Origin of the sequence: Bacillus sp. B1-b2 (assembly GCF_009183415.1) — a bacterium.
In the GTDB taxonomy this organism is placed as follows: Bacteria; Bacillota; Bacilli; order Bacillales; family Cytobacillaceae; genus Niallia.
In genome coordinates this window covers 1-57,671 of record NZ_WEHU01000023.1, presented here as the reverse complement: position 1 = coordinate 57,671, position 57,671 = coordinate 1, and the positions used below count along the sequence as shown (strand labels likewise).

Annotated in this window: 48 protein-coding genes, 2 pseudogenes and 1 other annotated feature (1 of these 51 running past the window's edge); of the genes and pseudogenes, 9 read left to right on the top strand and 41 right to left on the bottom strand. The window is 35.1% G+C overall.

The genetic code is table 11. The features are described 5' to 3' along the window. The 3 genes from F9279_RS18865 to F9279_RS18855 form a co-directional block, all read left to right on the top strand. A protein-coding gene (locus F9279_RS18865; protein ID WP_152115847.1) for an MMPL family transporter crosses the window boundary here: on the top strand, positions 1-491 show its end. The gene continues 1,735 nt to the left of window position 1, outside the view; 491 of the gene's 2,226 nt are visible here — the last part of the coding sequence; the start codon falls outside the window, past its left edge; the stop codon is at positions 489-491. 279 nt (positions 492-770) lie between these two features. Then, entirely contained in the window at positions 771-2,237 is a 1,467-nt protein-coding gene (locus tag F9279_RS18860) for a sugar porter family MFS transporter (RefSeq protein ID WP_152115846.1), read from the top strand. Between the two features lie 318 nt (positions 2,238-2,555). Next, positions 2,556-3,434 (top strand): cation diffusion facilitator family transporter, encoded by an 879-nt coding sequence (locus F9279_RS18855; RefSeq protein WP_152115845.1) that lies wholly within the window; start codon positions 2,556-2,558, stop codon positions 3,432-3,434. A 192-nt stretch (positions 3,435-3,626) separates the two neighbouring features. Here the strand turns inward: F9279_RS18855 and proS are convergent, their stop codons facing one another. The 3 genes from proS to F9279_RS18840 form a co-directional block, all read right to left on the bottom strand. Beyond that, positions 3,627-5,060 carry a proline--tRNA ligase gene (gene proS / locus F9279_RS18850; protein ID WP_152115844.1) on the bottom strand — a complete coding sequence of 478 codons (1,434 nt, stop codon included), beginning with the start codon at positions 5,058-5,060 and terminating at the stop codon, positions 3,627-3,629. 129 nt (positions 5,061-5,189) lie between these two features. Further along, positions 5,190-5,412, bottom strand: a binding site (T-box leader). Positions 5,413-5,479: 67 nt separating this feature from the next. Then, the gene (locus F9279_RS18845) at positions 5,480-6,730 is read right to left on the bottom strand and encodes a pyridoxal-phosphate-dependent aminotransferase family protein (protein ID WP_152115854.1); all 1,251 of its coding nucleotides are present in this window, start codon (positions 6,728-6,730) and stop codon (positions 5,480-5,482) included. 29 nt (positions 6,731-6,759) lie between these two features. Further along, on the bottom strand, positions 6,760-7,995 hold the full coding sequence (locus F9279_RS18840) for a Zn-dependent hydrolase (protein ID WP_152115843.1): 1,236 nt from the start codon (positions 7,993-7,995) through the stop codon (positions 6,760-6,762). A gap of 238 nt (positions 7,996-8,233) precedes the next feature. On the opposite strand from F9279_RS18840, the gene F9279_RS18835 reads away from it, so the two are divergent. Both F9279_RS18835 and F9279_RS18830 read left to right on the top strand, forming a co-directional pair. Beyond that, positions 8,234-9,883: a PucR family transcriptional regulator gene (locus F9279_RS18835; RefSeq protein ID WP_152115842.1), complete on the top strand. Its 1,650-nt coding sequence runs from the start codon at positions 8,234-8,236 to the stop codon at positions 9,881-9,883. Positions 9,884-10,030: 147 nt separating this feature from the next. Continuing rightward, entirely contained in the window at positions 10,031-11,353 is a 1,323-nt protein-coding gene (locus F9279_RS18830; RefSeq protein WP_152115841.1) for a nucleobase:cation symporter-2 family protein, read from the top strand. A gap of 29 nt (positions 11,354-11,382) precedes the next feature. Here F9279_RS18830 and F9279_RS18825 read toward each other — a convergent pair whose 3' ends face one another. Beyond that, the gene (locus tag F9279_RS18825; protein WP_152115840.1) at positions 11,383-12,615 is read right to left on the bottom strand and encodes an NADP-dependent malic enzyme; all 1,233 of its coding nucleotides are present in this window, start codon (positions 12,613-12,615) and stop codon (positions 11,383-11,385) included. Positions 12,616-12,709: 94 nt separating this feature from the next. Continuing rightward, entirely contained in the window at positions 12,710-13,405 is a 696-nt protein-coding gene (rpiA, locus tag F9279_RS18820; RefSeq protein WP_413463229.1) for a ribose-5-phosphate isomerase RpiA, read from the bottom strand. 403 nt (positions 13,406-13,808) lie between these two features. Here rpiA and F9279_RS18815 point away from each other — a divergent pair, with 403 nt between their 5' ends. Next, entirely contained in the window at positions 13,809-14,036 is a 228-nt protein-coding gene (locus F9279_RS18815) for a hypothetical protein (RefSeq protein WP_152115837.1), read from the top strand. Positions 14,037-14,097: 61 nt separating this feature from the next. On the opposite strand, the gene zupT is transcribed toward F9279_RS18815, so the two are convergent. From zupT to F9279_RS18770, 9 genes are all read right to left on the bottom strand, one after another. Then, positions 14,098-14,907, bottom strand: coding sequence for a zinc transporter ZupT (zupT, locus tag F9279_RS18810; RefSeq protein WP_152115835.1), 810 nt, complete (start codon positions 14,905-14,907; stop codon positions 14,098-14,100). 236 nt (positions 14,908-15,143) lie between these two features. Beyond that, a complete protein-coding gene (locus F9279_RS18805; RefSeq protein ID WP_152115833.1) occupies positions 15,144-15,326 on the bottom strand; it encodes a hypothetical protein in 183 nt (60 codons plus the stop codon). A gap of 66 nt (positions 15,327-15,392) precedes the next feature. Beyond that, entirely contained in the window at positions 15,393-15,920 is a 528-nt protein-coding gene (locus tag F9279_RS18800; RefSeq protein WP_152115831.1) for a GNAT family N-acetyltransferase, read from the bottom strand. 71 nt (positions 15,921-15,991) lie between these two features. Continuing rightward, positions 15,992-17,185, bottom strand: a complete 1,194-nt coding sequence (locus tag F9279_RS18795; protein ID WP_152115829.1) for a PDZ domain-containing protein — start codon at positions 17,183-17,185, stop codon at positions 15,992-15,994. 328 nt (positions 17,186-17,513) lie between these two features. Continuing rightward, the gene (gene tkt / locus F9279_RS18790) at positions 17,514-19,529 is read right to left on the bottom strand and encodes a transketolase (protein WP_152115827.1); all 2,016 of its coding nucleotides are present in this window, start codon (positions 19,527-19,529) and stop codon (positions 17,514-17,516) included. A gap of 90 nt (positions 19,530-19,619) precedes the next feature. Next, complete coding sequence (locus F9279_RS18785) at positions 19,620-20,492, bottom strand: 6-phosphofructokinase (RefSeq protein ID WP_152115825.1); 873 nt, start codon at positions 20,490-20,492, stop codon at positions 19,620-19,622. A gap of 246 nt (positions 20,493-20,738) precedes the next feature. After that, positions 20,739-21,185: a ribose 5-phosphate isomerase B gene (gene rpiB / locus F9279_RS18780; protein ID WP_152115823.1), complete on the bottom strand. Its 447-nt coding sequence runs from the start codon at positions 21,183-21,185 to the stop codon at positions 20,739-20,741. A gap of 158 nt (positions 21,186-21,343) precedes the next feature. After that, the gene (locus F9279_RS18775; protein WP_152115822.1) at positions 21,344-22,183 is read right to left on the bottom strand and encodes an aldo/keto reductase; all 840 of its coding nucleotides are present in this window, start codon (positions 22,181-22,183) and stop codon (positions 21,344-21,346) included. A gap of 3 nt (positions 22,184-22,186) precedes the next feature. Continuing rightward, positions 22,187-23,377, bottom strand: a complete 1,191-nt coding sequence (locus F9279_RS18770; protein WP_152115820.1) for an MFS transporter — start codon at positions 23,375-23,377, stop codon at positions 22,187-22,189. 179 nt (positions 23,378-23,556) lie between these two features. Between F9279_RS18770 and F9279_RS18765 the strand changes: the two genes are divergently transcribed. Beyond that, the gene (locus F9279_RS18765) at positions 23,557-23,919 is read left to right on the top strand and encodes a winged helix-turn-helix transcriptional regulator (protein ID WP_152115818.1); all 363 of its coding nucleotides are present in this window, start codon (positions 23,557-23,559) and stop codon (positions 23,917-23,919) included. Between the two features lie 288 nt (positions 23,920-24,207). Here F9279_RS18765 and F9279_RS18760 read toward each other — a convergent pair whose 3' ends face one another. The 12 genes from F9279_RS18760 to hpf form a co-directional block, all read right to left on the bottom strand. Next, positions 24,208-25,629, bottom strand: a complete 1,422-nt coding sequence (locus tag F9279_RS18760; RefSeq protein WP_152115816.1) for a S41 family peptidase — start codon at positions 25,627-25,629, stop codon at positions 24,208-24,210. A 135-nt stretch (positions 25,630-25,764) separates the two neighbouring features. Further along, positions 25,765-27,927, bottom strand: coding sequence for a heavy metal translocating P-type ATPase (locus F9279_RS18755; protein WP_152115814.1), 2,163 nt, complete (start codon positions 27,925-27,927; stop codon positions 25,765-25,767). A gap of 251 nt (positions 27,928-28,178) precedes the next feature. Next, positions 28,179-28,523 (bottom strand): ArsR/SmtB family transcription factor, encoded by a 345-nt coding sequence (locus F9279_RS18750; protein ID WP_152115812.1) that lies wholly within the window; start codon positions 28,521-28,523, stop codon positions 28,179-28,181. Between the two features lie 126 nt (positions 28,524-28,649). Further along, positions 28,650-30,008: a murein hydrolase activator EnvC family protein gene (locus tag F9279_RS18745; RefSeq protein ID WP_152115810.1), complete on the bottom strand. Its 1,359-nt coding sequence runs from the start codon at positions 30,006-30,008 to the stop codon at positions 28,650-28,652. A gap of 137 nt (positions 30,009-30,145) precedes the next feature. Further along, entirely contained in the window at positions 30,146-31,039 is an 894-nt protein-coding gene (ftsX, locus tag F9279_RS18740; protein WP_152115809.1) for a permease-like cell division protein FtsX, read from the bottom strand. Next, a complete protein-coding gene (ftsE, locus tag F9279_RS18735) occupies positions 31,029-31,715 on the bottom strand; it encodes a cell division ATP-binding protein FtsE (RefSeq protein WP_152115807.1) in 687 nt (228 codons plus the stop codon). The genes ftsX and ftsE overlap by 11 nt, the downstream gene beginning before the upstream one ends. A 688-nt stretch (positions 31,716-32,403) precedes the next feature. Then, complete coding sequence (locus F9279_RS18730) at positions 32,404-33,225, bottom strand: YitT family protein (RefSeq protein ID WP_152115805.1); 822 nt, start codon at positions 33,223-33,225, stop codon at positions 32,404-32,406. A 304-nt stretch (positions 33,226-33,529) separates the two neighbouring features. Continuing rightward, positions 33,530-34,327: an undecaprenyl-diphosphate phosphatase gene (bacA, locus tag F9279_RS18725; protein WP_152115803.1), complete on the bottom strand. Its 798-nt coding sequence runs from the start codon at positions 34,325-34,327 to the stop codon at positions 33,530-33,532. Positions 34,328-34,495: 168 nt separating this feature from the next. Beyond that, positions 34,496-35,600, bottom strand: a protein-coding gene (gene prfB, locus F9279_RS18720) for a peptide chain release factor 2 (protein WP_152115801.1) whose coding sequence is annotated in 2 segments (ribosomal slippage) — positions 34,496-35,527 and positions 35,529-35,600 — 1,104 coding nt in all. Because the reading frame shifts where the segments join, the coding sequence is not laid out codon by codon here. Positions 35,601-35,938: 338 nt separating this feature from the next. Next, the gene (secA, locus tag F9279_RS18715) at positions 35,939-38,455 is read right to left on the bottom strand and encodes a preprotein translocase subunit SecA (protein ID WP_152115799.1); all 2,517 of its coding nucleotides are present in this window, start codon (positions 38,453-38,455) and stop codon (positions 35,939-35,941) included. Between the two features lie 332 nt (positions 38,456-38,787). Then, positions 38,788-39,624: a DUF1028 domain-containing protein gene (locus F9279_RS18710; protein WP_152115797.1), complete on the bottom strand. Its 837-nt coding sequence runs from the start codon at positions 39,622-39,624 to the stop codon at positions 38,788-38,790. A 59-nt stretch (positions 39,625-39,683) separates the two neighbouring features. Then, the gene (hpf, locus tag F9279_RS18705) at positions 39,684-40,235 is read right to left on the bottom strand and encodes a ribosome hibernation-promoting factor, HPF/YfiA family (protein WP_152115795.1); all 552 of its coding nucleotides are present in this window, start codon (positions 40,233-40,235) and stop codon (positions 39,684-39,686) included. An 805-nt stretch (positions 40,236-41,040) separates the two neighbouring features. Between hpf and F9279_RS18700 the strand changes: the two genes are divergently transcribed. Beyond that, a complete protein-coding gene (locus F9279_RS18700) occupies positions 41,041-42,210 on the top strand; it encodes a glucose-1-phosphate adenylyltransferase (protein WP_152115793.1) in 1,170 nt (389 codons plus the stop codon). 47 nt (positions 42,211-42,257) lie between these two features. On the opposite strand, the gene F9279_RS18695 is transcribed toward F9279_RS18700, so the two are convergent. From F9279_RS18695 to F9279_RS18645, 12 genes and pseudogenes are all read right to left on the bottom strand, one after another. Continuing rightward, complete coding sequence (locus F9279_RS18695; protein ID WP_152115791.1) at positions 42,258-42,593, bottom strand: flagellar protein FliT; 336 nt, start codon at positions 42,591-42,593, stop codon at positions 42,258-42,260. Then, entirely contained in the window at positions 42,593-42,994 is a 402-nt protein-coding gene (fliS, locus tag F9279_RS18690; RefSeq protein ID WP_152115789.1) for a flagellar export chaperone FliS, read from the bottom strand. The genes F9279_RS18695 and fliS overlap by 1 nt, the downstream gene beginning before the upstream one ends. 20 nt (positions 42,995-43,014) lie before the next feature. Continuing rightward, on the bottom strand, positions 43,015-44,535 hold the full coding sequence (locus F9279_RS18685; protein ID WP_152115787.1) for a flagellar hook-associated protein 2: 1,521 nt from the start codon (positions 44,533-44,535) through the stop codon (positions 43,015-43,017). A gap of 19 nt (positions 44,536-44,554) precedes the next feature. After that, positions 44,555-44,905, bottom strand: coding sequence for a flagellar protein FlaG (gene flaG / locus F9279_RS18680; protein WP_152115786.1), 351 nt, complete (start codon positions 44,903-44,905; stop codon positions 44,555-44,557). 789 nt (positions 44,906-45,694) lie between these two features. After that, positions 45,695-45,970 (bottom strand): annotated as a pseudogene (locus tag F9279_RS26325) (flagellin); the annotation flags it as partial. Positions 45,971-46,942: 972 nt separating this feature from the next. Continuing rightward, positions 46,943-47,221: pseudogene (locus F9279_RS26320) on the bottom strand (flagellin); the annotation flags it as partial. A 260-nt stretch (positions 47,222-47,481) separates the two neighbouring features. After that, entirely contained in the window at positions 47,482-48,255 is a 774-nt protein-coding gene (locus F9279_RS18670) for a hypothetical protein (protein ID WP_152115784.1), read from the bottom strand. Between the two features lie 13 nt (positions 48,256-48,268). Then, positions 48,269-49,126, bottom strand: coding sequence for a tyrosine-type recombinase/integrase (locus tag F9279_RS18665; RefSeq protein ID WP_152115782.1), 858 nt, complete (start codon positions 49,124-49,126; stop codon positions 48,269-48,271). Positions 49,127-49,523: 397 nt separating this feature from the next. Continuing rightward, positions 49,524-51,296: a phage/plasmid primase, P4 family gene (locus F9279_RS18660; RefSeq protein ID WP_152115780.1), complete on the bottom strand. Its 1,773-nt coding sequence runs from the start codon at positions 51,294-51,296 to the stop codon at positions 49,524-49,526. A gap of 81 nt (positions 51,297-51,377) precedes the next feature. Next, entirely contained in the window at positions 51,378-51,866 is a 489-nt protein-coding gene (locus F9279_RS18655) for a hypothetical protein (protein WP_152115778.1), read from the bottom strand. Between the two features lie 141 nt (positions 51,867-52,007). Then, a complete protein-coding gene (locus tag F9279_RS18650; RefSeq protein ID WP_193224627.1) occupies positions 52,008-53,795 on the bottom strand; it encodes a DNA polymerase in 1,788 nt (595 codons plus the stop codon). Between the two features lie 130 nt (positions 53,796-53,925). After that, the gene (locus F9279_RS18645) at positions 53,926-55,008 is read right to left on the bottom strand and encodes a hypothetical protein (protein WP_152115774.1); all 1,083 of its coding nucleotides are present in this window, start codon (positions 55,006-55,008) and stop codon (positions 53,926-53,928) included. A 168-nt stretch (positions 55,009-55,176) separates the two neighbouring features. Here F9279_RS18645 and F9279_RS18640 point away from each other — a divergent pair, with 168 nt between their 5' ends. Further along, the gene (locus tag F9279_RS18640) at positions 55,177-55,614 is read left to right on the top strand and encodes a hypothetical protein (protein WP_152115772.1); all 438 of its coding nucleotides are present in this window, start codon (positions 55,177-55,179) and stop codon (positions 55,612-55,614) included. Between the two features lie 115 nt (positions 55,615-55,729). On the opposite strand, the gene F9279_RS18635 is transcribed toward F9279_RS18640, so the two are convergent. From F9279_RS18635 to F9279_RS18625, 3 genes are read right to left on the bottom strand one after another with little or no spacing between them, the layout of a single operon-like run. Continuing rightward, positions 55,730-56,032: a DUF960 family protein gene (locus tag F9279_RS18635; RefSeq protein WP_152115770.1), complete on the bottom strand. Its 303-nt coding sequence runs from the start codon at positions 56,030-56,032 to the stop codon at positions 55,730-55,732. An 11-nt stretch (positions 56,033-56,043) separates the two neighbouring features. Further along, positions 56,044-56,397: a hypothetical protein gene (locus F9279_RS18630; protein ID WP_152115768.1), complete on the bottom strand. Its 354-nt coding sequence runs from the start codon at positions 56,395-56,397 to the stop codon at positions 56,044-56,046. Between the two features lie 16 nt (positions 56,398-56,413). Next, the gene (locus F9279_RS18625; RefSeq protein ID WP_152115766.1) at positions 56,414-57,292 is read right to left on the bottom strand and encodes a tyrosine-type recombinase/integrase; all 879 of its coding nucleotides are present in this window, start codon (positions 57,290-57,292) and stop codon (positions 56,414-56,416) included. Positions 57,293-57,671: the final 379 nt, after the last annotated feature.

Sequence of the window (57,671 nt, the reverse complement as noted above, 5' to 3'; positions counted from 1 at the left end):
TAACAGCAACCATCTACCTTATTGCTACTGTTTTATTATCATACTTCAGTGCATTAGGATTAGGTTGGATCATTCTTCATTATCTTTTTGGAGTAGAAGCCATTCAAGGACTTATTCCCCTTTACTCCTTTGTTTTTATTGTTGCATTAGGGGAAGATTATAATATCTTTATGATTTCAAGCATATGGAAGAAGAGTAAAGAGATTCCACTGCTTCAAGCAATTAAAGAAGGAGTAGCAGAATCTGGTGGGGTTATTACATCTGCTGGTGTCATATTAGCAGCAACCTTTATGGTACTTACCACTCTCCCAATGCAAATACTAGTTCATTTTGGTACTATCACGGCAATTGGTGTTTTACTAGATACCTTTGTTGTCCGCCCATTTTTAGTTCCGAGTATCACTACTTTGTTGGGGAAAAAAGCTTTCTGGCCAGCTAAAAGATCAGAACTTCATTCGGTAGAAACTACTCAAATGGAAAGAGAACATTAATCATTTTTATGGCCATTGCTAGCAGGAAAACTAGCAATGGCCATTTTTTATACCCTTCTTTTATTCACACTTCTATTACGGAGACCTTAACTTTTTTCCCCTAACTGAAACATTTATTAATGATGTTCCCCTTCCCTTTATTTGTTCATATAAACCAATTACCTCTTAACACTTTTATTAATCAATAGGTGATTTCCCTAAAAAACTGGGTATATAGTTAATATTACCATTACATATACAAGTGGATATTTCAGTAAATTGGAAGAAAGGAGTATTAAAATGAATCAAACCTTGAATAAGGATGAGCAAATTCAACAGGAGGAAACAGACATCCATACTTCCAATCGTAGATTGAGAATAATTGCCATTATCTCTACTTTTGGAGGATTATTATTTGGATATGATACTGGGGTTATCAATGGTGCATTACCTTTTATGGGCCAAGCGGATCAACTTAATCTCACTCCTTTAACCGAAGGAATGGTTGCAAGCTCTCTTCTACTTGGAGCTGCATTTGGTGCCGTATTTGGCGGTAATTTAGCAGATCGCATTGGTCGTCGTCGTGTTATTATTTATCTTGCTATTCTTTTCTTTATTGCTACATTAGGTTGTTCCTTTGCACCAAATGCAACAGTCATGGTTATTTTTCGAGTTTTTCTTGGTTTAGCAGTTGGGGGAGCATCGGTAACTGTTCCTGCTTATCTTGCCGAAATGGCTCCAGCAGAAAAACGTGGAAGAATGGTTACACAAAATGAATTAATGATTGTTACTGGACAGCTATTAGCTTATACCTTTAATGCCATTCTCGGAAATGTGTTTGGTGATACTGGTCATATTTGGCGTTATATGCTTGTCATTGCTACTCTACCTGCAGTTATTCTATGGTTTGGAATGCTCGCTATGCCTGAAAGTCCTAGATGGCTTGCTTCCAATGTCAGTATAAAAAAAGCATTTCAAATTTTAATGCAAATTCGCAGAAAAAAACGAGCTAAAATGGAAATTGTAGAGATCCAAAAATCGGTTGAAAAGGAAGCTAAGATGGATAAAGCCTCCTTTAAAGATTTAACCATTCCTTGGATTAGAAGAATTGTTCTTATTGGTCTTGGTATAGGAGTAATTCAACAGATTACTGGGGTGAACTCCATAATGTACTATGGAACAGAGATTCTTAGCGAGGCAGGTTTCGGAACACAAGCAGCTTTAATTGGGAATATTGCTAATGGAGTCATTTCCGTTCTTGCTACGTTTGTTGGAATATGGCTACTTGGAAGGGTTGGCAGAAAACCTATGCTAACAGTAGGATTTATCGGAACTACAAGTTCCCTTATCCTCCTTACCATTGTTTCATCGTTATTTAACGGGACTACTGCTTTACCATACATGGTCTTACTATTAACCGTTACATTTCTAGCTTTTCAGCAAGCGGCAGTTTCTCCCGTTACATGGCTCATGCTTTCCGAGATTTTCCCTTCCCGAATACGCGGAATGGGGATGGGAATAGCTGTATTCTTTCATTGGATGACTAATTTTACAGTTAGCTTACTATTCCCTGTTCTACTAGATTCCATTGGTCTATCTAATACGTTCCTCATCTTTGTAATCCTTGGTATCGGAGCTATTCTTTTTGTTAGAAAATTCCTTCCAGAAACAAAAGGTCGTTCCCTTGAGCAACTAGAAGAAGATTTTCGAAAACAAGCAAGCACAAAAATGAAAATGAATCTATCTAAAAATACAGAGATTAGATAATAACTTATTCATGCTTATAAATGATCAAAATGACGATTCATTATGAATCAAGAGGCTACTCTAGAACATATCTAGGAGTAGCCTCTTTTTATTTATCCTATTTCTAACAAATAGAAACAAACCATTCTATTCTTAAAAAATAAGATATAAAAGTAAATAATTAATTGTAACAAGCGTAATAAGAATGAAGTCTTTTACTAAAGATAAAGAAATCATTACAGTGCTTCTAAACTCTCTAACACTTTGTATAAAAATCATACTCCCTACTTATTATAAAAGGAATTCATTTACTCATTCTTATAAAAAGGGGCCATCAAAATGGAAAAAAAATACGCAGAGTTAAAGCTCGGGGAACGAGCAGCTATTTTAAGTATTTGCACCTATATTATTTTATCCTCTATTAAGTTATTTATTGGCTTTCAATCAGGCTCTGAGGCTTTAAAAGCAGATGGATGGAACAACTTCACAGATATTATTGCATCTGTAGCCGTACTTATTGGATTACGACTTTCACAAAAACCAGCTGATAAGGACCATCCATATGGTCACTGGAAAGCAGAGACAGTTGCTTCCTTAATCGCCTCTTTTATCATGGTAAGTGTTGGTTTACAAGTACTCTTTCAAGCTTTCACTTCTTTTTTTCATGCTTCAAGTACTGTACCAGACTTAATTGCTGCCTATACCGCTCTTGGGTGTGGTGCCGTCATGTTCTTGGTGTATCGCTATAATTTACATTTGGGGAAGAAAATTAATAATCAAGCAGTTAAAGCTGCAGCAAAGGATAATTTTTCTGATTCTATGGTAAGCTTCGGAACAGCAATTGGTATTATCGGAGCTCAATTTCATTTAACTTTCTTAGATCCTCTCGCTGCCTGTATAGTAGGATTACTTATATGTAAAACAGCCTGGGAAATCTTCCGTGAGACTACACACTATTTGACAGATGGATTTGATGTATTAGTAATTGATCAATATAAAAAAACCATAATAAATGTGGAAGGAGTTAAATCTGTCAAACAGATAAAGGCTAGAAATTATGGAAATAGTCCTGTTGTTGATGTTGTTATAACAGTAAATCAGGAGTTAGATATCACTCATGCACATGATATTTCTTCCAAAGTGGAGGACGTTCTTATAAATGAATATGATGCACTTGAAGTACATGTTCATATTGAACCAGAAAAGGCCAAAGGGTGATAGAGCATTTTATGTATAGGTAACAAAGTGTTATAGATACTGATTTTTGCTTTTGGGGTGTGTCATCCACATGGCGAGTCACTAGCCATGTGGATGACACACCCCTTCTACACTATTTACAACCTTATTATTTAACTGTTCATGAAGAACTGTTTTAGCTTTCAATCCTACGAGGTTTTGTCCTTTTAAAAATTAATATGCTTTTGCCCAATACACCAGCTTGTCTGCTTTCTTGCCACAGCACACACATGTTTCTCCTACTATAGATTGTTCAAACGGCATACATCTAGAGGTGATGCTTGTTTCTTCTTTTATTTTATCTTCACATGCTTGATCTTCACACCACATTGCTTTTATAAAGCCTGGTCTTTCTTTAGCAGCAAATTCTTTTAATCCTGCAAAGTTTAAAGCAATATGCGTATTTTCTTCTCGGTGATTTCTTGCTTTATTGAGTAAATTTTCTTGAACATCTATCAATAATTGCTGAATAGTTTGCTCTATTCCTTCTAAGGAAACGAATTGTTTTTCTCCTGTATCTCTACGAACAAGTACTACTTGGTTCTTTTCCATATCTTTAGGACCAACCTCTAAGCGAAGTGGAATTCCTTTCATTTCATACTCATTAAACTTCCATCCTGGCTTTTTATCACTTGCATCAATTCCAACTCTTGCTGATTTGCTTAATGTTGATTTAAGATGATAAGCAAAATCTAATACACCCTCTTTATGTTGGGCAATTGGAACGATCATTACTTGCGTTGGTGCAATCATTGGAGGCACGACTAATCCTCGATTGTCTCCATGAACCATAATCATTGCGCCAATAATACGAGTAGTAAAGCCCCAAGATGTTTGCTGCACATGCTGTAAATTTCCTTCTCTATCTGTAAATTGAATACCAAAAGATTTAGCAAAGCCATTCCCTAAATGGTGAGAAGTAGCAGATTGCAAGGCTTTTCCATCATGCATAAGACTTTCAATCGTATAAGTATATTTAGCTCCAGCAAATTTTTCTTTATCGGTTTTCCTTCCCTTAATAACAGGTAATGCTAAATATTTCTCACAAATTTCTGCATACACATTTAACATTTGAACTGTTTCTTTAGCGGCATCTTCCTCTGTCTCATGACAAGTGTGCCCTTCTTGCCATAGGAATTCTAAAGTACGTAAAAATGGTCTTGTTGTTTTCTCCCAACGAACAACATTTGCCCATTGATTGTATAGCTTAGGTAGATCACGATAGGAATGGATAATATTTTTATAATGCTCTGCAAATAAAACCTCTGATGTCGGACGAACGCAAAGACGTTCTGCTAGCTCTTCGTCACCTCCATGAGTAATCCATGCAACCTCTGGAGCAAATCCTTCAATATGGTCCTTTTCCTTTTGTAATAAACTTTCAGGTATAAATAATGGCATATAAACATTCTCATGACCTGTTTCTTTAATTCGTCTGTCTAATGCTCCTTTAATATTCTCCCAGATAGCATTTCCGTATGGGCGAATAATCATGGACCCTCTTACACTTGAATAATCAATTAATTCTGCCTTTGTCACTACATCTGTATACCATTGTGCAAAGTCATCTTCCATACTAGTGATGCTTTTAACGAAATCCTTTGCCATCTCAACTACCTCCTTCTATTTTTGATTATTTTTTATAAACTAGCTCAAAAGCATTCTTCGTGATTTAGGAAGCACATCTAATAACTACATACATTCATACATTTACAAATAAAAAAAGCCCTGCCTCTCATTAGGGACCATTTAAACATGGCGGTACCACCCTAATTCAAAGCAAAGCTTTACACTCTTCCATGGTAACGGTATTGAACCGCTGAATCTTTCTAGTCAAAAGTCTATTCGATACAGAACGAAAAAGGTAGGTTCAATGGCTATTTTATAGGTCTTTTCAGCACAAGGAGACCCTCTCTTCTAATAAACATGACCACTTACTAATCCTTTTTATAGCTTCTCTATTAAACTGATATAATTCTTGTCAAGAATCATATCGAATAGATTCAGTATTGTCAACATACTTTTTTTTAATCTAACATAACGCCTTCTTTTTCTTTTAAATAATAATCCAATGTTGCTTGTAAGGCTTCACCAGCAGGTATGTTAACTCCATGTCTAATTAAACATGCCTCTAGACTAGCAAGTACATATAGTATATTCTCTTTTCGGCAGCTATAACCCATCGTGCCAATTCTCCATATCTTCCCATGAAGAGGACCGAAAGAGCTAGCTATCTCCACCCCGAATTGTTGAAGCATCATATGACGAACAGATTCTGCATCGACTCCAACAGGAACCTTTACACAAGTTACAGTCGGCAGCTTACTATGAATGTCCCCAAAAAGCTGTAATTCCATCCCTTCTAATCCTTTTAATAAAGCCTGTTCATGATATTTATGTCGAGCGAATCGATGGTCTAGACCTTCCTCTAACACGATCCTTAATCCTTCATGCAAAGCATACAGCATAGAGGTAGCCTCTGTATGATGATTGAGTCTTCTCGGGCTCCAGTAATCCTGTAATTGTGCTAAATCAAGATAGTTACTTCGAATAAAAGGGGTATTTCGTAATTCTTCTAATTCTGAATCTGTTGCAATTCCTCTTTCCACTTTCTTTCGTTGCAAAAGTACCTTTTCTATCCTTTTATTATAGGTAATAGGAGAATGCCCAGAAGGCACGGATAAGCATTTTTGATTTCCTCCTATTGCAGCATCAATAAACCATTTATCTGTTTGGACATCTGCTCCTCCAATGGTTGCGACAGCATCAACAACAAAAAGAATATCCTGTTCTCTACATGCTCTTCCAATTTCCTCAAGTGGCTGCATGCGACCAGTAGACGTTTCTCCATGCACTAAAGCAACGATTTTTGGTTGCACCTTCTTCATTTCTTGTATAATCAAATCTGGATCAAAAACTTCTCCCCATTCACAGTCAAGAGTATGTATTTCAGCACCATATCTTTCTGCAATTTCTGTTAATAAATGCCCAAATCGCCCATAGATAGGAATTAACACTTTATCACCAGGAACAATAATACTAGCCAGAACAGCCTCTAATCCAGAACGAGAAGTTCCATCTACTGGATAAGCCCAGTTATTACTGGTTTGAAACACCTGTTGAATCATTACCATCACGTCATTCATAATTGCGGTGAAGGCTGGGTCAAATTGCCCTAGAATAGGGTTACTCATTGCCCTTAATACACGAGGATCTACTTCCACTGGACCTGGTGTCATAATGGTTCTCAATGGTGTGTTTAATTCTGAAAAACGCATCATCATTTCTTCCTCCTAAATAAAGTTTGTTAGTAAGCTAGTTTATGTAGTAATTCACTCAAAACGATAATTCCATTTTTTAAGTCTTCTATTTCCGTAAATTCCTTTGGTGAATGGCTAATTCCGTTTACACTTGGCACAAATACTAAAGCCGTTGGACAGAACGAGCCAAAAACCTGTGCATCATGTCCTGCTCCACTAACCATTTCACGAAAAGGAACATTCATCTCTTTAACTATATTTCTAGAAAGCTCTGTTAAATGTTCATTCATTACAACTGGCTTTACATCTACCCACTGCTCTATGTCTATCCCCATACCAAACTCTAAGCACTTTTCTTGAAAGTATGAAAAAATAATTTGACAATAATTTTCTATTTTTTCCTCCTCATGATGTCTTACATCTAAAGTAAAGACAACTTCTTCTGCAATAACATTTGGTATATTTGGAGACGCATTTATTTTACCTACAGTTGCAACTAAATGCTGATCAATAGTGGAAACTTTATTTAAAGCATAGGCAATTAATTCAGAAGCCAAATGTACACTATCCTTGCGATATGGCATAGGTGTGGTTCCTGCATGATTGCTTTCTCCCATTATCTTAATCGTGAACCGACGTTGTCCGACAATATGAGTTACTATCCCAATTGATTTCTTCTCGGCTTCTAATATTCCGCCTTGTTCAATATGGATCTCGATAAATGCATCTATATCTTCCCGTTTTACATCACTTTGCTTATAGGAACGTACAGAGGCATTCATTTCATCTGCAAAGGCAAGATTATCGATATCTTTTAATCCTATGCAATCATTCACATTATATTTACCTGTAATAGATCCTGAACCCCAAAAGGCAAGAGGAAATCGACTTCCCTCTTCTTCACATAGAGAAACCACTTCTATTGTTTTTTTAGGTAAACCATAATATTTCTGAAGTAATTGGATGGAAAGAAAGCTTGCAATAACTCCATATGCTCCATCATATTTTCCACCATCTAATACTGTATCAATATGTGAACCTGTTAAAATAATTTTTTCTTTTTCAATTGTTCCTTCTAGTCTTCCAAATAAATTACCTACTTTATCAAAATAAGGTTGAAGGCTACTCTCCTTCATTTTCTCAAACAAAGCATTTTGGGCATTTACCCAATTCTCATCATAAAGAAGTCTAGTAACTCCACCATTTTCTGTTAGTCCATAACTCGCTAACCAATCTATCCATGTATTCACTTCTTCCGCTTCCAACTTAATGGTTGTTTTCATTCACTGATCGCTCCTCATTAGGTGGCATTTACAATCTATTATTTAAACAAAGTTAACTAGTAAGAAACAGATGACATTCATCACTATCTATCCCTAATTTCTAGAACGTTATATTTTCTAACATCCTGTGACATTATTTTAATAATCAGTAGTTGGCAATTCATTAGATAAAATGTTAGAATTATCTAAATACTTTAGGCAAAATGACTAATCTAATTAGTAAGTAGGAGGAATCTACATGAAATTAGCTGAAGTTTTAAAGAATTCTGCATTTGAATCTGTTTCTGTCATTGCGGGGCACAGTGGGCTTGATAAAGAAATGAAGAACATTACGATGATGGATGCACCTGATATCATTGAATATTTACATCCAAATGACTTTCTTGTCACTACTGCCTATCATTTTAAAGACAATCCTCTTAAGCTTCTCCCATTAATTGAAAGTATGCATCAACAAGAATGTGCTGCATTAGGAATTAAAACACAACGATTTATAAATAGTATTCCAATTGAAGTTATCGAATTTGCAAATATGCACAATTTTCCATTAGTAGAAATCCCTTTAGAAACCTCACTTGGTGAGATGGTAAATGCCACTTTAAATTTCATGCTTAGTCAAAGAACAGCAGAATTAACAACTGCCTTTGAAACACACCGTAGATTTACGCAATACATATTAAAAGGGAAAGGATGGAAAAGGTTAGTAGAAGATCTTTCTCATATGATTGGAAAACGAATTGTTTTATTAGATGCACATTTCCAAGTTCATACTTCCTCCTATACTAGACAGTCCATTAGCAAATTTTTTATTGAACTTCACGGTAAAGGATTCGAATTCTTATTAGGAAATTCCCTTTACACATGCTTCACTACAAGAAATACAGAAGAAGTTTTCTCTGTTTTCCCAATCCATACACATATGGGAAAGCCTGCTTACTTAATTGTTCTAGGAGAAATTTCATTTGAAGATCAAAGACTTCTTCTTACCATCGAACAAGCAACAAATGTCCTTTCCTTTGAACTCATGCGAGAAAACACGGTTAAACAATATACAAGAAGAGCAAGGAATGAGTTTTTTGCTCATTTTGTAGAAGGAAAGTTTACTTTCCCAGAGGAAATTGAGAATAGAGCAAGAGAGTTTTCATTAAAGAAAGAACAAACCTCTATAATAATCATCGGGAAAATGAATACGTTGAATATGGCTCAAAGACCTTTTAGTAAGTATTCTGTAGAAATCGATTATATGTATGAATTTTTAGAATCGGAAATAACGAAAGCTCCCTATCCATCACAGCTATTTGTAAAAGAAGATCATTGCATCATTATCATGAGTGTATCTCAACCTACCTATGAAATGGAGCAACACATTTTGCCCTACCTAAAGGACATACAAACATATATGGAAAATATTTTTAAAATAAGTATTTCCTTTGGAGTTAGCAATGTATGTCAACGGCTACTTCATATTCCTAATGCCTATAAAGAAGGACTTAGCGCTTTACATACTGGTCAATTATCAGGTAATACACCATTTATCCAGCTTCATCGACCGAAAGATGTTTCAGAAATGCTACGTATTATTCCAACAAAGGATCTACAGGAATTCTACCAACATGTATTATTGGAACTCACTAATCATCAACATCAAGAAGAAGAACAAATATTACTTAATACTTTAGCTGTTTACTTAGAAACACATTGCCAAATCTCAGAAACAGCAAAGAGATTGTATGTTCACCGCAATACGGTGATTTATCGATTAGAAAAATGTGAAGAAATATTAGGAAAAAGCTTAAAAGATCCAGACACTACCTTTCATCTACGCTTAGCATTACGAATTAAATCTCTCTTACAAACCAACGATAGAAAAACGGAATGGACGATATAGTGTCTCTCTAGTTATTATAGTCTATATTTTCTAAATCTTTTGTACATTGTAACCAATGACTTCTTTTTACCTACTCTTTAATATGTTAATAAATAATACATGTTTTGTAATAATTCTTAACATAAAAATTTCAAAGGAGTGAAAAGGATGGTAGAAAAGAAAGAGAATGGGTTAAAAATCGTTTCATTAGGATTACAACATGTACTCGCGATGTATGCAGGTGCAATATTAGTTCCATTATTAGTTGGGAGGGCTCTTAATTTAACAACCGAACAGCTCGCCTACTTAGTTGCTATTGATTTATTAACTTGCGGAATTGCAACCTTATTACAAGCATGGAAAAATAAATATTTAGGAATTGGTTTACCAGTTGTTCTTGGAAGTTCTTTTGTAGCAGTAACACCTATGATTTCAATTGGTACTAATTATGGGATAACCGCTATCTATGGTGCTATTATTGTTACTGGTATTCTCATTGTTCTTCTTGCTCCATTCTTTAGTAAGATTACCAAACTTTTCCCACCTGTTGTAATAGGGACCGTCGTTACCATGATTGGACTTTCTCTCATTCCTTCTGGTATTAAGAATATGGGTGGAGGTGCTACTAGTGAAGATTTTGGTTCTATTGAAAATATTATTCTATCCTTCAGTGTCTTACTTTTTATTCTTATTTTGAACCGCTTTACTAAAGGCATTTTGCAATCATTATCCGTGCTGATTGGTATTATAGCAGGAACCCTATTCGCAGCATTAGCAGGTAAAGTCAACTTTACACCTGTTAGTGAAGCTAGCTGGTTCCACCTTCCTGAATTCTTTTACTTTGGAACTCCTACATTTGAAATTGGACCTATTCTTACGATGTTAGTTGTTGGTGTTGTTATTATCATTGAATCTACTGGTGTATTTTTTGCACTTAGTAAAATTACAGAAACACCTATAAATGAGAAGGACTTAGCAAGAGGCTATCGAGCAGAAGGTTTAGCCATCGCATTAGGTGGCTTATTCAATGCCTTTCCATACAATACATTTGCTCAAAACGTTGGATTAGTACAGCTTTCTAAAGTTAAAACAACCAATGTAGTAGTGGCTGCAGGTGGTATTCTCGTATTCCTTGGTCTTATTCCTAAAATTGCTGCTTTTGCCACCATTATTCCCACACCAGTATTAGGGGGAGCAACTGTAGTCATGTTTGGTATGGTTGTAGCATCAGGTATCCGCATGTTAAGTAGTGTTGATTTCACTAGTCAAGCCAATTTATTAATCATCGCATGCTCTATTTCTATCGGTCTTGGCGCAACTGCTGTACCTGATCTATTCGCACAGCTACCTTCTGGTCTTCGTATCATTGTTAGTGATGGCATTATTTCAGGAAGTCTAGCAGCCATTATCTTAAATGTATTATTTAATTTTAAGAGTAGTAAAAAAGATACTCCCGTTTCTACTGATTCTGATGTAGTGATTAAGGCATAGAAAAGAAGCCAAGAAATTGTCTTCTTTCCCTATTCCGACCTATTTGTTAGCTTCATGGTTTTCCATTTTATATCTTCAGGGTTCACTTGGATTCTGGCTGCATTTGATTTCATTGCTGCTAGTGCAACGCTAGCTGCAACTGATGGGGCAACTCTTGGATCAAATGGACTTGGAATAATGTAATCTTCATTTAGTTCTGCATCTGAAATTAAGCTGGCAATAGCTTCTACTGCTGCTTTTTTCATATCTTCGTTAATTTCTGTTGCTCGAACATCTAAAGCTCCTCGAAAAACTCCAGGAAATGCTAACACATTATTCACTTGGTTAGGAAAATCCGATCGACCTGTTCCAATAATCTTTGCTCCAGCTTCCTTCGCTTCTTGTGGCATAATCTCTGGTACAGGATTCGCCATTGCAAGAATAACCGCATCCTGATTCATTAATCTCACCATTTCCTTAGTTAGAGTACCTGCAACAGAAACACCAATAAATACATCGGCTCCTTTAATCACATCACCCAAAGATCCCTTTTCTTTATTGACATTTGTATATGCTGCAACAGATTCTTTTACTGCATTCATCCCATCTGGACGTCCACTATAAATAGCTCCTTTTGTATCACATAGGATTATGTCGGTTACACCATAGGCATACAATAGTTTGGTTATCGCTATTCCAGCTGCACCCGCTCCATTTATAACTACCTTGATATTTTCCATCTTTTTCTTTACTATCTTTAAGGCATTTACAAGTCCTGCTAATGTGACTATTGCTGTACCATGTTGATCATCATGAAAAACAGGTATAGTTAATGCTTGATTTAATTTTTCTTCAATTTCAAAGCATGCAGGTGCAGCTATATCTTCTAAATGAATACCACCAAAAGTAGGTGACATTAGTTTAACCGTATCAATTATTTTCTCTACATCAGTAGTATCTAAACAAATAGGAAAAGCATCCACTCCCGCAAAGCTCTTAAGTAAAATCGCTTTTCCTTCCATAACCGGAAGGGATGCTGCAGCTCCAATATTACCTAATCCTAGTACTGCTGTACCATTAGATACTAATCCAACCATGTTCCCTTTCATAGTGTAGTCATAGACAGTGTCTGGTTTTTCCTGTATTTCTTTGCAAGGTTCAGCCACACCAGGAGAATAAGCAAGACTTAAATCGTAGGAATTCTTTACTTCTACCTTAGCTTGTACTTCAAGCTTTCCTTGTTTTAATTGATGCATATGTAAAGCTTCTTCTCGTAATGTCATGCTACATTCTCTCCCTATCTACATAGTTGGAGTCCATCATTCTTCTTTATTCTAAAAAGGTCAGATTGCTAAGATACTTATACGACGATGACTGTTAACTCCGAGAACCTTCAATAGTCACTTCTTTATCCTTGTTCAAGGTTACTACATGATCAACCATATGAAGAAAAAGTCCGTTTTCTACTACCCCTACTATACTATTCAATGTGGTAGCTAGTTGATTGGGGTTTTCTATTAATTCAAAATGACAATCAATAATATAATTCCCATTATCAGTTGAAAATATCTGTCCATCTTTTTCTCTTAAAACAGTAGAACAACCTAATTTCTGCAAATATCTTTCTGTAATTTTTACACCAAAAGGTACTACTTCTACTGGTAAAGGAAAACGTCCTAGTTGATTAACCAGCTTGGAAGAATCAGCTACTACTACAAATTTATTCGCTAAAGTAGCTATTACTTTTTCTCTAAACAGTGCACCACCACCGCCTTTTATCGCATGAAAATCACCATTAATTTCATCAGCACCATCAATAGCTACATCAATTTTTTCCACTTCATCTATAGTAAGAAGTGGGATACCGTACTGTTCTGCAAGTAATTCCGTATTTTTGGAGGTAGCTACTCCCTTTATAGATAAACCTTTCTTAACCATCTCTCCAAGTTTAACAATTGTATAATATACAGTTGATCCTGTACCTATTCCAACAATCATTCCATCTTTAACAAAGGATTCTGCTGCTTTTTCACCAACTAAGGCCTTTTCCTTCTCATTCATCGTATCACCCATTCTAAAAGTAGTTTTCCAATATTATTCACCTTCATGGTAATACATTTTTATAGCAATAGCTATTAGTAAAGAGAAAGAACCGATATTCTTTGATATTCCAGCCATCCTTCTCCCTTCTATTTACGTAAAAATAGACTTGTTAGCATAGGAACTTCTTCCTTACTAAAAACTGATCATCCTATTCAATAGGAAATTTCAAAATTCTAAAGATCATGTTTATTATTAATTTCTACACCCATATGTAGCTTTCAATACTCTCATGTAGGTATCTCATTTAATAATTACCATCTGTCACTGATATAACAATATTTCTGAAACATATTACTCTTGATAATCGTATAAAGTAGGAATAAAGTAAAAGGAAGGAGAATATTTACAGATACGAAAAGAGGGGAGAATAAGGATGGAAGATTTTGTTGCCGTTATAATCGTAGGAATCATTTTTGCCATTCCTTTTACAGCTATTGTCACAAACCATTTCCAAAAGCAATCGAAATTCAAATTAAAGATGCTGAAAGAAGAACTTGCTTTAGAAAAGCTCAAGCATGAAAATTTCTTACTCGAAACAGAAAGAATGAAATTAGAATTACAACAAATGGAGAAAGATAATTCCCTTATCACTAAAAAATAAATACCAAAAAAGCTTCCTTATCGTTTATTTTACCCACAAACTCCTAAGGAAGCTTTCTATATTAAATAAATAAAAGTAAACTAAGTGCCATTATAGCCATTCCAGCTATAACTCCATATATAGATAAATGCCCCTCATCATATTTCTTAGCTGCTGGCAATAATTCATCTAATGAAATAAATACCATAATACCCGCAACAGACGCAAATATTATTCCAAACATAACATCGTTTAGGAAAGGCATTAGAATTAGAAATGCCACTATTGCTCCAACTGGCTCAGCAAGCCCAGATAAGAATGAAAGTTTAAATGCCTTTTTACGATCACCTGTAGCGAAATAAACAGGTACAGCAACAGCAATTCCTTCAGGAATATTATGAATAGCAATAGCAACTGTAATCGCCACACCTAAAGCAGGATCTTGCAAAGCAGCAGTAAAGGTTGCAATTCCTTCAGGAAAATTATGAATAGCAATAGCTAGTGCAGTAAAGCTTCCCATCTTCAATAAAGCATGATCTGTTTTTACACCATTTGACTTAGAAATATCCTCGACTTTTTTTAACTCATGTGGATTTCCTTGCTCTGGGACAAACTTATCAATTAGTGCAATGAGTAGTATTCCAAAAAAGAAGCCTCCGACCGTTAGCCAATTCCCCATTTGATTACCTAACGAACCAACTAAAGCATCTTTTGCCTTTACAAATATTTCAACCATGGAAACATAAATCATTACCCCAGCCGAAAAGCCAAGCATCCAAGAAAGAAACTTTGTATTAGTAGTAGACGTAAAAAATGCTAACATACTACCTATTCCAGTCGCTAACCCAGCTATTAAAGTCAATCCAAAAGCAATCAATAAATTTTCTGGCATATTACCCCTCCACAAAAATATGTCCTTTTTCTCTAATTGTTATTTGCATATACCAATACGGATCTCTTGAAAAAAGTTTCCCATAGGAAACATTTTAACTGTATGCAAAAAAAACTTCAATCTATTTATATGCAATTAGGCGAATTATGTTCAAATAGATATAGCTTCATCTTATTCAAAATGGAGGGATAATAAAGGAGGTTTTATTTATATCTATTATGTAAACTTTCCCCATCTTATTTAATTACCTTTTTCAATCCCTCTGTAATAATCAAACTCCCTATAATATCAATTATCACATTACCAGTTACTGCTTTAATAACATAATACGAAAGCGTACTAACTCCCATATCCATGATAAAAAACCTTTTCACCGTAGATAGCTGAACTGTAATAATGATAATTTCTTTCTGTTTCATTCTCACAACCCCTTTGTAATAGGGTACGCAAGGGAGAATTTGTCCTATGTAAGAATTTTTGTTTTACTAAAAAATCTTGTACCAGTATAAGGTTTTATCAATTTCTGGATTGTAAGTTTGCTTTAATGCATCCACTCCCCCTAGAACCATTCCTTCCTTGCTATAAAATCTACATGCAATTAGATTATCGTCTTGTGCTTCTAAAGATAAACCAATAAGATTCTTTTCTTTCGCCCATCTTTCAGCCTCTTTTAATAATTTCTTACCAATTCCTTTATTTCTATAATTTTTGCTTACTGCTATATTTTCTATATAACAAAATTTATTCCAATCTCTTACTAATCTAATCTGTCCAATACATTCCGTAGCATCATAAGCTAAAAAGATCACTTTCTGCTCTCCTTTTATATAATCATTCCACTCTAAATGGTCATCAGGAAATTTAATTTCTTTGCTTATAAAAAATAATTCCTCCTTGGTAGACCATAAACCATCTCGATAGGTCACATTTAATTTTCCTATTATAGGAAAAGAGTCATTCATTTTATTTATGTCTTTTACTTGTTCTTCCTTTAACGGTATTATTCTAATCATGATAATAAGCCTCCATCAAAAAAGGTAAAAAAACAGAGACTGCTACAACCAGTCTCCCATAAAATATAAAATTAAACCGCTTCATTCCCATGAATTTTTTCATCTGGAATCAATAATAATCCCAGTTCATGATGATCTCCTTCGTAAAGTGCTCTTTGTACAAATCTAATCTCTTCATTTTCGTCAAACACTTCAATTTTACAATGAGCAGAATTACGTTGTAGGGCTTTGTAAATTTGGTTTTTATCTTGAACGGGTATACTATTCACCTTTGAAACAGTTTCTCCAATTCGCAAGCCCATTTTATCCGCAGGGGAATCTGGGACAATTCCTAATATAACTACACCATTATTTCTTCTTGAGAAAAAGAATGCTCTATTTTTTTCTACATTTTTCTGCTTTACTGTAATCCATTCACGTACAATTATCGCAAGAACGACAAATGCTATAGATAGGACAGGTAAGAAATAGGATGCCACACCCCCTAATAAGATAATACTACCTAAAGTCATTATATTTGTGCTTATTTTTCTTGTGGCTTTAAAAGGATGTTCCCCTTGTATCTCCAATTTTGTTCCTAATAAAAATGGTACTAATAAAAGAGAATATGTTTGATTTCCGACTGTCACTACTGGCCACCAATCCATAGCAATCGTCAAGGTCCCCGATGGTATAAATACAAACATCGGTAATAACCAAGCTCTTTCAAGTAGATGAGTCCCTATCATTTGACCTCTTTTACTTCTTTTTAAACGAGGAGAGGTACTCTTTTTTCCATTTACACGAACAAATATTCCCTCGGAAATAATAAGTAAGCCTAATAGAATGATAGCGGTTGGAAAGAATATTTCATCTGTACCTAAATGGCTTTTTGAAAAAAGAAAATAATCCCAACCTAGATATAAGGAGATAGTGCATACGAGAATTGCTAAACCTACAGTATATACGGGAGATAATAGCCTTGTTTTTCCTATCAATGCTAAAATGATTGTTAACAGACTTGCGAAGATAATAATCTCCATTGGCAAGATTAAAACTAGCGCAATAGATAATCCTGAAAGACAGAGTCCAAGGATCAAACCAGTTGGTACTAGCTGTTTTAATTCAAAATAAGCATTTTGCGCTCTTACTGTGAAATAACGCCTTTCTTTTTTTACGCGAGCAACTCCTAATGAAGCTGCAAATAAAAACGATAGATATAAAACTGGATTTAAGAATATTTTACCGAAACCTTTTGCTAGTTCTAGCAACCAGTCTTGCCACATATACCATCCCCATCCTTCCATTAAAAACCGTATGTCATTCCCTATGTAAAGGAGATTCACTTCTTTATATAACTCTATTATATTCTACAAGTATAGCAATAGAAAGACTGTATGGAAGAATATTTCATTCTATTAAGATACCTTGTATAGAATATTTCAAAGCTAATATATATGGAAGAAAAAACGTTACATCTAAAAAAATGATTGGGATACAAAAAAACCAAACTACTCCGAAACGCAATGAAGCGTTTCGCATGATAGTCTGGTTTTTTTGTATTATTCTTTATAGATAGTTAGCTTATCATTAACCCTATTAAAGAAGGAAGCTTTATTTTGTTTTTTGGATTGAAGCTTTTACTTTAGCAACAATATTTTCTACAGTAAATCCATACTCTGCGAATAATTTATCAGCTGGAGCAGATGCACCAAAATGATCAATTGTAATAAGCTCTCCTTTAGGACCAACATATTCTCTCCATCCTAATGAGGAACCAGCTTCAATACCTACACGTGCTTGAACACTTTCTGGTAAAACACTTTCTTTATATTCATCTGATTGTTTTGTAAATAAATCCCAACTCGGCATACTTACAACACTTACTTCAATACCCTCTTCTGCTAATACAGCTTGTGCTTGCATAGCTAGAGATACTTCTGAACCAGATGCAAGTAGTAAGCCCTGCGCCTCAGTTTTTGCAGGAGAAACAGTGTAAGCTCCTTTTTTCACACCTTCATAAGCCTCTGCTTTAGATAAATCTAAAGTTGGTAAGCCTTGGCGAGTTAACACTAATGCTGTAGGAGTATCTTGACTTTCTAATGCAATTTGCCATGCAGCAGCTGTTTCTTTTGCATCTGCTGGACGAATAATAGATAATCCTGGCATTGCACGTAAGGAAGCAAGTTGTTCTACAGGCTCATGTGTAGGACCGTCTTCTCCAACTGCAATACTATCATGTGTAAATACATACGTTACTGGTAATTTCATTAATGCTGCAAGACGAATTGCTGGACGTAGGTAGTCAGAGAAAACAAAGAACGTTGCTCCAAATACTTTTACACCACCATGAAGTGCTAAGCCGTTTAAAGCTGCACCCATCGCAAATTCACGAACACCGAACCAAATGTTTCTGCCAGCATATCCATCAATACCAAAATTCTTTTCAGCTGTCATTAATGTTTTATTAGAACCAGCAAGGTCAGCTGAACCACCGAATAAAGCTGGAATTGCTTTTGCAGCAGCTTGAATTGCCTTACCAGAAGAATCTCTAGTTGCCATTGATTCTCCAGCAGTAAATTCAGGAAGACTTTCTTGTAAATCAGCTGGAGCCTCCCCTTTAATTGCCGTTTCTAGTTGCTCTGCTAATTCAGGGTATGCAGCCTTATATCCATTGTAAAGTTCATTCCAAGCTTCTTCTTTTTCCGCCCCATTTGCAGTTAATCCTGCATAATGCTCAGAAACTTCTGCTGGCACGTGGAATGCCTCTTCAAAATCCCAACCATATGTTTGTTTAGCTAGTAGCGTTTCTGATGCTCCAAGTGGTGCACCATGAGAAGCTGATTTTCCTCCTTTATTTGGAGAACCATAACCAATAACTGTTTTAACTTCAATTAAAGTAGGTACTTCTGATTTTTTTGCTTGTGCAATTGCAGCTTGTAATTCTTGTGTATCATTGCCATCCTCTACACGAATTACTTCCCATCCATATGCTTCATAACGTTTTTGTACACTTTCAGAGAATGATAAATGTAAATCACCATCTAGTGAGATATCATTTGAATCATATAAAACTACTAATCTACCTAATTTTAAATGACCAGCAAGAGACGCAGCTTCAGCAGAAACACCCTCCATTAAATCACCATCTCCACAGATACTGTACGTATAGTGATCTACTACTGGATAATTTTCTTTATTGTATGTTTCAGCTAAATGTCTTTCTGCCATAGCCATACCTACTGCCATTGCAATCCCTTGGCCTAGAGGACCTGTAGTTGCTTCCACACCAGGTGTATGTCCGAATTCTGGATGCCCCGGTGTATTACTACCCCATTGGCGGAAATTCTTCAAATCTTCAATAGATACACCATAATTAAATAAATGTAATAAGCTGTATAATAACATAGAGCCATGTCCTGCTGATAAAACAAAGCGATCGCGATTAAACCAATTTGGGTTCGCAGGGTTATGATTCATTTCTTTTGCCCAAAGAGTATATGCCATTGGTGCTGCCCCCATTGGCATTCCTGGATGTCCTGAATTTGATTTTTCAATTGCATCAATAGATAATGTACGAATTGTGTTAATAGCTAATTGCTCAATATTTGTTTTCACTTGTTTACTCATTGCAATTCTCCTTTATCATTATATTATTTAAAAGCTTAGGTAAGAAAGAAGCTGTTTTTTTTCAGTCATATGTATTACTACTTTTCCCTATCAAAGCTCAAATTTTTTTAGATTAACTCCATCTTTTAGTACAGCAATCTCTGCTGTTGGATAACTAGTATGCACCCATCGCAGTATACCTTCTGCTAATTCGTTTGCAAGTATTCGGTCTAATGCTGTTGGGTTAATTCCCATACATAAAGCCTCATCTATCTTTGTGTATTTCCAATCCACATCTAACTGAGTGATAACCGAAGTCTCAATAACTTCCTGTAAGCCTTCACTATAAATGAGGACATTAGAGGTTTTACTGTATGTATAGCCATTCTTTATCGATTCACAAAGAACTGGTATATCCTCTTTATCATAATCAACTGCTAAATAATTTCCATCTACAGCAAGGGAAAGATCTTGCAACATATTGGTGGATGGATTTCCTTCCATTGAAAAACCAAATAATCTCGGTTTATCATATTTTAATGAATGAATGGTATCTTGTACCTTTAACACATTTTGTGTAATCACATTTAATGCTGTATCATACCCTAGTGACCAATCGTTCCCTTTCACATTATTGTAAATAGAAACTGGAACAAAAAGTGTGCGTATAGATTCTTCCTTTGCAATGTATTGCTGCCATTGTTCCTTTGCTTCATCATCACCAATAATAATGGAAACATCCATAGGAGCAAAAACTTCTTTCCAGTTAGTACTAGGTTCTGCAAAACTTAGTCTTAATGGAGAATAACTTAAATAGGGCGAATCATTTGTTTGTATAAGTTCTGTATACCTGATTTCATCAGTATGTTTATCCATTTCTATTCCTACTAATGAATGATTTGGAATGAATGATTTAGATAAACGGTGAATAATTTGCTTTACTCCAGCAGGCAAAATCCCTAAGACAATTACTCCAACCTTCAACACCATACCTCCTACTTTCATTTTTATAATAAGCTGCAAGTAAAAATAGAAAACTACAGAAAGTGTATAACAGCAAAAATGAATAGAGGCATTTTTTCTTTTTTTGTGCTTTCTGCTATTAATTTATCCTCATTATACCATACAACTTTACAAATATAAACATACATATATAGTATAACCTATTAATGGTACGTACAAGTTATAATGTGATTCATTTATATAATATATCCTTAATCTGTTTTACTATTAGCAAGAATAGGATTCTAATTTAGTTATCCCATCAATTCTATTAGAGTGTCGACCGCCAAGAAATTCTGCGTTTAACCATGTATCTACAATTAAACAAGCTAGTCCTTCTCCTGTCACTCTTTCACCTAGACAAAGAATATTGCTATTATTATGTTCTCTTGTTGCCTTAGCAGAGAAAACATCACCTACAACTGCAGCTCGTATGCCTTTTATTTTGTTAGCTGCTATGCTCATCCCTATTCCTGTACCACAACAAAGAATTCCTAGGCCATTTTCTCCTTTTACTATAGATTCTCCTACCAGTTTTGCATAGTTAGGAAAATCAACACTATCTTTACTATGGCAACCGTAATCAATCACTTCTATTCCACTGCTAATAAGATGTTCTTTTACTGCTTCCTTTAAGCGATATCCACCATGATCACTAGCTATTGCTATTTTCATATGCCCATCCTTCCCTGTATAAGATGATTCTTTTTTCAAAAGTATTCTATCATAAAACAGTAGATTTGTATCCGATTTCATCATAAGTTTTTTATATTATTTACATCTAATATAAATGCCACTATCCTATGTTCAATCTAGAATAGTGGTATTTAGTATTAAAAATCAAAATTGTCTGGATCAGGACCAACACGTAAATCTTGGTTCAAGCTATCAATTCTTTTCATTTCTTCTTTTGTTAGGCAGAAATCAAATACATTTCCATTCTCTATTATTCTTTGTTCTTTCACTGATTTAGGTATTGTTACTATCCCATTTTGTAAATCCCAACGAATAATCACTTGAGCAACAGATTTTTGATATTTATGTGCTAATTCTCTTAATAAGGGATTATCTAATAGTTTTCCTTGCATTAATGGCGACCATGCTTGCACTTGAATATTTCTACTCTCACAAAATGCTAGTAAATTCTTTTGTGTTAATTTTGGATGTAATTCTATTTGATTAATCATTGGTTTTATTTCAGAAGCATTCAACAATGTTTCTAGATGATGAATCTGAAAATTACTAACTCCTATTGATTTGATTTTCCCCTCTCTATAAAGTGTTTCTAAAGCTTTCCATGTTTCTAAATATTTTCCTTCTTTTGGCCAATGAATAAGATATAAATCTATATAATCAAGTCCTAATTTTTCGAGACTAGTCTCAAAAGCTTTAATAGTTTCCTCATAGCCTAAATCTTCCGTCCACACTTTAGTAGTAATGAATAATTCACTTCTAGAAATACCTGTCTTTTTTAAACCTAATTTGATGCCTTCCCCAACCCCTCTTTCATTTCCATAAATAGCTGCAGTATCTATACTTCTATATCCATTCGTGATAGCAGAGCTAACAGCATCCATTAATATTTGTCCTTCCTCTACCTTAAATACACCTAATCCAAGCCAAGGCATCTTAACTCCATTTGCTAAAGTTACTGTATCTTGTAAGTTTTTCATCGACTACTTCTCCTTTATTCCTTTATTATTTTCGAAAATTAGACTAATAGCTGTTAATCCAACTGCTATCAAAACCATTAGCCCTCCAATCCAAGCTGTGTGAATTAATCCTAGGGATTGATTAATACTTCCTCCTAAGTAAGAACCAATAGCAATCCCACCATTAAATGCTGCAATATTTAATGCAGAAGCTACATCAACTGCTTTAGGTACATAGCGTTCTGCTAACATGACAACATATACTTGTAATCCAGGAACATTCATAAATGCTAATAATCCCATTAAAATGATACTTATTAATCCAAGCAATTTATAAGGTAGGGTAAAATAGAGAGCAAATAAAATGATTGCTTGAACCAAAAACATAAAGAATAAGGAAATAAGTGGCTTCTTATTTGCTAATCTTCCACCAATAAGATTACCAACTGCAATTGCTAATCCATATAAAAGTAGAATCCCAGCTACCGTACTTTCCTTGAACCCTGTTATATCATGTAGAATTGGTGATAAATACGTAAAAACGACAAATGTTCCACCGTAGCCAAACGCAGTAATGAGAAACATTAATAGAAGTCGTTTATTTGTTAATAGAAGATACTGTTCCCTAAAAGTAGCTTTCTTTCCTTTTGATAGTTCTTTAGGAATTACTAGGGTATTTGCAACAAGAGCTATAATCCCAATTATGACAATCGCGAAAAATGCCAGTCTCCAGCCAAAGTGCTGCCCTAAAAATGTCCCGAGTGGTACACCTGTTACAGTTGCAACTGTTAACCCTGAAAACATAATAGAGATAGCACCTGCTCTTTTTTCTTTAGAAACCAGATCTGCGGCTATAGTAGAGCCTATAGACATAAATATTCCATGTGAAAGAGCTGAAAGAATTCTAGCAAACAATAAAACGGGTATACTAGGTGCAATTGCCGCTAAACTATTTCCTAAAATAAATACGATCATGATCCATAATAATAATGTTTTCCTTGATATTTTAGATGTTATGGCTGTTAATACTGGAGCACCAATAGTAACTCCAAGCGCATATATAGAAACCGTTAATCCCGCTGTCTCTAACGGTGTTTTAAAGTCACTCGCAATTAGAGGCAACAAGCCAACACTGATAAATTCTGTTGTACCAATAGCAAAAGCACTTATGGCTAATGCAAGTAAAGCCAAGTGGCTTTTCTTCTTATCTAACACTTGATTTCCTCCTTGTATTTATAAACCACTAGTGGTAGCTTTTTTTTCATTGAATTGTACGACCGGTAAATGTTATTATGAACGATATTATACTTATTGAGAAGTACGCACTAAATTGTAATGTAGGTACCTATAAGTACTATAGGTACAAATAAGTACCTATATAGAAGGAGAAGATTATGGAAGCAAAAAAATATAATATATCGGTTGAAGCAACTTTAGAAGTGATTGGTGGAAAGTGGAAATGTGTTATCTTATGTCATTTAACGCATGGTAAAAAGAGAACAAGTGAATTGAAAAGATTAATGCCTAATATTACGCAAAAAATGCTCACACAACAATTAAGAGAATTAGAAGAAGATGGGGTAATTAACCGTATTATTTATCAACAAATTCCACCTAAAGTAGAATATGAATTAAGTGATTACGGAAAAAGTTTAGAGCCAATCTTAACAGCTCTATGCAATTGGGGAGAAAATCATATTACAAAGATTTATGGAGATAAGCATTTGGTATTAGCAGATAGTATTTTAAATCAGTAGATTTTTCCAATACAAAAAGGATGGTTTGACCACCCTCAGGTTGTAGCAAAGTAATTCACAAAGATAAAACATAATTTTAGATGATCTACGTTACAGGGGTGAGACTCCTATGGGGTCTGCGAGACAGATGAGACCCACACAAACCGCTGTAACGGAAATCATCCCCTAATCAATCGGATGTTTAAATATACTAATTAACAATCTCCCCACTACTCCATAGAGAGTTATTTCTCAACAACCTGTGGACAATCTAACCATCCTTTTTGAATGTAAAACTATTGAATCCTGTTAATTCACCAAATACCTCAAAGCAGTTTGAAGCTGTAGGTCATTTTCTTCTTTTTTCATTTCTTCTCTTACTACCTCTTGCATTTTTGCGGCTGTCTTCTGATCAATTGTTCCTGTAGCTTCAAGAGAATTTTGTGTCTGAAAAGCTTTTACTGCTACTTCTGTTTGACTGCTAAAGTAGCCATCCTTTCGATCTGTTGTAAAACCTAAACTTGTGAGTATCTCTTGAGCATATTGAATTTGTTCATTATTTTCTTCTAATTTTAGTGTTTCCTTTATTTGTAGTGGATGGTTATGGTAGAGATCACTCTGCTTCACTTCTAAATTGGGTTCTATCCCTGTCTTGTGAATCCAATTCCCTTCTGGTGTTAACCATTTTGAAATAGTCAACTTAATTTCACTACCGTCATCCATGGAAATGGGTTGTTGAACAGTTCCTTTACCAAAAGTTTTTTCTCCAATTAAAGTGTAATCTGCTGCTTCTTTTAAAGCACCTGCCATTATTTCTGATGCAGATGCACTACCACTATCTATTAATACAGCAACGGGATAGTCTTTTTTCTCCTTTAAATCAGAATAAAACTGCTGTGTATCTCCATTTCGATTCTCTACTTGCACATATGGTTTACCTTTTGTTACAAAGTTCTCTAAAATAGCGTTCACACTTGTTAAGAACCCTCCAGGATTTCCTCTTACGTCTAGAATCAGTCCTGAGATATTTTTATCTTCTAATTCACTTAATGCCTTATCAAACTCATTTGCTGTATCCTGTGAGAAAGAAGTTATTTGAATATAACCGATATTCTCTCCTCCCTCTTTCTTCATATCAGAATACACAGTAATTTGCGGAACTTCATCACGAACAAGGGATACTTCAATTGGTTTATTAACAGTAGACCGTATAATTTCTAACTCTACTTTTGTTCCTTTTTCTCCCCTAATTTCATTAATAACATCATTTAAGTCTTTTCCACTCACACTTTCTCCATTAACAGAAATAATTTCATCCAATGGCTTAATTCCTGCTTTTTCGGCAGGCGATCCTTTTATTGGTGAGACAATAATAATTTTTTCTTGATCAATACTTATTTCTGCACCAATTCCCTCAAAGGATGAATCTAAAGCTTGTTCAAATTGCTTTGCTGCATCTTGATCCATATATACCGAATAAGGATCCTCTAAAGTAGCTAGCATTCCTTTAATGGCACCATCTTCTAATTGTTGCTGATCTACTTTTTCCACGTAATTATTAAGTATTAATTGATAGGCTTTATTTAATTTATATAGAGAGCCTGTAGCTGTATCTAATTCTATGGAGTTACTTTCCTCTTTTTTATCAAGGAAGTTCATTCCTAAGTAGGTGATTCCTGATCCTGTTAGTAGGGAGCCTGTCATGCATATTGCTAACCATTTCCGATTCATTTAGCCGTCGTCCTTTCTTTAAGCAACCTGCATTTTTTATATACTTTTTCCATGTATATGTAGGTTTGGGACAACTTATGAATGGATCTGCACAGATCAAAAAGAAGCTAGTAAATCTACCAGCTTCTCACTAAACTATAAACCCTTTACTTGCATGACTCTCATTGCATTTAATACTGCCAGAAGTGTTACTCCCACATCAGAAAATACTGCTTCCCACATTGTGGAAATACCGAATGCTCCTAGTAATAAGAATATTACTTTTACTCCTAATGCAAAAATAATATTTTGCCATACGATTGTACGCGTTCTTTTCGCTATTTCAATAGCTGTGGCGATTTTCGATGGTTCATCTGTCATTATTACTATATCAGCAGCCTCTATTGCTGCATCTGAACCTAATCCACCCATTGCCATGCCAATATCTGCCCTTGCTAATACAGGAGTATCGTTAATTCCATCTCCAACAAATAATATCTTTTCTTTTGGCTGTTTTTGCTTATCTATCTTCTCTATTTCTTCCACTTTATGTTGTGGTAATAATTCTGTGTAAACTTCATCTAAACCTAATAAAGTTCCTACTTTTCTACCAACCTTTTCACTATCACCTGTTAGCATGACCGTTTTCTTGATGCCCAACTTTTTCAATGCTGAAATAGCATTTGCTGCATCTGCCTTCACTTTATCAGCAATTAATATAGAACCAATAAACTGCTTATCCACGGCTAGATAAACAACTGTTCCTACCTCTTCTTCTCTTATAAAATCAATTGATTCTGCCTTCATTAATTTTTGGTTTCCAGCTACTATTTCTTTATTTTCTTTTGTTACTTTTATTCCATGTCCAGAAATTTCTTGATAATTACTCAAAACACTATTATTTATCTCTTCTCCATAAGCTTTTCTGATGGATTCCGCTATTGGATGATTAGAAAAAGCCTCTGCGTATGCCGCATATTTTAATAACTCCTCTTCCGTATAGCCTGTTGTAGGATTCAGTTCATTTACTTCAAACTGTCCTTTTGTTAATGTTCCCGTTTTATCCAATACTACATACTTCACATCATTTAATGCTTCTAAATAGTTACTACCTTTTACTAATATCCCTTTCTTAGATGCAGCACCAATTCCACCGAAAAATCCTAAAGGAATAGAAATAACCAAAGCACAGGGACACGATATAACTAAAAAGACTAAAGCTCTATATAACCAATCTGAAAAGGTAGCACCAGTAAACAATAGCGGAGGAACAATAGCTAGAATAGTAGCAACGATGACTACCACTGGCGTGTAGAATCTTGCAAATTTTGTAATGAACTTTTCAGTAGGAGCTTTTTTGTTACTTGCATTCTCTACTAAATCTAAAATTTTGGATACCGTTGATTCACCGAAACTTTTCGTTACTTTAATAGTTAGAACGCCTTGCTTATTAATAAAACCACTTAATACTTCATTACCTTCTTCGATATCTCTTGGTACTGATTCTCCTGTTAAGGCAGAGGTATCAACGGAAGAGTTCCCCTCAATTATAACTCCATCTAAAGGAACCTTCTCTCCTGGTTTCACCAAAATAATGTCATCTATCTTCACTTTATCTGGTGATACCATTTTAAACTCAGAACCAATTTTTACATTGGCATAGTCTGGTCTTATATCCATTAAACTACTTATGGATTTTCTTGAGCGGTTAACAGCCATACCTTGAAATAGTTCTCCCACCTGGTAAAAGAGCATCACTGCTACTCCCTCTGGATATTCCCCTATGGCAAATGCACCTACAGTAGCAATAGCCATTAAAAAATGCTCATCAAATACTTGACCCCGAATAATATTTTTTATAGCTCTTAGTACAATATCGCCACCAACTATTAAATAAGCAACCAAGAATACTCCAAACTCCATGAAACTTTCAAGAGGAAGGAAGTAACCCAATGAGGCTATAATAACACCTGCTATTAATCGGGTAACCATTCTTTTCATCTCATATCTTCCATGATCATGAGAATGACCTTTATGTTCATGCTGATGGCTATGAGTATGGTTAGGTGCCACCGACCGACCTTTTTCCACCATATTTACATGAGATTCTATTGTATTAACTGCACTTCTCGCAGTAGATATTATCTTTTCTTCTTCTTGTTCTTCTATTTCTAGTCGTATTGTCTGTGTGGCAAAATTTACACTACAGCTATTTACTCCCTCAATAGTAGAAACACCTTTTTCTATCTTCATTGCACAATTTGCACAATCTAACCCACTTAGGAGGAATTCTCTTTTTATTAATGACTTTCCTTCCATGAATACTCCCTCTTTCTATTTCTAGATTACGAAAGATATTTTTATATATGAACAAATATTCATATACTCATATTCGTATTATATGTAATATGTTAGAAAAGTGTCAATATATTTTCTATTGTTTTACTGTGGGATATAAAATATGTGCATTAGTGGAAAAATGGACTACCTAATGAATTAGATATATCAATATAAATAAAAAAGACAGTTAATCCGATATCAAACGAATAACTATCTTTAATAAATGGTTATTAATGATGTCTTGCATGATCAATCATTTGTTTTAAGACTCCCATAACATGTTCATCATCGCATGAATATATCATGGTTGTTCCTTCCCGTTTGTATTTGACTAGGCGTAGATTTTTTAAGAACCGAAGTTGATGGGAAACAGTTGATTGAAGCATTTGTAATCTTTCTGCAATTTCATTAACAGAGTGCTGTTTATCAGATAACAAGTGTAGTATTTTTATTCTAGTAGGATCTGATAATGCTTTAAATGTTTGAGAAACAATAAATAATGTTTCTTCATCTAATTCATTTTGTTTATGTTCCAATGGATTTATTAATTCCTTACTCTCATCTCTGTCACTCATTGATTACTTACTCCTTTTTGTGCATATATTCCATTTTAGCATGAAAATACAAAAAACCACTATTCGGGAATAGTGGTTTCTGTTTATTTCCATTAATCATGGGTAAAATATAAATATAACAAACTATTAAAATGGAACTATTCCAATAGGATTAATTGCGTTAGATTTCGCTTGGTTCCATGCTCCTTTATGCAATTCAAAGTGTAAATGCTGTCCTTGGGAATCACCTGTATTACCCATAAGACCTATTTGTTGCCCTTTTCTCACAACTTCTCCACTTTGCACAGAACGACTTCCACTTCTCATATGGGCATAAACAGTTGTATAGGTTTGTCCATTAATATAGTGACTCACAAAAACTGCTTCTCCATAGCTACTTGAAGTGTATGAACGAATGACAACCCCATCTGCAGCTGCATAGATTGGAACTGTGCCACTTGCTGCTATATCTACACCTGCATGAAATGTACCCCAGCGTTGTCCTAATCCAGAAGAGACATATCCAGCAGCAGCTGGTTTAGTAAAGTTTCCTGCAGACACAGACGGACTAGATACAACATTTTCAGTATTTGAAGATGAGCTGTTACTAGATGATGAACTAGTATTTGAAGACTTCTTCGCAGCTGCAGCAGCAGCTTCTGCCTCTGCTTTTTTACGAGCTTCTTCTGCAGCCTGCTTCGCTAGCTCAGCTTGTCGATCTTTTTCCAATTGTATTGCTTTTTCCATAGCTACTTTTTGATCAGCTAATAACTGCTCTTCTTCCTCTAAGGAAAGCATTTCTGCATGGACATGATCTTCTTGTTCATTAAGTTGAGCCATTAATTCATCTTTTTCTTTTTTCTGATTATCTAAGGATACTTTCATTTTTTCTAAGTCAGCTAACATGTTTTCTAAAGAGCTTAGCTTTGTTTTTAACTCTTGTTGTGATTGCTCTAGTAGTTTTTTATCTGCTTCCTGTTCTTTAATGATCCCTTGATCTGCTTCTACAATTGTTGCCACTGCTCCAACTCGGTCAATAAAATCACTAAAGCTTTGTGAACCCATTAAAACGTCGAGATAATTTATTACTCCGCCAGTTTCCTGATAAGATCTAGCTCTTTCTTTTAATAACTCATTTCTTACTTCAATTCGCTTTGTTACTTCTGCAATTTGTTTTTCTAACTTTTCCACTTCTGCTTTCGTAGTAGAAATTTGCTCATTCTTTTCCGTAATCTTCACTTGAGTACTAGAGATGGAAGTATTTAATTTCTCCAATTGTGTTTCTACAGAAGCTTGTTGAGTATGAATATCATCTAATTGATTAGAAGAATCCGTAATTTGCGATTGAACATCGTTTTGTTTATTCTCTATCTCACTTTTTTCTTTACTTAATTCACTTAAAGAACTATTAGCTAATGAATAGGTTGGCATGGAAACCATCACACCACTGAAGCTTAAAACAGACACAATCGTTAGTTTAGCAACAGTATTATTCTTCTTTTTCATAAAAGCTCCTTCCCCTCTATACCTATAAGTCTACTTGGTATAATGTTACATTTTATCTATCACTCTAAAGAATGGCTTGAATTGCCAATTACTAGCGCTCCAAGCCATTCCTTAAAATACTTATCATTTTTTCAAACTTACACTTTCAAGAACTTACGAATACTCATGACAGATCCCCAAATTCCAATAAATGCTCCCATGAATAAAAGTAATCCAGTAACTTGGAACACAAATGGTGAGAAATCCAGTATTTGTATATAACTTCCAGCAAGCTTATCAATTAAGAATTCATATGCATAATAATAAACTACAGATACTGCTACTACTGGTAAAACAGACCCAATGATACCTAACCACATACCTTCTAGGAAAAATGGCCAGCGGATAAACCAATTAGTAGCACCAACTAATCGCATAATCTCAATTTCTTTTCTTCTAGCAACAATTGTAATTTTAATGGTGTTAGAAATAAGGAACATAGCTGTAAATAATAGTCCAACAATCAGGACAATACCAACATTTCTACTTATATTAATAGCACTAAATAGCTTTTCAACTGTACCTTGTCCATATCTTACCTTCGCTGCATGATCTAATTTTTCAATCTTTTTCACTACAGCTAGTGTGTCTTGTGGATCTTTTGTTTTTACAACAAATACATCGTTAAGAGGATTATCTTGTTCAAATAACTTAAATGCATCCCCATCTTCTCCAAGACTTGAGATTAAATTATCCAATTCTTCTCCCTTAGGAGAAAAAACAACTGTATCAATTTCTGGCATACTCTTTATCTGATCTTCCAGCGTTTGTTTTTCCTCTTCTGTCGCTGCTATATCAATATGCACTCTAATTTCTACATTTTCTTCAATGGATGTTGCTACATGATTCAAGTTCATCATAATAACAAAAAACACGCCTACTAATGCCAATGTAATTGCCACTGCACTTATAGAGGCAAATGTCATCCAACCGTTACGAATAAGACTTTTAAAGCTTTCTTTTAGATGTCTTGTTACCGTTCTAAGCTTCATAACCGTATTCACCTCTCGCTTCATCACGCACAATTCTTCCGCCCTCAATAGCAATAACACGGTGTTTAATGGTATTCACTATATCCTTGTTATGTGTTGCCATGACAATGGTTGTACCTCTATTGTTAATTTGTTCAAATAGATTCATAATTTCCCAAGATGTTTCAGGATCAAGGTTACCAGTTGGCTCATCCGCGATTACTAATTTCGGAGAGTTAACAATAGAACGAGCAATAGAAACACGTTGCTGTTCCCCACCTGATAACTCAGTTGGTAACATGCGAGCTTTATGCTTAAGGCCAACCAAATCTAAAATGTCCATTACTTTTTTCTTAATATGTTTAGGATTTTCCTCAATAACTTCTAAAGCAAACGCTACATTTTCAAACACAGTTAATGTAGGTAGAAGTTTGAAATCTTGGAATACAACGCCCATATTTCTTCTTAGCAAAGGAACTTTATTATCACGCAATTTTTCTAAATTAATTCCATTTATCCGTATATTACCTTGAGTAGGTTTCTCTTCACGATACATCATTTTAATAAATGTTGATTTTCCAGCACCACTTGGTCCTACTACATAAACAAATTCACCTTGATTAATTTTCACATTTATTCCATTAGCCGCTATGACCCCGTTGGCATACTTTTTCATTACATTTTTCATTTCTATCATCTATTATCACACCTGAATTTTTATTTGTAAGAAATTAAAGGAGTAAAAAGGAGATATACAAATGGCATAAACACAATTCTCAAAGAAGTAAACAATTGGAGCGAATTGGATTGGTTTATGAATTTGTAACTCGTACAGGAGATGCTCTAGCAAGAATCTCCATTCTTCTACTCTTTCATATGATTCAATAACCAAAATTCGACAACATTCAACCGACTTAAAACGACAAGCTCTATGCTCGTCATTTACTTACCTAAGTTATTATATCATCATAATACAGCATGTTAACTCAAAAAATTATTACATTTTCTTTTCAAGCATGTCACAAAGTACTATTGGTTTCACGTAATGTCATTATTAACTATTCTAATTGTACTATAAAACGACTAATTCCCCCTTTATTTTTAATAAAAAAACAAAGAAATAGTTATAAATACCTAAATCCATCTTTACCTAATGGAATTATTTACATATAAATCTTGCCAACATTTACTATTAATAAAACGATTTCATTCTATCTATCGATTATTCGACAATTTTCTGATTAGTTGTTTAGATAATTTTCGCCATCTGTTTCATACCTTTTATAAGGTATGAAACAGATAATAACAAAAAAGTATCCCTTATCAGAGATACTTTTTGTCATTAAGATTAATCCATGAATTAGCAGTTTACTTATGTTTCTCTCTTACTTATTAAACCCTTCTCCTAGAACTTCTGATGCATCTGTAACTACAACAAAGGCAGATTCATCAATAGATTTTACAAGTAATTTGAGTTTCATAAATTGTGATTGATCGACTACACACATCAAAATAGGTCTCTCTGAATCTGTATAACCACCATGAGCTGTTAATTTAGTCACACCACGGTCTATTTTATTTAAAATTCCTTCACGAACTTCTTCTTGTTTATCCGTAATAATTAAAGCCATTTTAGAAGTTCCAAATCCTACTTGCACTAAATCAATAGTTTTACTTGTAACAAATAAAGCAATTAATGCATAAAGTCCTTGTTCTATACTAAATACGATAGAAGCAGTAATAACAATAATTCCGTCAATTAAAGCAACACATTTTCCTAGCGAGATATTTGTGTATTTATTAAAAATTTGTGCTGCAAGATCTGTTCCACCAGTTGAAGCCTTGCCTCTAAATACAATACCAATTCCGAGTCCAACACCAATTCCACCATATAGCGCAGCCAATAATGGTTCATGAGTCCAAGGTTCTAAATCATTGGATAAGAAAACAACTAAAGGAAGAAAGATAGTACCTACTAATGTCTTGACTCCGAAATTTTTCCCTAATAAAATAACACCTAGAATAAATAAAGGGATATTGAATGCCCATTGAACATAGGCAGGCTCCCAAAGGAATAAGTCTTTGGTAATTGTACTAATTCCACTTACTCCACCAGAAGCAATTTTATTTGGAAGTAAGAATAAGTTAAATGACAATGCGACAATAGCTGACCCTATTAACACATATATATATTCACGCCATTTCATAATTTGACACCTCTTCTAATTTTGTCGCATATAAGCATACTTTGTATGTAGTTTATCCTTAATAGTCACTGCCGAAGTATGACATTTTTTGCATAATAAATTCTTGTATATCCTTTTGGAAATACAAGCAGGGCTAAGCTAGGCTGATGAAAATTAAAACAATACAAAACGCCTAATAAAATAGGAAATTTCCTAACAAGCAGTGAGTATATCATCATTTCTATAGAGTGTAAATGGTGTTAAATTAGCGTGCTAAAGGGATAAAATAAAAAAACCTCACAAATGTGAGGAGAAAATTATAGAATTATAATAGAAAAATCCAGAATAGAATGGCAAGCCCGAATCGATAGTATGCAAATGGAGCTAATTTGATTTTATTTATAAGCCTTAGAAAAAATTTAATTGCAATTAATGCAACGAGAAAGGCCGTGATAAAACCTGTAATAAAAAGAGGAAGATCAGAGGTAGTCAGATAACTCCAACTTTCCATTAAATCTTTCCCTGTAGCTGCAGCCATAATGGGAATTGCCATTATAAAAGTAAATTCAGATGCTGTTTTATGTGTTAACCCACTTAGTAAACCTCCTGAAAGAGTAGCACCCGACCTTGAGAATCCAGGAACTAGGGCAAAGCATTGAAACATCCCCACCGCAAATGCCTGCCTATACGAAATTTGATCTAATGTATGTGCCGTTGGAATTGGCTTATATTTTTCCGCCACAAGCATTAATACGCCACCAATAATCAACGTAATAACCACTGTTCCAGAACTAAAAAGAACTTCTTTTATAAAGTCATATAATAACAAACCACCAACTCCAAATGGAATCATTCCAATAGCTATATGTATCAAACTTAATTTCCCCATACCTTCTGATGATTGGTACTTCTGTATGCCCAATATACTTAAAATTCTTTTCCAAAAAACGAAAACTACTGCTAAAATACTCCCTAACTGTATAATAATTTCAAATGTTTTAGCACGCTCTCCAGTGAAATCCAGTAAGTGTGCTACTAAAATAAGATGACCTGTAGAGGAAACTGGTGCAAATTCAGTTAATCCCTCAACAGTTCCTAATATAATAGCAATGATAATTTCCATAAATGCCTCCTATTTCATAATGATTTATAGTGTTTTATCCATTCTCTTCAAGACAATACTTTTCCCTTAAAAAAGCATGTCCTTTCTAATATATTTGGCTAACCTGAGAATAGACGTAAAAAAAAACCAGATTGATCATGAATCATGATAAATCTGGTTTCTCTTTTATTATGCATTGATTTTAGAACGAAGATAAGCATTTACAAAAACATCTAAATCGCCATCCATCACAGATTGCGTGTTTCCTACCTCCGTATTCGTACGGTGATCTTTTACCATAGAATATGGGTGGAATACATAAGAACGAATTTGGCTTCCCCAGCCAATTTCTTTTTGTTCGCCACGGATTTCAGCTAACTTCTCTTCTTGTTCTTCAATTTTACGTTGATATAATTTTGCTTTCAACATTTTCATCGCTGTTTCTCTGTTCTTAATTTGAGAACGTTCTGTTTGACAGGAAACAACCACTCCTGTTGGAATATGTGTAATACGCACAGCAGAATCTGTTGTATTGATATGCTGTCCACCCGCACCACTTGCACGATACGTATCAACTTTCAAATCTTCTGTACGAACTTCAATTTCAATTTCATCATTAAATTCTGGCATAACATCACAAGAAACAAAGCTTGTGTGTCTACGGCCTGATGAATCAAACGGAGAAATACGAACTAAACGATGTACTCCTTTTTCTGCTTTTAAGTATCCATATGCATTATGACCCTTAATCGCTAAAGTAACACTTTTAATACCAGCCTCATCACCAGGTAAGTAATCTAAAGTCTCTACTTTAAAGCCTTTTTTCTCAGCATATCTTGTATACATACGAAGAAGCATGCTTCCCCAGTCTTGTGACTCCGTACCACCAGCTCCTGGATGAAGCTCTAAGATAGCATTGTTTTTATCATATGGTCCGCTTAATAATAGATTTAATTCAAACTGACTTAAACGATTTACAAGTTCCGTAAGCTCCGATTCCAACTCACTACGAAGCTCTGCATCATCTTCTTCTTTCACAAGCTCATACGTTAACTCTAAGTTCTCATACGCTTCAAACAACTGATAAAACTCATGCACCTGGTCTTTTAATGCATTACTTTCCGAGATAACAGCCTGTGCTGCCTGCTGATCATTCCAGAAATCTGGATGTAGCATTTCATCTTCTAATCCAGCAATACGTGCCTCTTTGTTTTCTAAGTCAAAGAGACCCCCTAAAGTTTTCTAGTGTTACATCTATCTTCTCTAACTCATTACGAATTTCTGCTAATTCCATTTATGTCACCCTTTTTAAAAATTATAGTTCTAAGTAGAATTCTACTTCCTTTATGTATTATATGGCTTTTTGAAAAAAAATGCATGTTTTCGTGATAAATTGATGTGTATTAAAGTGGAAAGTAGGTAATGTATTTGCGGTTTATTAAGGTTTATTTGCGGTTAGACTGAGTTTATTTGCGGTTACTAACATTCTTTTTGCCAATTACTCTATTTTATTTGCAGTATAGCATGATTTATTTGCAATAGTCCTCATCTCGAACAATAACTTGTGCTACTTCCATTACAAGAAAAGACCTATCTCTTCCTCAGAAAAAGATAGGTCTTTACTTAAATTATTTAAACCGTTGTACCATGACAATTTTTATATTTTTTCCCGCTTCCACAGAAGCAAGGATCATTTCGTCCTATGTCTAGTTGCTTCATCGCTGGTTTTTTCTTTGGCTTCTGCTCGCCATCTTCTTTTGGATTGACTGCTTGACCTTTTGCTACTTCTTCTCTTTCTAGATTATTACGAATTTCAGCTTTCATAATATATTTCGCAGCATCATCCTCGATAGCAAGAACCATTGCTTCAAACATTGCAAATCCTTCTGATTGATATTCACGTAGCGGATCAATTTGTCCATATGCACGAAGGTGAATACCTTGACGTAATTGATCCATCTGATCAATATGATCAATCCATTTGCTATCTACAGCACGAAGCACAATAACTCTCTCAAATTCACGCATTTGTTCTAGTGATAATTTCTCTTCTTTTTCATCATAGCTTGTTATTACTTTAGCAAAAATGAAATCGACAATCTCATCACTTTCTTTTCCGCGTAAATCACTTAATTCCACGGATCCTTCTTCTAAAAGATTTCCGTTCACATACTCAATAATAGATTGAAGATCCCAGTTCTCTCTATCTTCATTATCTGGAGTATGTGCTTGAACATTTCTTTGTAAGGAAGATTTAATCATATTTTCTACAATAGAGCGTAGATTTTCAGCTGTTAGCACTTCATTACGCTGTGCATAGATAATTTCCCTTTGTTGACGTAACACATCATCATATTGCAATAATTGCTTACGTGAATCAAAGTTATTTCCTTCTACACGTTTTTGAGCTGATTCCACTGCACGAGATACCATTTTACTCTGAATAGGCTGTGAATCATCCATTCCAAGTCTAGTCATCATACTTTTCATATTATCTGAACCGAAACGGCGCATTAGCTCGTCTTCCATGGATAGATAAAACTGTGTTACCCCCGGATCTCCTTGACGTCCAGAACGTCCACGTAACTGATTATCAATACGTCTACTTTCATGACGTTCTGTACCAATAACAGCTAGTCCGCCTACTTCTTTAATTCCTTGACCTAGCTTAATGTCTGTTCCACGTCCTGCCATGTTAGTAGCAATAGTAACAGAACCCTTTTCACCAGCAGTTGCGATAATCTCAGCTTCTCTTTCATGGTTCTTTGCATTTAAAACATTATGTGGAATGCCTTTTTTCGATAAGTATTTAGAAATGATCTCGGATGTCTCAATAGCAACCGTACCAACAAGAACTGGTTGTCCATTTTTATGTCGCTCTGCAATATCCTCTACAACAGCTCTAAATTTTCCATCCATCGTTGTATAGATTAAATCCGCACGGTCATCACGAATGATATCTCGGTTTGTTGGAATAACCACTACATTCATATTATAAATATTGCGGAATTCCTCTTCCTCTGTTTTCGCCGTACCAGTCATCCCGGCTAGTTTTTGATACATACGGAAATAGTTCTGGAATGTAATCGTTGCTAGTGTCATACTTTCGTTTTGAATCTCAAGGCCTTCTTTTGCTTCAATTGCTTGATGCAATCCATCACTATAACGGCGACCTTTCATTAAACGGCCAGTAAATTGGTCAACAATGACTATCTCACCATCTTGCACCACATAATCAACATCTTTATGCATACTAGCATGTGCTTTTAATGCCTGGGTAATATGATGGTTTATCGCTACATTGGAAACATCAAAAAGATTCTCAATTTGGAAAACACGTTCTGCTTTAGACATACCTTCTTCTGTTAATTGAACACCTTTTGTTTTTTCATCATATGTGTAATCTTTTTCCACTTTCAAACTAGTTACAAATATATTTGCACGTACATACAGCTGTGTTGATTTCTGAGCCGATCCAGAAATAATTAATGGAGTTCGTGCTTCATCAATTAAAATAGAGTCTACTTCATCAATTACTGCATAATTTAATGGTCTTTGAACTTTTTGTTCCGTATATAAAACCATGTTATCGCGTAAATAATCGAATCCGAACTCATTATTTGTACCATACGTAATATCCGCATTATATGCAGCTTGTTTCTCTTCTCTTGTAAGTCCGTTCAAATTAAGACCTACTGTTAAGCCAAGGAAGTTATACAATTGACCCATTTCCGCTGCGTCACGAGTAGCAAGATATTCATTGACAGTGATAACATGAACACCTTTACCAGAGATTGCGTTTAAGTATACAGGCATTGTTGCTGTTAATGTTTTACCTTCCCCTGTTTTCATTTCTGAAATATTACCATCATGAAGGGAAGCTCCCCCCATTAACTGCACAGGATAAGGGTACAAACCTAACACACGTTTTGCCGCTTCTCTTACTACAGCAAATGCTTCTACTAATAAATCCTCTAGAGATTCTCCCTTTTGATAACGGGCTTTAAATTCCTCTGTTTTCTCCTTTATTTGTTCATCTGATAGAGCTTGCGTTTGGTCTGCAAGCAATTCAATTTTCTCTGAAAGTTTAGTTAATCTTTTTAAATCGCGTTTGTTTTGATCAAATACTTTATTTAATAATCCAAGCATTAAAAAACGCTCCTTTGATTTATAATTAAGAGTGACAAAATATATTTTAACTAGAATAGTTAAGATTCATTAAAAGTAAATGAAAATCATTTGTCTCTTTTATGACTTTATTTTATTTATATAATTTTTTTGATTCTATTTATTCTAATACTCAAACTTATGAAGTATACCCTATCTATCTTAACATTTCCATAATAGAGTGACAACTTAAGTATAGCATAAGTCAAGAAGGAATTTTGCAAGGTATGTGGATGTTTCTACTGCTATCCATATTAATAGTAGAAAAAAGACAAAAGGTGGATAACCTCTTGTCTCATTTCTAGTTAATTGTCTTATTGTTTTTTCATATATTCCAATACTTCTCTATCTATCTTTCCAGTACCTTGTTCTCTTTCCTCGAAGTTTTCTGTATGAATATAATTTTTCAAAGCTTGATGGAGATCACTTGTCTTACCTTTACCTAAATACTCCAAACGTTCTAAATGGGATGTTAACTCTGTTTGTACATCTCCTTCTATGCTAATGATGTTTTCTTCTTTAGAAGGTGCAAAATATAATTGTTGTAATTGATAGATGCGAGATAGTTCTTTAATTGGTTCTATATGATCATCTACCCGTAAATCAATATAACGATCATTGTATCCACCATATCCTCCTCGATCCTTTACAATTAGCAAAGCAGCTGACTGTTGTCCCCTACTATCGCCACCTGCGTCTTGACCAGCTTGTAACGCAGCTAATAGTCTTTCAGCAAGACTTCCTTGCTTTGTTTGAAAAGTATTAGCCATAGTTTGAACTGTTTTTTCGTCTACCAAAATATTTCCTTGTGCTGCAAAATGTTGCCCAGTCATTCCACCTGCCCAACCATAACACTCATTACCTGTGAAAGTAGCAGCATTGCCTTTAGCATCAATAAAAGCTACCTGGCGCTGCTCTCTAGCTGGATCTTTTTCTAAAATAATATGTAAGGCTTCTTCAGCAGTTTTTCCTTCTTCCATTAATCGAAGCCCATCTGGACCAAAGGAAGTATTGGCATAAGATTGTGTAGCAACAGCACCAATACCAGCCTTTGCCCACGGTACTACTGATCCTACTCCTAGGAATTTTGATTGAACCGCAATTCCCCACTCTTTTTCTTCTGGATCAAAGCCAATAATTGAGAATGTCAAATGTATTCCTCCTTTTAGTGATAAAAGAAACCTGCAGTTTTCACTGCAGGCTATAAGTATTATTGAGCTTCAATTAATCCATATTTACCATCTTTACGCTTGTAAACAATGTTTGTATGGTTTGTCTCAGCATCTGTGTAAACAAAGAAATTATGTCCTAATAGATCCATTTGTAGAATAGCTTCTTCTGAATCCATTGGTTTTAAGTTAAAGCTTTTTTGGCGAACAATTTCTAAGTCTTGTTCTTCCTCGTCTACGGCAGTAGTAGACGTTTCATTAGTACCAAACAATGCACTTAAGTTCCCTTTTTCTCTATGTTTACGATTTACCTTTGTTTTATGTTTTCTTATTTGTCTTTCTAATTTATCCGTAATTAGGTCAATGGCTGCATACATATCCACATGATCCTCTTCTGCTCTTAATAAAAGCTGGGACATTGGAATAGTTACTTCCACTTTTGATGTTTTATCATTATACGTTTTTAAGTTCACATTTACATTTGCATCTGGTGTTTCGGAAAAATAACGCTCTAATTTTGTTATTTTCTTTTCTACATACTCTCTAATTGCTGGAGTTACCTCAATGTTTTCTCCTCTAATGTTGAAATTCATAAGTTACTCCTCCTTTATATTATCCAGTGCAAGTCTTATGTTTCCTAAAGATATTAAAATGTATACCTCAGAAATCATTTTGACTATGCTATATATTTCTAGAATACCCTATCATTTTCCTGCTAAAACTAGTAAAAAAATCGACAAAAATGTGAACTTTGTAAAATTAGCTATTCTTCTTATATGTTGTTTATCGAAAAAATTTGTTAAGTACTTTAAATTTGAAAAAATTATGTCACTATATGTTTTATTCTCATTTTTTTGGGATATATATACACCATGATTGCAGTTAAGAAATAATTTTAAAAAAGTCTATCTTTTTAGAAAGAATACATTAGCCAATAGCAAATCGAATTGGAACATAAAAAGAAATGAAACAACAATAATTATAAAATGTTTCGACAGAATCTATGAAGACTTCCTCCAATTCCATTTAATAGGTGGATATATGCGTTTAAATTGACTTCATTCTGTCGACATTTAGCGAAATTAATCAAAATATTTTTACTTTTCCAAGAATGATATTTGCTACAATTACATTATTATAAAAAGACATTATGGAGGTAACAAATGAACGAGTTAATTTTACAAAATCAACTAGATCTTTCACTAGAAGCAACAGAAACAGAAGAGGAAATAGAGTACTACTACAAGCTTTGGGAGGACGATCGGTTATAATTGCTCGTATCATAGAAGCGGTAAATTGACTTTTCTAATCATTTACTAAAGGAAGTTTCTATCTTCTTTAAGGAAACTTCTTTAAATATGACTTTAAATAACATTTGAATATACACAGGAGGGATCTATTTTGAAGAAAAAATGTATTGCTATGCTTTTAGCGGGCGGACGAGGGACAAGATTAAAGAAACTAACAGAAGATTTAGCTAAACCTGCAGTACCATTCGGTGGCAAATATCGAATTATTGATTTCACCTTAAGTAATTGCCGTAATTCAGGAATAGATACCGTTGGTGTATTAACACAATATCAACCACATGTATTACAAAACTATATTAAAGACGGTAAAGACTGGGATTTAGATAGTCGAGATGGCGGACTGAACATTCTTCCTCCTTATCAATGTGGAACAGAAGAACGTTGGTATGATGGCACAGCACATGCCATTTATCAAAACACTTCCTTTATCGACCAATATGATCCTGAACATGTACTTGTCATTTCTGGCGATCATATTTATAAAATGGATTATGACCTTATGCTTCAAGAACATATTAAAACTGGTGCTGATGCAACCATTTCCGTTACAGAGGTAACTTGGGAAGAAGCAAGCAGATTCGGCATTATGAATACAGATGGCACCAACAATCGCATTGTTGATTTCGAAGAGAAGCCAGATAATCCTAAATCCAATCTTGCCTCCATGGGCGTATATATTTTCAAATGGAAAACGTTAAAGTCCTATCTACAAAAAGAGGAAGAAAACGAACTATCCTCAAAAGACTTCGGAAAAGATATTATTCCAGCCATGTTAACAGACAACCGAAAACTATTTGCTTACACATTTAGCGGCTACTGGAAAGATGTTGGAACCATCGATAGCTTCTGGGAAGCAAATATGGATCTTTTATCAAAGGAAAGCAATATCTTCTTAAACGATAAGGATTGGACCGTGTTCACACATGAACAGAGCTATGCTCCATCTTACATCGATTCTTCTGCTACTGTAAAACGTTCTATCATCAGTGAAGGCTGCGAGGTATATGGAACCGTAGAAAATTCCGTAATATTTAACGACGTAGTAATTGGTAAAGGATCTATTATCAAGGATTCTGTTCTTCTACCAGGTACAGTTATTGGAGAGAATGTAGTGATTGAGAAGGGTGTAACTGCATGTAAAGTTACCGTTGGAGATCATTGTATTATCGCTCCAAGCAAAGCCAATGCAGAGATTGTATTAGTTGGTGAGGATGTAGTGAATAAGGATAATCGAGTTGGGTTGTATAAAGTAATCTAAAAAACAAAGGGAGTTCGCAACTTACCATGCTAACTCCCTTTGTTTATCTATTTTCGCTTATCATAAAACATTCCGTCCGTTTGTAAAGATTGATAAGGATTTACATATTTTTGATTAGAAGCCTTTTTAAATTTTAAATCTCTTAATTCCTTTTGGATAGAGATTTTAGCTTTTTGTAACATAGATACAAGCTCTTTATCCTGCTGTATAAGCGCTTGGCCTAACTTTTTTTCGCTCTCAGTAGTTGGCGGAGTTAATAAGGATAAGCATGCTTGTCTTTGTTCCAGAAGCTGATCTACCTTTTCCATATCAGCTTCTTTTTCCTCTTTTAGCAATCCTATTAATTCATTCGTGATGGCATAGCATTGCTTGATTGCTTCCATTACACTTGGCCACCTTGACCATATTGCTTTTGACGATTTAGAATAACTGCTTCCTTCCAAGTATCACGGAACTCCGTAATAAGTGTTTCTACTTCTTCAATGATTGAAATATCACTTTCAATATTTGCTTTCACTAACTGACGATTCATATAGTCATACAGTGTCATTAAGTTTTTGGATACAGGAATATCCATATTTAATGTAACCATTAATTCTTTAATAATGTTTTGTGTTTTTTGGATATTCGTATTGCGAGTTGTGATATCTTTGTTTTCAATAGCTTTTTTCGCTAAGTGTAAAAACTTTAAGCAACCATTATAAAGCATTAATGTTAAATCACCAGGGGATGCCGTGTTAACTGAATTTTGCTGATATGATTGATACGGATTTTTAATTGCCATTTTAGAAACGCTCCTTTTTATTATGAACTAAACATATTCATTAAGTAAGATGACTGGTTATTAGCTTTACTGATTGCTGATTCCATTGCAGTAAATCGAGCCCAATAACGGTCTTCAATTGTAACTAATTTATCTTCAAAACGATCGATTTGTTTATCATAGTTATTTAATAGTTTTCCTAAAGCGAAGGTATTATTAACACTTGATGATTTCCCAGCTTTATCTGTAATATCTGCCATAGATGTTTTTAAATTTTCTCTTAATCTTCTTGCAATCCCTTTTTCAGAAGAAGTAGCTCCATCTTTTTGGAAAAGTTCATAGATACCATTTGGATCTTTTGCAATGGCTTCTCTTAATTTATCTTCATTTATTGTTAATTTACCACCATCTAAATAATTGGAAGTAGTGGTAATACCAATTTCAGATAACTGACTAAATCCAGATGTCTCACTAACAGGACTACTTAAGCTTGAGCGCATTCTAGTTAAAGTAGATGTCAAAATGGAATCGCCCTTTAATGTCCCACTTTTAGCAAGTTTTTCCCATTTCTCTATCTCTGTTTCTTCCATTCCCTCTTTTTGAGCATCCGTTAGTGGTTGGTAATCACGATATTTCGCTTCTGTTGTTTTTGTACGAATTTTTTCGACTGCTTCGTTGTACTTATTCACGAATTGTGTGATAGTATCCAATACTGCATCCACATCAGGTGTGGAAGAAAATGTTACAGCATCTGTTGTCACTTTTTTAGCTGTTATTTCTACGCCATTGATGGTGAATGTGTTGGATGGGCGAGTGATTGTAAGCCCATTGTACTCAACTTCTGCATTTGTTCCAACTGTTCCTGCTTGCTTACCTGCTGCTATTTCATTATTAGTATTAATTCCTAATATATTATTAAAAAATTTCTCGCTTGGATCCCCATTGTCAGTAAGAATTATCTCGGGTGAACTATCTCCTGACCCTATATTCCCTGTATTCTTAGCTATAAAGGATATTTTTTGTTCTTTGGCATCAAAGAAGGCTGTTACGCCAGACTCTTTATTAATTCTTGAAATAACACTATCTAATGTATCATCTTTATTAATTTTAAAAGGTTTCTCTTCCAGTACACCTTCTTTAGTAATAGCACTAATTGTAATAGTTTGTTCTTTTGTAATCCCATAATTTTCTAGTGTCTTTGAAGAATCGGTAACCCTAGATTTTGTGTAGCTGTGCATGGTTGAAGCTGTTGCTAGGTTCTTCACTTTAACAGACCCTGTAAAATCAATAGTAGAATTCACATTCTTAACAGAAATAGCATCAGGATCAGAAATAGCAACAGTCTTCTTAATATAATTCGCCTGTTTTCCTACACCATTGAAAATATTAGTATCTAAATCCAACAGCATAGTATTCATTTCACGATAATCATCACGTTGCCATTCTGTATATGTTTTTTTCTGACTTAACTTATCTAGCGGTAAACGTTCTGCTGCCATCATTTCCGAGACAAGAGAATCAATGTCCATTCCACTAGCCAATCCACCTATTCTTAACACCATCTTAGGTCACCTCATATATTTATATCTTTTCATCAATCATTAAGCCCATAAATTCCTTCATAGCTACATACATATCTAGCACCTTTTTAGAGGGAATTTCACGGATTACTTCTTTCGTGTCATCATCAATTACTTGTACATAGTAATCATTTAATTTTTCATGGAGTTCAAATTTTAAAGAAGTATGAGAGGGTTGCATGAAGGAATTGATACTATCAATTACTTCACTCATTTGTTCCTTACTTTGCTTCGGACCATATATTTGCCCTTTCACATCCATCTTGCCTTCTATTCTCTTATCAATATTACTTACGTTTTCAACTTGTCTAGATGCTAATAAACCTTGCTGGGAACCTAATCGTTCAATCATTAATAAAATCCCCCTATAAAATACAACTAGAATTATATTAATAATATCGGCTTAGATAGAAATAGTTTAAGAAGTTTTTCTGAAAGATTGGGATTTGGAGAAAAATAAATAGTTTATCTAATAAGATGAACGTATATATAAAAAGAAAGATACATTCTATTTTATTAAGAGACAAACAATTATATTAGGAGATATTACTATAATAGATAGAGAAATTACTAATTATAAAAGAATAGTAGATGAAAGAATCATCGTTACCGAGAATGCTATGGTAAATACAAGAGGAAGGTAAAATACTACTATATTTAATATATTGCACTGTTTAATCATATTGCATTTTAAGATTTTCACTTTTAAGGCAGTTTGTGATTTATGATTTCTTTTCTGGTACAGATACGCGAAGATATTTATCCTTCAAAAATTGTTATTAATTCGTTGATATTACAGTATAGACGTCCTTCCATTCTCTATTTCTATAGAATCGCAAAAAAAGCTTCATTCAAATTTTGATTAATCAAAATTTGTTCTAAAACTTCCACACACGGTTCTTCTATTCCTTTGAAGTAGTAAGTGAAACATCTCCATTTTGTGATTTTTTCGAAAATGAGAATGATTCACTACTATATCTTTTGCTGACTAATTGCGCTGTGGATCTTTAAATTTTGTTAATCAGACAACCTAAAAGATAATATTAACCTCTATTTAAGATTTACACCTATTATTATGTGTCACTTTTTTAGACAAAAGAGACCCTGGTAAAAACTAGAGTCTCTTCCAAATAATCTAAAATTAACGAAGAAGTTGTAGAACTCCTTGTGGTAACTGATTTGCTTGAGCAAGCATAGCTTGAGATGCTTGAGAAAGAATTGAATTCTTAGTTTGATCCATCATTTCTTTCGCCATGTCTACGTCACGAATACGAGATTCTGCAGCAGTTAGGTTTTCAGAAGATGTGCTCAAGTTATTGATTGTGTGATCTAAACGGTTTTGGTAAGCACCTAGTTTAGAACGCTCAGCTGATACATTCTCAATAGCATCATTGATAACATCGATAGCAGCACTTGCTTTTTCATGTGATGAAATATCTAGTGCTTTGAAAGTACCTTCATTGTTGCTACCATTTGTTACATCAGTCGCAGTTGTATATGATGCTACTTTCCCTGATTTAGACGTTACAGTTGTTCCATCTTCACTTGCTACTTTAAGTGAATCAGATGTTGCACGCATATCACCAATTTCGATTGTCATACTTTGACCAGCATTTGCACCAATTTGGAAGTTAGCTGAGAAGCCTTCACTAGCAGTCGCAAGTTCAAGTTCAACTACAGGTGCTGCTGCTGATTCTGAAGCAACTTTTTGGGTTAAGCTTAATGTTGTCCCAGTTGTTGGGTCAGCTACTTCGTACTTAGCATTTAATGTAGCATTTCCTTCGATTGCTGTTTTTAAAGCAACAGCAACAGCATTAGCATCTGCATCTTCTGCAAGAGTTAATGTAAGTTCTTCTCCATCGATATTGTATATTTGACCTTCTTTAGGAACTGTTGCAGTAAAGCTAAATTCACCAGGAGTACCAGGAGTTGTAGCATTAGCACCATTTTCTAAGTTTTCAATTGTAGTATCAGTTACTGCTGTAGCTCCGTTAGATACTTCGACTGAAACAAGTGCATTAGCATCATCATCTCCATCAATTAAGGCTTTTACTGCATCTTGGTCAAGAGTCTTTGCAGTTCCATCAGCATTTCTACCAATTGTAACTACAATATCAGAACCAGTTACAGTGATAGAATTTTGAATCTCTGATCCATCAGCAGGATCTACAGCTGTATCCACTGTAAATGAAATGTCATTTCCATCAGTACCCGCAGTTTTAGCTGTAAATTCAAGTCCAGCAATTGTTTTTGTTGCCGCTAGAGCATCATTAGATCCATCTACTGCTTCAGTAGTATTCTCAACAACTACTGTTGTTTTTCCAGCACTTCCACCATCTAATAATTTCTGAGTATTGAACTCAGTAGTATTACCAATACGGTTGATTTCAGATGTTAATTGGTTGATCTCTTTTTGGATTTCGCCACGGTCTGTATCTGTATTAGTATCGTTACCTGCTTGTGTAGCAAGTTCACGCATACGTTGAAGGATGTCTGTTGTTTCGCTTAAAGCACCTTCAGCTGTTTGAATCATAGAGTTAGCATCTTGAGCATTCGCTGAAGCTTGGTCTAATCCACGAATTTGTCCACGCATTTTTTCAGAGATTGCAAGACCTGCTGCATCATCCTTTGCGCCATTAATACGAAGACCTGAAGATAATTTTTCCATTGAAGATTGTTGTGCGTTGTTAGCTGAACCTAACTGACGAAAAGTAACTCCGAAAATCAAGATTCTTCCTACCACACAACCCCATGTGACTCAAGCTGTTTGAAGAATGTGATGATGCATCATTAGGAAAACTATATATAATGGAAGAAACTCACTCCAAAACATTAGGAAATCATAAAAAAATGGAAGAGTGAAAAACAGGGGTCCAGTAGGAAACCATTAGATCCTGTTCATCATCTCTTCCATTAGAATTGCATTTGCTAAGCATTTTGTTGTAACAATTTCTCCACTTCTCGCTCGTAACCGTACTTTTGAAAGAATTCAATCAATGCAACCTCGAAAACCTCCCGCTGATTGATGTTCTTTTCCTTGCTGAAATCTCGAACCATTTGGTCAAGGGTATTAGTCATGTGAACGGATTTCGTAACAAAAAGACCAGGAAGGGTAAAGCGGGGGATTTGTCCTGACGCTACTGACGCTCCTAACAGACTTTGTAAGCCCTCCTTGTTCAAGGCTAACCATTCAAGTAAGGGTAGAAATTGTTCAACTCCACCATTTCCAATAGAAAGGGAACCCTCTAATGAAGCCTCATTTCTGGCATTAGCAACATTTTCATCATCGTTAGAAATCGTCGGGGAAGTAGAGAGATAATTCCCTGCTTCTTGTGACCATTCAAACCCTTTCGATTTCATGTAACGAGCCATTTCTAGATGGTTTTCAAATCCTACCTTCAATGCAACCTCCTTTAAATCTGCTCCTTCCTTGTTCAGTTCCATTACAATTCTTCGGACTCGGTCTGATGGGAAATTCACCATTGTTTCTAGTGAAGCTTTAATAGTATCCGCCGGTAAATAGGTTCCTTTTCGCTTGTCCCAAACAAAATTCTTACGACTCATAAAGCTATCCATTGAACGATAGGTTGAATACTGAAACTGTTCAGCAACTTCATCCCTTGAAAAGCCATCACCTAATAATTGTAATATCTTCTTAACCTTGTCATCATAAATGGGTTGCAATGCTTCCGCTTTAGTCATTGTTACTCCTCCTTTATAGCGTGTTAACAGCATCCTTCAAATCATCCATGTTGCTATGGACATAAATACTCGTTGTTTTCAAACTACTGTGCCCTAACAACTTTGAAATTTTAACTAAATGAACATCATTTTGGACAAGCTTAGAAGCAAAAGAATGACGCAGAATATGTGCAGTTACGTTCTTTTTCCATCCTAATGCTTGATTCGTATCCCGAAATACCTTAGCTACTCTAGTTTTTGAAAGAGTACCTGTATTTCTTGTGGCAAAGAAATAGTCTGAGTTCACCTTCCAGTTCTCCGTATAGTCCACTAGCAACTCCTTCAATTTTACATTGATTGGAACAAAGCGGTCTTTGTTTCCCTTTCCATGCCTAATATGAATCATATTGCCTTCTAAATCGACATCTTCCACTTGAAGGTTTAGACATTCGGAAATACGCATTCCAGTGTAATAAAGCGTTTGTGCGACTAATCGAATTAACTTATGGTCAATAGCATTCACAAACTGATTAACCTCTTTTTCAGAGAGATATTGCCGCTCTTTGTGCTGACATTTGATAGGCTCCAATTTAGCAGTCACATTCTTGTCGCACCACTCACTCTTGTATGCATAGCTGAAAAAGGACCGTGTGCTTCCTAACACCCGTTTTCTACTAATCGGTTGATAATGCTTGATCTCCTTCAGATAATAGAGATAATTTTCCACATCCTCCTGCGTAATGTCCTCTAAGTAAATGGGACCGTTGTACTTTTCTTGTAAGTGTCGATTAAAAAGCGTCAGATCTTCATAATAAGCTTGAATAGTTACTGGGCTTCTCTCAATGTTCGCTTGATACTTTCCAAACTTGTTAATGGATTCGATAAACAACATATAAAACATCCTTTCCTGAATAGTGTATAAGCCTAATTACTGACCTTTTCTCTGCAATAGATACTTCTTTAATTCGTCAGCAGATTTTGATAGCAACATAGGAAAACATCTTCAATTACTATCTCAAAATAATAATATATTAATGTAATTTCTATCATTCCATTTTTTGGAGATTATTCAGAAATTGATACCCTCCCTGCCCTTACTTCAGGGTTTAGAGGGTATCGAAAAATGCGTCTTGCTAAGAAAAACATATAGTGGCAAGGGTGGTCACGGTTTATGAGAAAAAACTTTAAAATTTCAACCATCTGACCTTTTAGATTTCCCCTCATTTTTTCTATCCCACCCTTGCCACCTAGACCATAAAAATTATAAATATATGAATCTCTTACATAAGTTAGCAAGGATCTACATAATCATCACTGGTAGTATTTAAAACAATCTGTAGTCCTTCCACATATATATCGCCATTTATTTTCTTTTCACGGAGACTGATGTTATTTTCGTCTAGTACCTTTTTAAATAATTCCCAAAATCTCGTTGCTCCCATCAAACGCTCATCTTCATAACCGTTAGTGGATGCCCATTGGGAAAAGTCTTTTCTAAAATTAGGACGTAAGGTCGTATGTCCTGGAGAGACTTGAACCCGATTATTAAAATACTCAATGATAGGATTTTGTTTACTCTTATAATCTTCTAAAGCCCGTTCACACACTTGGCTTTCTGTCATATTAAAATCATTACTAATTAGACGTGTAAGCCCTTCTAATGCAAAAATAAGAATGCCAGGTAGTTCTTTTAGTAATTTATCAGTCAAATTTTTATCCATATAATCGACTCCTTCTTTCGGAGTTTCATTGGCTTTTATCTCTCTATAAATTTTATTAAATGGGATTACTCCAAGTCTTCTGTAATAGCCATTAGACATGTCATCCGAATCCATCATGCGATTTAATAGAATAATAATTTTAGTGAAGAGGACCGTATTAAACGAGTCTCTGTATTTTTGTTCTACATTGACAGCATCACCACCCGTCAACATTTTGAAGTTCTGTGTATTAAATTTCTTATTAAACTCATTTTCGGAGGAAATATTGACGAGTTTCCCTGGTAGGTTCTGCATCCCAAAACGTCCACCTAAATCATTTAGTGCCACATTTGAAACATTCGGAATACCAATTAATTGTCGAATAATCTCAGCTAACACGCTTTTCCCATTAGATCCTGGACCAACGAAAATAAAAGCCTTTTGAATCTTGATCTCATGTAAGAAACAGTAGCCTATAAGTTCTTGCACGAGTCGCACTCGTTCTCCATCCCCCTCAAAAATATCAAAGAGAAACTTTTTGAACGTTGGACAAGTAGCTTCTTCCTTGTATTCGAACGGAATCTGTATGGTTGATAAGAAACGGGGACTGTGTTCTACAAGTTCCTTCGAATACAAGTTGAGCATTCCATTTGTTAGATTGATATACTCCGTTTCCGAATTCATACACTCAACATACTCAATCTCACGTTTTAAGGCTTCAAAATATTCTGTTTCCCATTTGCGTTTCCATATATTCTCTTGAGCTTCATGGAGAATATCTCGACAAATTGTTTTTAAAAGTCTTTCACTTATCTCTTTGTAATGCCCTTTGTGGTCGTAAGCAAGAATTCCCCCCTTCTCTAGCTGTACTAAATTTATTCTTGTTAAGACATAAGAAGCAAATACGTTTGCATTAAGGACTAATTTTCCTTTTTCATTTAACGATAACCCTCGATTATTGAATGCAATCATTGAGACGTTTTTCGCAACAGATTCCGCTGGGCTTCCAGGTTTCACTTCCCCTGTATACCCTAATTGTGTTAACACGTCATAACTAGCAGGCAGAGGGATAAGTTCTCCTTTTGACAAGGAATTTCTTAAAAACTCTACTAATTCTTCTGTATTCTCCAGCTGACTTAATGTGGATGCCAAACCCTCGACAACCTCTTCTCCAACTCGTTTAAAGGGTCGGAGATTTGAAGCTAATGCTTTAATTAATGGCTTATCTAATTCAGCTACATGGTCTCTCACCCACTGATAAAATGGTTCTTGCATCATCACATACCCCATACTCTCTTTTACTGCTGGTGCCACATAGTTCATTTGATTCTGTACTGATTTTAATGTTTTTGCTTCCATCATTCTTCACTATCCTCTCGTTTTTTAATTTTTAATGGAAAGAAGCAAATGTTTGCTCCTTTCCATGCCCCCTTTACCCCCAACCTAGATTTTGAATTGCTCTGGTGATGGGTTTACATTAATTCTTTTAATGTGTGACACATTTGCAAATGTCCCTTTATCCCCTTGGTTATGGGTAATCACGACTTCACATGGGACACCCATGAGATCTTTTAGTGAAAATCCACTACGAGGATCAGCATTCAATATCTCACTTAAATATGTGTAATAGGCTGATGTGTCTGTTTTGGCTTTCCAATATGTTTGTCGCAGATCAATACTATCCTGTGTGTTTTCTGAAGTTGGCACAAAAATAGTAAATGTCACAATGACTTTATCGTTTATCCCTATTGGGCTTTTTGCATTGCGTTCCATTTCAGCTTTACTTGTAATAGCTGCATAAGTTCCTGGCGCCACTTTTGGAACGTATTTTGCATGCTCTACTTTTTCTGCATACTCCGCTCGGCGTTTTTCTTGCTCTAGTTCTTGTAACTTCACTAAAAATTCAGGGGAATAAAAATTGTTAATCATCATTCATCAGCCTCCAGGTTTAATATATTTTTGATTGTTCTGTGTGCTTGCTAGCTTACTCTTTCATGATACTTTGGATAGCAGAGTGTTTCAGTAGGTGTCTCACATCTTGTTCTAATGTTGAGACACCTCTTTATATCAGTTCTATTTACACCAATATTTCCCACAATTTATTTCTACTTCAATTGGAATTTGTTTAACTAGCTTACTCATTCCTGCCACCATAACCTTCTTCAAGAATAAGGAAGCTTCTTCTGTATCTGAATCAGGTACTTCGAGAACAATCTCATCATGAACAGCAGCTACTAACTTCCAACCACGTTTCCTATCCTGTAGCAATAGAGCTAATGCCTCTTTTAGCCCTTCTGTCCCTGTTGCTTGAATCGGATAGTTAAATCTAGCAATCGCACCTTTTGGTAACATGTGATGATCATCTGACCAGTACCTTCCACCTAACGTTTGAATGAAAGAACTTTTAAGCATTCGATCTTGATAAAACAGCACGCCTCTATAAAGTTCAAAATATCGGTTACGGAAGGTTTCAGCTTCCTTTAGTGAGATAGGTAATCCTGTTGCTGCTTGAATTTTCTTCTGGAGCCCCCATTTTGTCATTCCGTACACTAAACCAAAGTTCACCACTTTACCTATTTTTCTTTCCTCTGATGTCACTACTTCACCTAATTGCTTGTCCAACACAACCCTAGCTGTCTTCTCATGCAAATCTTCGTTATGTTGAAAAGCCTTTGTTAGTTCAGGGTCCTTTGTGATTTCCGCTAAAATCCGAAGTTCGATATTACTGTAATCTGCTACGATAAATGTATGACCCTCTGCTGATCGGAAGTAAGGCTTCGCTTTTCCTGGCATTCCTTGAAGGTTCGGTTGCTTACACGTCATTCGAGACGTATCGGTCCCAATCAGTCTCCAATTCCCTCGAAGCCTTCCATCCTCACTGATGGCTTGTTTCAACTTCTCACCATAGGCATTCACTTGTTTTTTTAACTTTTTATAGCGACGAATGGGTTTAATCACTTCGAAGTCCTCTTCATATTTGGCTAGCACCTCATCAGATGTTCCTTCGATTTCTATGCCTTTATTACGAAGAGCTGCTATGATTTGAGCAGGTGCTTGTAAATTCAAATTTGGTGCTTCTAAGAGTCCACGAACGTTCTCTTGAAGCTGCTCACTCTCTTCTATCATTTTTTGAAGTTCTTTCTCCCAATCGTTATAATCAAATCTAATTCCAGTCATGTTCAATTCAATGATGGCATCGATGGCAGCCATTTCACGTCTTAACACACAATCTAAATGGAGCCCTCTTAGCTCTTCACTTAAAAAATGGTAAAGTTCCCATGTTACCCTCGCATCCGAAAGGGCATAGTTTTTGTGTTCTTCTGTAATGTCACCTTGCCAGTTCACCGAATCTTGTAAACTTTTATCCAGTTCTACCTTTAGATATTTACTGACCATTCCCCTTAAGCTATTGTCTGTTTTAACGTGGTTATGAAATATTTGGCTCATCACCATCGTGTCCATGTAGGAGCAAACTTCAAATCCTTTGGTACGTAACCAAGTAATATCAAAACCAGCGTTGTGAACAACCTTTAATATAGCTTCATCAGTTAGAAGGTGTTCTACCTCACGAATGTTTGAGGTGACTAGTTCAATCCCTTCACCAAATACACTAATTAGCTTGATTTCTCCTTTAAGCGGATCAAGGTCATTAGTTTCAATATCAATAGTGACTACTTGTTTATATGGCTTTGGTGAATCCCTTAATCGGGAAAGTGTGTTTTCTCTATGTCTTTTAATCTCCTGAAGGAATTTGAAAAGATCGGTACAATCTTCAGGAAAATCTGCCTTCTTAGTTAAAAGAATGTCTTCATCCTCTATTGAAATATGAAAGTATTGCTGTAAGAATTTAATGCTATCCATGCCATTCATCTCCTTTTGTTATCTACTTTGAATTTTACAGGGATTCAAAAGAAACACATTAGGTGTCTCACATACTTCTAAAAAGTTGAGACACCTCAAAAAAACAAAAAAAGAAATAGAGATAAGCTCCCTATTTCCGTCTGTCTGTGATGGTTGCGTTCACTTTGTATAGAAGTGTTTCAGCAACAGCTATATATTTTTCTTGTTGGCTTTGTAAACTCTTTATCTTTTCTTGGACTTCCATTAATTGCCCAACTGCTTTTTGATTTTCACTCTCTTCACTTGTTGAGATATATCGTTCGATCGTTTTATCAATTCCTTCTACTTGAGATCCTAATTCAGCGGCTTGAGTAAGTTTTTCCTTAACCTGATTTCTAATCCTTGATATCTTAATCTCGTTTATCACATCATCACCAATCAATCGTTCAAACATCTCATTTACTCTTCTTTGTTCATCTGGACTATCGGACGATGCTACTAATTCATCTAGCTGTTTTTCTGATTCATCATATAACTGCGTCACATCTTCTCTTTTTGCTGCATGCTCTTTGTCCTGCATTTTTTTCAAAAATTCAGCGACTAAAAAATCTAAGCTATTTACTTCCAATTCTCCGAATAGTACGTCTTTAAAAGGTCCCTTTTCTTGTTCAATTTTTTCTTTTGTATCAATCTCAAAAAGATACATATCGACTACCACTTTATTTAGCATGTTAGCAAAATGGAGCCAAAATGCTGTCCTTGTTTCAATTGATACTCCCTCAACGGATCTCAGTAAAAAAGAAATACGTTCTGTTACTCCCTTTAATGCTTTCGTTTCCGCTATTGATGCTAGATAGGCGGGATGTAGCATTATCTCATACCGTAACTGTTCATCTGAGAGGTTCTCTATCTTTTTTAGAGTATCTTTGTTAAAATTCATCAAATCATTTAGGGATAGCTTTTCAATGTCTGTATTAGCCCGAAAATAAGGGTTTTCATCATATAGCTTACACAACAATTCAGCTAGTTCTCTCCATTCACTTTTAAATATGAATGTGGTATCACCCTTGGTTGGGTCTTCTTTCTCTTCCCCCGCTTTCCTAAACTTCCAATGATCAAGATCATATGTACAAAAAATCTCTTTTATCCTGCGATAAAATGTGGCTTTAGACCATCCTACCGCTTCATAAAACTGCTTCACGTTATAATCATCTTTTTTAACATTTTCCGTCACAATCAATGCCCTCCATGCCCTTGATTTTCTTTTAATAGTACCAGATACTTATATGAGAGTAACACATTTCCAATACCCTCCATACCCTTCAAATCCGTTCCTTTTAATTTTAAGTCGACCCAAAATTTAAAACATATCATTAATATTAGGAATGAAAGGATGAGTTTAATGAATAAACTGTCTCGTAATAAGCAGTCCTTCCAACGTGCTTTAGACCAACATCAGATAAAAAAGGATTTAGAAATCAAGCGAGTCATAGAACAGATAGGCTCTGTGACAGCACAATTAAAAGGATATAGAGTTTCTTTAATAAAAGAAGAATCTGATCTGGAACGGAAGCGCTTGAATCATAAGATTATTCTATTGAATCAGCGTAGAAAGGGATTAAAGGAACGGTTAAAACAGCTGGGATACGAGGATAAAAGAGGTCGACCTAAAAAAATTGAAGCTGACACGTACAAAGGACAGCGGATCAAATTCACCGCCCACCTTTTGCCCAAGAATATGGAGTATCTAAAACAGTTGAAGGAAAGCAAAAAGATTGATAACATCTCAGCCTTCCTTGATGAGCTGATTCAGTCGAATCGAAAAAAAGGAAGTTACTAGAGAGTAAGGTCAAAATCGCCATCAGACGGTTTGACCTACCTCTAGCCTTTAGTCCTAACTATTCCCCTTCCCAAAATATTTATTAATAGTGATTGATATTAATTACCATTGATAGTTAGTAATCCTCTAAAAACATGATTATAATTCCCTCTAGTCCTTGATTCATCGCCCATACCGTTCGCTTTATTGGCCTACATTTCTCCAACCTTACAAAAATTATCACTTCTCTATGTGGTACCTCCTGTTCTTGTCTGAGGAATTGCTGATTATTCTCCACGTAGAATTCAAACACCTGTAAGTAGTCTGTTAGTTGATTTTGTTGCTTTAGTAAGTATTGAATGATGAACTGCTGATGCTCTGTGCTTAGTTGCTCAGTCACCGCTCTTGTCATGTACCTTGGTTTATGTGTTTCAAACATTATCACTCTCCTTATCGCCCAAGCCACTCTTCTATTTTTTGATCAAAAGCATCTTGCAAAATATATATCAGGTTCATCTGATGGTCATTCATTAAGCCAATTCGAAAATACGTCCAGCCTTCTGCTTCTTCTTTTTCTACAAATTCGAGACCACTTATGCTAAATATAAAATCAGCATCCCCTTCACCTTCCACATGATAAATACAAGACTCATTAGGCAATCGAAAAGCTGTTAATGATTCGCCTGCTCCTTCTGCCTCAAACCATTCGAGAAATTGTGATTCTATGGCTTTTAGGTAAGGTAAAGGCAAATTACTCCTTGCTTTCAATTCCTCGATATCGGCAATACATTGAATTGGTTTCATCAGTCATCTCTCCCCTTTACAATTTATCAACGGCATTCTGCTTTTCCTGCCGTGTTGTTTGTATATAAAATTTAGCGGTCATGTTTACAGTACTATGTCCACAAAGTTTAGATACGGTAGTTAAGTCTACCCCCTTATGAAGAAGCCTTGATGCAAAAGTGTGCCTGAACAGATGTGGATGAAGCTTGATTCCCAGTTCCTTCGACACGATTCCTAACCAATCACGAACTGCATCTCGATGCATCTTTTCGGATCGTTGACTGACCAACAGATATTCACTTTCATGAAATCTACTAAGCTGACGATCTTCTTTCATGTACTGCTTCATCAAATTCACTACATCTTGACGCAAACTGACTTCTCGAAGCTTGCCCCCTTTTCCCCTAACTAGCAGACTAGAGGTTAAGAAATCAATGTCAGCTACCTTGATATTGATTAATTCTGATACCCGAACTCCTGTGTACAATAATAGATAGCCGATTAACTTGTTTCTCATATTCACTTTTGTATGATCCTCGATGTAAAAAAGAAATCGCTCAACTTCTTCTTCACTCAGAGCCGTAACTACATGTTCACTATCAGCAGCTATTTGCACCTTATACTTTTTTAACTGAATGTAATTTTCTTCAACCAGTCCTTGCTTTTGTAGAAAATCATTGTACACTTTCAAACTATTAATCTTCTTATTGATGGTTGCGGTGGCAAAGTTTGTATCGATTAAGTAATTCTTATATCGTACAAAGGCAAAGCGAGAAAGCGGCTGTGATTCATCTGCCGCCTTCTCTGCTAGGTATTGTTGGAAGCCTTGAATATCTCCAACGTAGGATTCAATCGTTTTTGGTGCTCTACCTTCTTCGGTGAGCCATTGCTGGAACGCTTGAGCTAATTCATTCATGTGAATCTCTCCTAACGAAAAAGAGTCATGAACGCTTGATTCTGCATTCATGACTCTTAATTTGTGATGATGTCGATGGTTTTTTCTGTGAAAAGGACGTGAATGAAAACTTTGGTAGTAGACTAAAAATGGGGCGAGAGAATGTGGCTTAGGATTCATTTTTCTTAAAAAAGACAATAAGAAAGAAACCTATTAAAAATTTGATTTTTTTCAATAGTGAAAAGTATATGAGAACTAGAAAATGGCTACATTATTCATTTCGAGTATTCGATGAATGGTTGTTTTCCAGTTAAAATATGATAAATGATTTTCAATGTCTTATGTGCGATTGCGATTAATGCCTTTTTCTTTCCTCTTCGTGCTGCCAGTGACCAATATT

What these genes read in the sequence shown, in the direction of transcription:
- F9279_RS18860 (WP_152115846.1), top strand. Translation starts at nt 771, where the DNA reads ATGAATCAAACCTTGAATAAGGATGAGCAAATTCAACAGGAGGAAACA.
- F9279_RS18855 (WP_152115845.1), top strand. Translation starts at nt 2,556, where the DNA reads ATGGAAAAAAAATACGCAGAGTTAAAGCTCGGGGAACGAGCAGCTATT.
- proS (WP_152115844.1), bottom strand. Translation starts at nt 5,060, where the DNA reads ATGGCAAAGGATTTCGTTAAAAGCATCACTAGTATGGAAGATGACTTT.
- F9279_RS18845 (WP_152115854.1), bottom strand. Translation starts at nt 6,730, where the DNA reads ATGCGTTTTTCAGAATTAAACACACCATTGAGAACCATTATGACACCA.
- F9279_RS18840 (WP_152115843.1), bottom strand. Translation starts at nt 7,995, where the DNA reads ATGAAAACAACCATTAAGTTGGAAGCGGAAGAAGTGAATACATGGATA.
- F9279_RS18835 (WP_152115842.1), top strand. Translation starts at nt 8,234, where the DNA reads ATGAAATTAGCTGAAGTTTTAAAGAATTCTGCATTTGAATCTGTTTCT.
- F9279_RS18830 (WP_152115841.1), top strand. Translation starts at nt 10,031, where the DNA reads ATGGTAGAAAAGAAAGAGAATGGGTTAAAAATCGTTTCATTAGGATTA.
- F9279_RS18825 (WP_152115840.1), bottom strand. Translation starts at nt 12,615, where the DNA reads ATGACATTACGAGAAGAAGCTTTACATATGCATCAATTAAAACAAGGA.
- rpiA (WP_413463229.1), bottom strand. Translation starts at nt 13,405, where the DNA reads ATGGGTGATACGATGAATGAGAAGGAAAAGGCCTTAGTTGGTGAAAAA.
- F9279_RS18815 (WP_152115837.1), top strand. Translation starts at nt 13,809, where the DNA reads ATGGAAGATTTTGTTGCCGTTATAATCGTAGGAATCATTTTTGCCATT.
- zupT (WP_152115835.1), bottom strand. Translation starts at nt 14,907, where the DNA reads ATGCCAGAAAATTTATTGATTGCTTTTGGATTGACTTTAATAGCTGGG.
- F9279_RS18805 (WP_152115833.1), bottom strand. Translation starts at nt 15,326, where the DNA reads ATGAAACAGAAAGAAATTATCATTATTACAGTTCAGCTATCTACGGTG.
- F9279_RS18800 (WP_152115831.1), bottom strand. Translation starts at nt 15,920, where the DNA reads ATGATTAGAATAATACCGTTAAAGGAAGAACAAGTAAAAGACATAAAT.
- F9279_RS18795 (WP_152115829.1), bottom strand. Translation starts at nt 17,185, where the DNA reads ATGTGGCAAGACTGGTTGCTAGAACTAGCAAAAGGTTTCGGTAAAATA.
- tkt (WP_152115827.1), bottom strand. Translation starts at nt 19,529, where the DNA reads ATGAGTAAACAAGTGAAAACAAATATTGAGCAATTAGCTATTAACACA.
- rpiB (WP_152115823.1), bottom strand. Translation starts at nt 21,185, where the DNA reads ATGAAAATAGCAATAGCTAGTGATCATGGTGGATATCGCTTAAAGGAA.
- F9279_RS18775 (WP_152115822.1), bottom strand. Translation starts at nt 22,183, where the DNA reads ATGAAAAACTTACAAGATACAGTAACTTTAGCAAATGGAGTTAAGATG.
- F9279_RS18765 (WP_152115818.1), top strand. Translation starts at nt 23,557, where the DNA reads ATGGAAGCAAAAAAATATAATATATCGGTTGAAGCAACTTTAGAAGTG.
- F9279_RS18760 (WP_152115816.1), bottom strand. Translation starts at nt 25,629, where the DNA reads ATGAATCGGAAATGGTTAGCAATATGCATGACAGGCTCCCTACTAACA.
- F9279_RS18755 (WP_152115814.1), bottom strand. Translation starts at nt 27,927, where the DNA reads ATGGAAGGAAAGTCATTAATAAAAAGAGAATTCCTCCTAAGTGGGTTA.
- F9279_RS18750 (WP_152115812.1), bottom strand. Translation starts at nt 28,523, where the DNA reads ATGAGTGACAGAGATGAGAGTAAGGAATTAATAAATCCATTGGAACAT.
- F9279_RS18745 (WP_152115810.1), bottom strand. Translation starts at nt 30,008, where the DNA reads ATGAAAAAGAAGAATAATACTGTTGCTAAACTAACGATTGTGTCTGTT.
- ftsX (WP_152115809.1), bottom strand. Translation starts at nt 31,039, where the DNA reads ATGAAGCTTAGAACGGTAACAAGACATCTAAAAGAAAGCTTTAAAAGT.
- ftsE (WP_152115807.1), bottom strand. Translation starts at nt 31,715, where the DNA reads ATGATAGAAATGAAAAATGTAATGAAAAAGTATGCCAACGGGGTCATA.
- F9279_RS18730 (WP_152115805.1), bottom strand. Translation starts at nt 33,225, where the DNA reads ATGAAATGGCGTGAATATATATATGTGTTAATAGGGTCAGCTATTGTC.
- bacA (WP_152115803.1), bottom strand. Translation starts at nt 34,327, where the DNA reads ATGGAAATTATCATTGCTATTATATTAGGAACTGTTGAGGGATTAACT.
- secA (WP_152115799.1), bottom strand. Translation starts at nt 38,455, where the DNA reads ATGCTTGGATTATTAAATAAAGTATTTGATCAAAACAAACGCGATTTA.
- hpf (WP_152115795.1), bottom strand. Translation starts at nt 40,235, where the DNA reads ATGAATTTCAACATTAGAGGAGAAAACATTGAGGTAACTCCAGCAATT.
- F9279_RS18695 (WP_152115791.1), bottom strand. Translation starts at nt 42,593, where the DNA reads ATGGAAGCAATCAAGCAATGCTATGCCATCACGAATGAATTAATAGGA.
- fliS (WP_152115789.1), bottom strand. Translation starts at nt 42,994, where the DNA reads ATGGCAATTAAAAATCCGTATCAATCATATCAGCAAAATTCAGTTAAC.
- F9279_RS18685 (WP_152115787.1), bottom strand. Translation starts at nt 44,535, where the DNA reads ATGGTGTTAAGAATAGGTGGATTGGCTAGTGGAATGGACATTGATTCT.
- flaG (WP_152115786.1), bottom strand. Translation starts at nt 44,905, where the DNA reads ATGATTGAACGATTAGGTTCCCAGCAAGGTTTATTAGCATCTAGACAA.
- F9279_RS18670 (WP_152115784.1), bottom strand. Translation starts at nt 48,255, where the DNA reads ATGACTAAAGCGGAAGCATTGCAACCCATTTATGATGACAAGGTTAAG.
- F9279_RS18665 (WP_152115782.1), bottom strand. Translation starts at nt 49,126, where the DNA reads ATGTTGTTTATCGAATCCATTAACAAGTTTGGAAAGTATCAAGCGAAC.
- F9279_RS18660 (WP_152115780.1), bottom strand. Translation starts at nt 51,296, where the DNA reads ATGATGGAAGCAAAAACATTAAAATCAGTACAGAATCAAATGAACTAT.
- F9279_RS18655 (WP_152115778.1), bottom strand. Translation starts at nt 51,866, where the DNA reads ATGATGATTAACAATTTTTATTCCCCTGAATTTTTAGTGAAGTTACAA.
- F9279_RS18650 (WP_193224627.1), bottom strand. Translation starts at nt 53,795, where the DNA reads ATGGATAGCATTAAATTCTTACAGCAATACTTTCATATTTCAATAGAG.
- F9279_RS18640 (WP_152115772.1), top strand. Translation starts at nt 55,177, where the DNA reads ATGAATAAACTGTCTCGTAATAAGCAGTCCTTCCAACGTGCTTTAGAC.
- F9279_RS18635 (WP_152115770.1), bottom strand. Translation starts at nt 56,032, where the DNA reads ATGTTTGAAACACATAAACCAAGGTACATGACAAGAGCGGTGACTGAG.
- F9279_RS18630 (WP_152115768.1), bottom strand. Translation starts at nt 56,397, where the DNA reads ATGAAACCAATTCAATGTATTGCCGATATCGAGGAATTGAAAGCAAGG.
- F9279_RS18625 (WP_152115766.1), bottom strand. Translation starts at nt 57,292, where the DNA reads ATGAATGAATTAGCTCAAGCGTTCCAGCAATGGCTCACCGAAGAAGGT.